Consider the following 57,671-nt stretch of genomic DNA (forward strand, 5'->3'; position numbering starts at 1 on the left):
TCTTTACTCTTTACTCTTTACTCTTTACTCTTTACTCTTTACTCTTTACTCTTTACTCTTTACTCTTTACTCTTTACTCTTTACTCTTTACTCTTGACTCTTTACTCTTGACTCTTTACTCTTTACTCTTTACTCTTGACTCTTGACTCTTGACTCTTGACTCTTGACTCTTTACTCTTTACTTTTACCCAAACCATCTACATCAATAATTGCTTGTGCAAATGCTTTTGGGTCTTCTTGTGGTACGTTGTGCCCGATACCTTTAAGAATTCTATGCTCGTATTTTCCTGTGAATTTATCTCTGTAAGCTTTTCCATCCGCGAAAGCGCCATCAAAATCACTTCCTATGGTAATTGTTGGGACTTTAATTGCAGGTCTTGCTGCCAAACGTTTTTCTAAATGATCATATTTAGATTCTCCCGCTTCAAGAGATTGTCTCCATCTGTAATTATGGATTACAATTGCTACGTGATCCGGATTATCAAAAGATTGCGCTGTTTGATCGTAAGTGGCTTTGTCGAATTTCCATAAAGGAGAAGCTATTTGCCAGATTTGTTTGTTAAACTCGTAGGTATTTTGAGCGTATCCTAATTTCCCTCTTTCTGTAGCGAAATAATATTGGTACCACCATCCTAATTCCGCTTTTGGAGGTAATGGTTTTAAATTGGCCTCTAAATTTACAACCAAATAACCACTTACTGAAACCAATCCCTGTAAACGTTCTGGCCAAAGTGCTGCCATAACTACCGCTGTTCTTGCTCCCCAGTCGAAACCGCCAATAATTGCTTTATCAATTTTTAGCGCATCCATCAAAGCGATAATATCACTTGCCAAAGCTGCTTGTTGTCCGTTTCTGAAAGTATCTTTTGAAAGAAAGGTTGTAGTTCCTGATCCTCTTAAATACGGTGTGATTACTCTGTAGCCTTTTGCAACTAAAATGGGAACCACTTCATTGTAACTGTGAATATCATAAGGCCAACCGTGCAGCAAAATTACCGGAGTTCCGGTTGAAGGACCTGCTTCTGTGTATCCTACGTTTAATAATCCTGCATTGATTTGCTTTAATGTCCCAAGAGATGGATTTACTGATTGTGCATTTACAGCTGTCATGGCAAAGAAAAGAACTGCGATTAAAAATATTTTAGAAGTTAAAGCTGCAATACTGTTTTTGATTTTTGATATTGTTTTCATAATTTCTGATGTCTTAATTATTTGATTATTAGTTAATTTCTTCGTCAAAAGTATTTCGATAACCTTCTTTATACAATCAGAAAAGAGCTCAAACGGACGAAGTAAATGGTGAAACGGACAGACTGAAAGTTAAAAATCCTACTGTCTGATGAATGTTTTACTTTTTCAAAACCAGCACGGGTTTACCTTTTTCCACGATATAAGTTGCCAATTCTGAAGCTTTTGCATTAGTATTATTTCTCGCTGAGTGAACTACGCCTGCAGGAATAAAAAGTACCTCTCCAGCTTTTAGCGTCACTGGTTTATCGTCATTAACCTGATATTCTAATGAACCTTCAAGCACATAAATAACTTCTTCACCAGGGTGAGAATGCTTTCCGAAAGCACTATGTGCATCAAAATCGATTTTTGCCTGTACGGTTTCGTATCCTGGAACGCCAAGGTCATGTTTTTGTAAATCGGTTCGTTTTATACCAGTTTGTGCGGCAATCTGATTCGGAATTAAAAAGGCAATTATTCCTAAAATGATAATAGCTACTACTACCCATGTTTTGTTTTTCTTTGGTTCCATAATTTTATTATTTAGTTGATTAGTAAATTAATTGCCTGACAGAATTTCAAACCTATCAGGCAATAGGTTTTATTATTTTCTTAATGATTTAAAAGCGGCGCGAAGTTCAATAGTGAAAAGTTGTGGTTCTTCCCAGGAAGCAAAATGTCCTCCTTTGTTTACTTCATTGAAATAAATCAGGTTTTTATAGGCTTTCTCAGTCCAGCTTTTTGGTGCCTGATAAATTTCGCCCGGAAATACGGTTACCGCAACCGGAATCTTAATCTCAGTTGTTCTTTGTTCAACAACATTAAAATTATTTGTGTTATTCTCCCAATATAAATTAGCAGATGAATTGGCTGTATTTGTTAACCAATACAATGAAATATCGTCCAGCATTTCATCTTTGGTAAGTGATTTTTCAGCATCACCTCCACTATATGTCCATTCGTTAAATTTGTCTAAGAAAAAGGAAGCCAAACCTACTGGCGAATCTGTAAGACCATATCCCAGAGTTTGAGGTCTCGTTACCATCATGCCGGCATAACCACCGCCTTTTGTGTATAATTTATTTAATGATACAAAAGCCGCTTTTTCTTTTACTGATAATCCTGCAGGTACCGGATCACCATCTTTAAGTGCTTTGGCAACATCTGCCGGAACCGTAGCAGGCATATTTACGTGAATGCCCAACAATCCTTCTGGTGCCTGACGTGCCATGGCATCTGCAATTACAGACCCCCAATCACCGCCTTGAGACACATAATGTGTATATCCTAAACGTTTCATCAGCACATCCCAGGCAGTTCCAATTTTTTCTGGTCCCCAACCTGTTCCTTTTGGTTTTTCTGAGAAGCCATAACCCGGCATTGAAGGAATAACTAAATCAAAAGCATCTTCGGCTTTTCCACCATAAGCAGTAGGATCAGTTAATGGACCAGCCACTTTTAAAAGTTCAAAAACAGAGCCTGGCCATCCGTGAGTGATGATCAAGGGCAAAGCATTTTTATGTTTTGATTTGATATGGATAAACTGAATATCCAATCCATCGATGTTAGTTACAAATTGAGGCAATGCATTTAGTTTGGCTTCGGCTTTATGCCAGTCATAATCGGTTCCCCAATATTTTACCAGTTTTTGAATTTGGGCCAATTTTACTCCCTGAGATTGATCTGTAACCGTTTCCTGTTGTGGCCATCTGGTAGCATTTACACGATTTTTAAGATCTGTAATGGCTTCCTGATTTACACTAATATGATACGGACGAATAGCTTCTGAATCTTTTGTTGTTTGAATTTGTTTTTTCTGTCCAAAGCTGGTAGCAGCTACCAATATAAAAGCTCCTGTTACCATTGCATTTAAGAAGCTGTGTTTGTTTTTTTGAATTGTTTTCATTTTTTGACTTTTAATTTATTTGATTATCAGTTAATTTCTTCGTCAAAAGTATCCCGATAACAGTTCTTATAGAATCAGAAAATAGCCGAAACGGACAAAGTGAGAAGTAAAATGGACAAGGTGAAATGTGAAATGCTTTGCTGCTTAACCGCAAGGTGCGCAAAGCTTATAGCACGATTTTATAAAAACGCAAAGATCGCAAAAGCTATGAGATGATAGCTTTGCGACCTTTGCGTAAATCTTAGCGCACTTTGCGGTAAAACGATTCCAACCTGAAACTTGAAACCTGAAACAAAATATTTAAGCCAAAACCATTCCGCCATCCATAATAAAATCGGCTCCGGTGATGAATTTTGAAGCTTCACTGCTTAAATGCGAAACCATTTTGGCAACATCTTCTGAAGTTCCCATTTGTTTTAGGGGAATTCTATCAACCACAACATCCATAATCGATTTTACAGTTGTTTCATCTAAACCGACTTTTTTCATGACTTCTGTTTCTGTTGGGCCGGGACTAACCGAATTCACTCTGATTTTTCTTGGTGCCAATTCCACAGCCGCTATTTTCATTACTGCATTAAGTGCAGTCTTACTTGAAGAATAAATAGATGATCCTGCTCCACTCATGCTTGCAGTATTAGAAGAAAGAAATACTACGGATGCGCCATCTTTCAGAATCGGAATAAAACGGCTTAAAGTAAAATACGCTCCTTTTAAATTAATGTTCATTATATCATCGTATAGCGTTTCTGTTGCCTGTTCTATTGTTCCTAAACCTGCGATACCTGCATTGATAAAAAGAATATCAACTTGTCCAAAATCTTCTTTTACTTTTGAAGTCAGATTTTCAATGTCTGAAATTCGGGATTGATCTGCAACAATAGCGTTAACTTCCAATTCTGAAGCGGCTTTTTCAATTGCTTCTTTTCTTCTTCCGGTAATGATAACCGTTGCGCCTTGTTCTTTTAATTGTTTGGCTGTTGCGTAACCAATTCCGCTATTTCCTCCGGTAATTACGGCTACTTTATTTTTTAAATTGTCCATTTTTTATGTTTTTAAATTAACGGTACAAATTTAAATTTGAATAGACATTACTTTTTCAACGGTATCATGGAGTATACTGCATATTTTTTCTTTTACCATATAAGTGATATAAGAGCATATTACAGTAACTCTTAAGCTGCTATGTATAAAAGTCGAGGTCATATAAGAAAAGCTTATGATTTTTTTCCACCATATAAGTGATATCAGTTCATATTATAGCAACTGGTTTAGCAACTTTTATAATACTGATCAAGATCATATAAGAAGACAGTAATGAATATCTTAGAACTTAAAATAAATACGATAAAAATTACTCTTCATAAGCCCAGCTTAAATGAGCTCATCCGCAAAGATTACTCAAACTAACCACAAAGTTTAAAATGAACTGATATCACTTATATGGTGAAAAAATTACGCTCCAACAAACCACAAAGTTTAAATGAACTTATATAACTTATATGGTGAAAAAATTATTTATATCTTAGTGTTAAATTAATACCAATGGCAAGAAATCAGAAAGAAGAATTTCAGGCACTTCAGGACACTTTGTATGTTTTAGGCGGTAAATGGAAATTGCCTATTATCAATTCTATTTGTAATGGAAATACAAGATTTAAGGAAATTCAGCAAAGTATACCAGGAATTACTTCACGTATGCTTTCGAAAGAATTGAAAGATATGGAACTTAATAATTTGGTTAAGAGAACCGAAAACCGCGATGCAAAAGTGCCTATACTTTATGAATCAACTGATTATTGTAAATCTTTTGGACCTATAATTACCGAAATGATCAATTGGGGAATATCACATCGGGAGCATATTCGAAATAAGCAGAGTAATTCTTTGATTCGTTAGCAAATTTTTACCATTTTCAGGTTTAAACGATATTATGAAAAACATTTTAACAACCATTAAAGTCAATAAGAATCAATTTTAAAAAAAACTATCTTTATATAAACGAAATATTTACAAATGAAGTTTTAAACTAGTGTAAGGTAAATTGCAGAATTTAGATGCAAAAAAACTTATATGTCCTCACTTAAAAATCAATATTTTTTTAGCAAGCTTTCATTTTATGACTAATAAATCACAACTTCGGAGTTCCATTTTCAGACATCTTGACGGCTTAGCTGTTGCCCCGGTTGCCATAGCCCTAAAAAATCATTCCGTTCTGGAATTTATCCTAAATAAGAAGAAAATACAATTAAGTGAGCTTGTAACTGTTTTTAAAGCTAATGAAGGTTATCTTAATGTTGGTTTGAGGATTTTGGCTTCTCAGGGTTTTTTAGATTACGAAGTTGATAACAAAACACAGGAAATAACAGTCCTGGTAAATGAAAATACAAAAATAGCCTTTTCAATGTTTCATCTTTATGAAGATGTTGTTGATTTACTTCAATTTTCTACTCAGTTTCACCCGCGACTCTTTGAAAATGAGCCCTTTGAAAAACTTAATATAATTTTTGAAAAATACACTAGAAAATATGGCATTGAACCTTCCGATGACATACGTACCAAGACAATTCACTATCAGATTTTACAACATATAGAAGGGCATTTGATTGGGCCAACCATAGTCCGTCTGGCGATGAACGGGATGTTTCATAAATATTTTATGGAAACTTCCTTCAGACCGGAAGAGTTTCATAAATCTCCTGAAAATTTTAAAAAAATATTAGACTTTTTTGTACATCTTGGATGGTTTTTAGAAAAAAATGGCAATTATCAATTTACTGAAATGGGCTTGTTTTTTGCCAAAAGAGCCAGTGCCTATGGAGTTACAGTTTCATATTTACCAACTTTTGCCAAAATTGAAGAATTAATTTTTGGTGACCCGAATGTTTTAAGAATGATAGCAGATGGTGAAAACGAAATTCATGTTGATCGCGAAATGAATGTTTGGGGAAGCGGCGGTGCGCATGATACTTATTTTAAAGTTGTAGATGAGATAATAATAAAGCTTTTTAACCGCCCAATTGAAGAACAACCTAAGGGAATACTAGACATGGGTTGTGGTAATGGTGCTTTCCTACAGCATATTTTTGAGGTAATTGACAGGCAAACATTACGAGGAAAGATGCTTGATGAGTATCCGTTGTTTCTGGTTGGGGCAGATTATAATCAAGCCGCCTTAAAAGTAACCCGGGCCAATCTTATTAAGGCAGATATTTGGGCAAAAGTAATCTGGGGCGATATTGGACGCCCAAATATACTCGCAGATGATCTGAAAGAAAATTACAATATTGATCTGAAAGATTTACTCAACGTAAGGACTTTTTTGGATCATAATCGAATTTGGAAAAATCCGAAACATATCGATGAAAACCGGGTTAGTAAATCTACTGGCGCATTTGCCCACAGAGGAAAAAGAATAAGCAATAACCACATAGAAGATAATCTCCTGGAACATTTGCAAAAATGGTCACCTTATGTTCGTAAATTTGGTTTGCTTTTAATTGAATTACATACTATAAATCCAAAACTTGCAGCCAGTAATTTAGGAAAGACTCCTGCAACAGCTTATGACGCAACTCATGGTTTTTCCGATCAATATATTGTTGAGATAGATGTCTTTAATAATGTTGCTTCAGAAGCAGGATTGTTTCCGGACAAATCAATTTTCAAGCGATTTCCAGATGCTGATATCGCCACCGTAAGTATCAATTTATTAAAAGGAAATTAAAAAGTTAGCGAAATAAAAAACCTCCGAAATCAATGACTTCGGAGGTTTTTTATTGGTCTATATTATAATATTACATTTCATTCAAGTCGTTGAATTCATGTAAAGATTTTAATGTGCTTTCGTAAAATAAAATTGCAGCGATCAGGTTTCCCTTATCAGAATAAGGCATCATTTTTCTCTGAAAATCTACTGTTGTATCTAAGAAAATTGTTGTACCAGTGGCCTGGTTATCCAATACTTTTTTATGCTCACTATCGTCTGGAATCCCTAAATCAGCCATCGTAACACCCGGTTTAGTAACCAGAGCAATGTACGGAAGCGTTTTTACTAAAACTTTAATACGTTCAATATACAATTCTAAAAGCTCACCTTTTTGCATACCACTCAATTCTTTTTGGTCATGGTATTTACGTATAAGAGCTGTTGTACTAATAATACTTCTAGGAGCATTTTTTGCCTGTGCTGAGATTGCACCAGTTGTCAAGAAAAAAAGGATACTTAGTAAAATAATGTTGCTTTTCATTTTCTTAATAGATTTGGTTGTTGGTATAGCAAAAGTATATAAATTAACTTAAATTACAACTTAATTAATTTCTTTTTTAGTTTGATAACTAGTATTATAACATTCACTCACGCTGTGTAGGTTAATTATAACAGTAGTGCGAAAAAAATAACTATCAAGTTTCTCGTTTATTTCATTCTTTCTTATGACTTAATTATTCTAAAACGCCCCGGATATTTTATCCATATACTTTTTTTATTGCCATAATAGTCCATAAATTCTTCACAAACGAAAACTGCGTGAGCGGTCGACCATGCAACAACTCCACAGTATTCACTTCCAGATTCACGTTTTAACTTTTGTATTTCTTTACCTTCTTTAAAACCTAAATACTTATAAATTGTCGGGGTATATACTTCTCCCTCTTCTAAATCTTCTAATGCTTTATCAAATGTTGACTTTTTATCAATAATTTGTTTGTATTTTGCCATGACTGCGTATGTCAGTATTGCATAGTTTTTAATTTTTTCACTATCACAATTTTCCTTAATATAGACGAAATCAGCAGATAATTTAGCTTCATTTATTTCATCACTTTTGAGATTAAATGATGCATTATTTTTTAATGTTATTTTATACAAACTGTCATTTAATTTTTCAGTTATAAAAAGATTATCTAATCCATAAACATTTAAAGAAGCTTTAATAAAAGCAATAGATGAACAATTAGTGCGTTCACCCTGCTTAAAGCTTTCGAAAATTTTATCTGAACTTAATTGTGAGTACGAATTTGAATAAACAAATATTAAAAATAAAAATATTGAAGAAACAGATTTCATTGCTTTTTTTAGATTTTATAATTAATTCCCAATTTGTTTTTGGGAATATCTAGATTTTACAAATCTATAAAAATCAAATCACAGTTATCTTTTTTTTACTTCTTAAATTTAATCAATAATTAAAGTCTCTTACGTGTTAAATATCTTTTACTGGATTTGGATAATTTTTATTTTATTAAATATTGAATTTTAGATAGCAGGGGATTTATTTGACGAAAGCATTCCTCCAAAATAAGATTCCCTCCTTCATTAGTTGCTGTGATGGTATAAATTTCGTTTTCTTTTGCTTCAAACAGTACTCCGAATATAAGCCCGGTATTTGATTACCGGTTTATAAACAAACCTATAATATTACCAAGTATTTTAACAAGAAAAAAACATATAATAAGATTAAAAAATATAGAGGCATAATTTACATAATCTATTCTAAAAGACAATAAATACTATATTTAAATGTTATTACTATATACATGTTAATACTGTTTATTTTAAATTATTATGAAAAGAATTTTGTTTTTGATTACCATAGCTAGTATTTCTTTACAGGGATTTGCGCAAGATGAACTGAATAAAAACCATCAGTCAATCCAGTCAAAAAATCCAGAAAAGAAAGAAGTTTTACCCCCAGCAGAAGCTTTGCCAAATGAAGAACCTCCAGCACTTGCAAAAGATCCGATGGTACTGAAGATCAATCCGGATGAACTTTTTAACAATAACATTTTTTATAAAAAAGAAGCCAATAAAGAGGGAATTTTTTATAGAAGAAACGAATATTTAGGGGGCTTCATAACAAAATCCTTCACTTCTACCATTCGTTACAGAGATGCTGCTTTTGTAGATGGAGATAAGATTAAAGTCTATCTGAATGATAAAGTTATTGAACCTGAAGTTCTCCTTGATGGAAGTTATAAAGGATTCAAAATAAATTTAGTAAAAGGAATCAATAAAATTGATTTTGAAGCTTTGAACGAGGGTTCCGCTTCACCTAATACCGCCGAATTTCAGGTTTATGACGACAAAGGAGCCGTTATCGAGTCTAGCCAATGGAATGTTGGAACTGGATATAAAGCTGTTATTATTTTATATAAAGAATAAAATATATAAAGAATAAAAAACGATTAAAAATTGTTTCAAATAATAGGCAAATAGTCTTAGGAGTTTTTTTATGCCTGCCTAATCCATTGGAGAGGCATTTTAAAAATTTAAAATAAAATCATCAAAAACAAAAAATCCCATTTTATAACGAAATGGGATTTTTTGAATATCATAATTATAAATAAAACTTAATCAATCGTTGGTGTTTCAGGATCAATAATTACAGGTTGAGGAGCAACATGATGATTATCATCCAACCATGCAATAAACAGCTTGTAACCAATTGAGAATATAATTGGACCAACGAACAAACCTATAAACCCAGACATTATAAATCCGCCAATTACACCTAAAAAGATAACGAGCATTGGTACCAGCGCCCCTTTTCCTAATAAAAGCGGTTTCAAAACATTATCAGAAAGTCCGCTGATTACAAAAAATATTGTCCACCCTATTGCATAACCCGAATCGCCTGTCGAAAAAAGATATACAATAACTCCAATATTAATGATAATTGGCCCGATTTGTAAAATCGAAAATATAAGACATACTAAAGTTAATAGTCCAGCGTATGGAATATCTGCTAAAAAAAATCCAAAAGCCTGAATAATAGTCTGAATAATCGCAACTCCCAAAATCCCTTTTACCACCTGAAATACAGTTGATACTGAAATTGTCATAATTTCATCTGCTTCGTTTCCGGCAACTTTTCTAAGCAATTTCATCAATAAATTTTTCCCCCCGGGCGTCACAAATAAAATTCCCGCAATAATTACAGATAAAATAAGCTGTAAATACGCCATTCCTGAAGTTACAACACTTCCCATAAGTCTTGATGTAACATCTTTTATTTGTTCCTGATATTTAATAATACCTTGTTGCATATCTGTGGACATTGCCAGCAAAAACTCATACAAAGGCTTACCAATTACGGGCCATTCTCTGATTGACGGGCCTGGTGGACTAATTTTGAGCGTGCCGGCATCAAAACTGTTTTTCAGTTCTACAAAATTTGCTGTTGCAGCATTTAAGGCGTAAATTACAGGTACCAACATGATTGCTATTATAGCAAGTGTGATGATTATGGCTGCCAAAGTTTTTCGTCCTTTTAAGATCCTTTGCAGAAAATCAAACAAGGGGAAAAATGCTACAGACAAAATTGCCGCCCAAAGAATTGGCATAAAAAAGGGCATCAGTAATTTGATACAAAACCCCACAAGCAGGAAGATAAAAAATAACTGCAAAATAGTGTCAAAGAGTTCTTTTCGTTTATTCACATTCGATTTTTCCATTTTAATTTATTTTTAGATATACAATTGATTTATATGATTAATTTACTTGTTTAAAGAAAAATTGGCATTTCCTACGAGTCTTCCAATCAGGATTACCGGGTACAAAATACCTGTTAAAACTTCTACCTGAACCAGAGAACGGGCAAAAGGGTGAATAGGTACTATTTCTCCATAACCAGTCGAAGTAATAGTAATATAACTGAAATACAAAAAATTGCTCTGCTCGCTGCTCATTGTAAATGGAGAAACCGCCATTTGAAACGAGCCTTCGATGTGCCTGAAAACAAATAAATAGACAACACACCAAAGATTAGCCAATAACATATACACGACTATCGAGCCTATAATACGGTAAATTGTGACAGGTCCGGGCTCCAGTACCTTTATTAATACTAATATGATCAGAAGCAACATGATGGCTACCGATAAAATAAGATCTGCAAATACAACAATGGGAATTATCGTAAAAAAAGCAATCCATTGTACGACTACAAACAGAATAGGTATAATGGAAAGACGAATAGTTTGCTCTTTATTTTTTGAAAGTGAAAAAATACCCGCAAAAAGAAACAGTATCCAGAAAATATTCAAAATCACCATAAACCGCGAATAACTCCCAAACAACGGAATTACTATAAAATGCATGACAAAAAGCAATACAAACATGCTGCTGAATCCACTTTCTTTAGTCCATAAATGATATAAAAAGCGATCTTTTTTTAGTTCCATAATAATTCATATTGTTGATTAAATAAGATGCTAACTTGTATTCTATTTCAATAGTTAAATTGGTATCGGCTCTACTTCTACTTTTCCAATTGGCCTGCGCCAAAGTTTAAAAAGCAGAATTATAAAAATTGGAAAAAAACAAATGGCCGACATGACAAGATAAACATCCTTATAAGCCAGTAAAATCGCTGCTTGTGAAGTTTTACTGGAAAGTCCTTTTTCTGCTTTTTTCTGTGCTTCACTATCGGATAATCCCATGAACAAAAAATTTCTTTTGTAATTGGCCAGCTCTTTTTCTGCCTGCATGTTAGTCTGTGTCAGTTGCTGACTTAAACCTGTTTTGTGCTGTATGTTCATGTTAGAAATAAAAGTTCCTAAAATGGCTCCTCCTAACAATGATGCGAAAACGGCTTGCGCTATAATCCCGCTCATCATGCGGGATGTGCTCAATTTTGGAGGAATACCTTCGGAAATATAAAGCAATGAAACGGGAAATAGAAAACCAATTCCGAGTCCTTTAAAAACTAATGGAAGCACGAAATCTGAAGAATCAATTCCGGGGTAAAACCTGAAAAAGAGAATCAAATGATAAAATCCGTAACAGGCAAAGCCGAAAATCCAAATCGTGGCGAGATAGATGCGTTTGTATAAAAGATAGGTTCCAAGCGGAATGGAAATGCACAAACCAAGTAATATTGCAAGATGTGTCTGAGCTCCTAAAACCGAATCAAATCCCAAAATATTAGTCATAAAACCTGTCACAATACTGCCGGTTCCGTTCATTACGCCGATATAAAACATTAAAAAAGCGCCGATAACCACATTTTTATATTTGTAAACATCTGGATTAATTAATGGATCTTCTGTAAATCGTGCATGAAAGAGATAAAGTCCAAAGAGTAGAAATAAAACAGCAACTGCCAGTCCAATTTTAGAATCGCTGAACCAGTTTCGTGTTTGTCCTTCGGCACATAAAAAAAGAATGATGATAAAGCACAAAATCATAATAATCCAGCCTCTCCAGTCAAACTGAAATACTGGTGCTTTCATTGGCGCAACATCAGCTTTATAAAAATACCAGGCCAAACCAATGCCAACCAAAAAATTGACATTCAGAAAATAAATTCCGAAGGTCCAATTGTGCAGACTTGTAAATTGGGCTCCAAAATATTGATACAAATGCTGACTTCCTTTCTGAATAAACTGAAGGATTCCATACAACAAAGCCATATTAAAAACCGGATTGTATTTCAATAAAATTGGAACCATCGAAGCAAATATGCCAATAACAGAAGCTATAGCCAAAAGAGAGCGACAAAAAGTAAACCACTCAATTGTAGGTGCAAATAATGAAGCAGTATTAAATAGTAAGGATAAAAAACTAATCGATAAAATCATGGTACGAACCCTGATTTGCTTGCCCAATTTTAATCCTAAAGGCATAAAGGCCAGCATAGAAAAAATAGGAATATATACTGAATAAGTAAAAGCAGTAGTCGAAGGCCCAAAATGCCCAAGAATTTGAGAATTGTCGTAGGTGGTGACATTCAATCCGTTAAAAAAGGGAATCGTAAGGATGTATAGTCCTATGAGGGTAAAAACGCTTCCTTTTTTTCCTGCGATCATCTTTTATTTTTTTACATCAACGGTTACGTTCATTCCTGGTTTTACTTCCAGTAATTCTTTGGCGGAAGCCTCAAATTCAATTTTAACTGGAATTCGCTGTGTAATTTTCACAAAGTTTCCTGTTGAATTATCGGGTTCAACCATCGAAAATTTAGCGCCTGTTGCCGGAGAAAAACCCACTACTTTTCCTTTAAATTCTTTTCCGTCAAGTGCATCAATGGTAATGGCTACCTCCTGCCCTTGTTTTATTTTTTCGATTTGTGTCTCTTTAAAATTGGCCGAAATCCATAATTTTTGATTGAGGACAATTGTCGCAATGGTCTGATTGGCATTGATTAACTCCCCGATTGAAAGGTTGCGTTCACCTACATATCCGTCAGATGGCGCAATGATGTTTGTATATGACAATTGTAGTTTTGCAGCCTCGAGATCAGCTTTTTTTCTGGCGATTGTTGCTCTTCCCGCTTCAAGGTTTATGTTACTTTGTTTGGTTACGGAACCGCTGGCTTCCAATCCTTTTCGACTGGCTTTTACATACGCTTCTTCCGATTTCAATTTTGAAATGACCTGATCATATTGATTACGTGTTACCGCCGAATCGGCATACATGTTTTTGAATCGCTGATAATCTTTTTGGGCTTTCTCCAGACTTGCTAAATCACCAGCCAGTTTTTCTTCCCCAGATGCCTGATTTGATGCTGAGGTAGTTATATTTTGTTCTGCAGAGTGCAAGTTTCCTTCGGCTATAGCCAAATCAGCTTCGGCCTGCGCAACTTTAATTTTATATTCTGAATCATCTAAAATTACCAGCGTATCGCCTTTATGAACGTACTGATTGGCTTCAAACCTAATTTCTTTAATATGTCCTGTCGCTCTTGCGGCAACGCTGTTAATATAAGCTTCGACCTGAGCATTATTAGTGGTTTCATAATTTTTGAAATCAAAAAATAAGCTTAAAATCCATAAACCGCCTGCAATCAGAAAAATAAAAGACAGTACGGTTAATACCGTATTTCTTTTTTTTTCTTTTTTCTGAACTGCTTCATCTGGTACATTTTCTTCACTCATAATATCAAAATATTAAAGTTTTCCCATTGCATATTGAAGGGAATAATATTGAATAATTAAATCTAAATTAGCGTTAACCAATGAAATTCTTGAGTTATTTAACTGAAGTTCAGCATCAACTATTTCGCTAATCAGAGCAAAATCATTGTCATACCTGCTTTTTACAATTTTATAATTACTCATAGAAAGCTCTACATCTTTTTTATAGGTTTTGATGTTTTCCTTGCTTTCAGCATATCTTACATAAGCATTTTTAACCTCTGTACTAATTTGATCTTTAGTTACTTCCAATGCGATATTGCTTTTGTCAATTTCGAGTTTATCGCCTGAAACACGGTGTTTTAAAGTATAAAAGCTCGATACATCCCAACTTAAGGAAAGTCCTGCAGCCCAATAATTTAAAATATTTACATAACTGGGCCATTGCGCAGGATATTCTGTATTTAAAATTAGGTTGGCATTAATATTTGGACGAAAACCGCTTTTTGTCAGACTTAAAGAAGATTCTGAGATTTTAATGCCTACCTCAGCGCGTTTTATTTCTTCTCTGTTCAGAAAAGCTTCCTCTAAACTTTGCTGCAGATTTATATTTTCTGTGGGCAGCATACTTTCGGCAACTTCGGGTTTCAAAATAGTATTGGTTGGAAAGCCAATTAGTATGTCGAGATAATTACTGATTAATTCTATGGTATTGGTGCTTCGAAAAACGGAGACTTTAAAATTGGATTGCTGTAATTCGGTTCTTAAAAGATCACTTTTTAAATTCTGACCGTTATTGACACGCGATTTTAACTGACTGATACGCAAATCTGTATTGATAATGTTTTGTTTGGTTACCTCTATTTGACGGTATAATTTTTCGAGGGTAAAATATTGTTCTGTGATGGCGTTTTTAACATCGGCCTCGGTCATTTTTACAGCTGATTCCTGCATTTGATTGAGTAATTTTTGTTGCTCAATTCTTTCATTAATAGCACCTCCGCTATAGATTGGCATTGCCGAAACGATGTTGGCAAAGCCTGTATGATTAAAATAATCGACGGTAATATTGCTTTCATAAAAACCTTCGTAAAGTTTAGGATCTCCAATATAAGTATAGCCTGCGTTCACCCCGACACGAGGCAATTTAGCAGTTTTAGCCTGACTGAGATTTTCATTGGCTATAGCCAAATTTGTGTTTGCTATTTTAAGTTGCTTATTGTTTTGAAGGCCTAATAGTATTGCCTCATCAAATTTTATTATTTTGGCTGATGCAAGGCTTTCCTGAGCAAAACTTAAACTGATATTACAACATATCAGGACTAAAAAGAAATATTTTGAACCTAGATCTTTTGATTGCCAATAATTCATCTGATTGAATTCGTTTAATTTTTTTTTTATATGCGACTATTAAATGCAACCAATTCATTTTAAAATACTTCAATTAGAAACTTTGGACTGGGGCAAATTGAATTATTCAATGTATTCTGACATAAAAATAAATATTTATTTCGAGACCTTTGTTTAAAATGTTAAAATGTTTTAAAATAATTTAACAAATTCTTGTTTTTTTTTAAGACCTTAATAATAGCAATATCATCACATTTTTTACCTCAACTGTTAATAGCCTCTTTTAACATACAAATACCCTGAACGTTTCTTATAGGATTCACTTTCGCTTTTTCTGTACATAATGGTATAGAAATACGTATCCTGCCCCACTTTGATTCCGTCTTTATATCGTGTATTGTCTGAAGCTTTTCCTTCAAAAACATTTCCGTTTTGATTGTAGCCGTGCGTTTCATACACTTTATTTCCCCAACGGTCATAAATTGCCACTATATTGTCAGGATATTTTTCAATATTTTTGATGGTGAAAACATCGTTTACAGCATTGGCATCATCGGGAGACAAGGCGTTATAAACTACTAAATCATCGTTTGCACTTGAAATATTGGGCTGCAGATAATCCGGAACTCCATTTCCATCACTGTCTTTGGCATCATCAGGAAGTCCGTTACCATTTGGGTCAGCATTTTCATCTTTGGTTAGTATGCCGTCACCGTCATCATCATCATCTAAATAATCAGGAATACCATCTTTATCTGTATCGTTTGTTAAACCTTCGGCACTATCAAGTAAGCCGTCTTTATCACTATCTATAATTGTTGAAACATTTTTGATAACTCCAACACCAATTGCCTGTATTCCGACCTTCATGATTCCACTGAGTGTACTGTTTTCTGTGAGTCCGGATGCTCCTGCTGTTCCTAGGTTTTCCCAAGCTTTTCCGTTCCATCCCACAAGCCGTAATAGCGAAGCATCGGTAAATTCTACTCCGAAAAGTTGCGGTATAGAAACAGTTATGATTAATCCTTCACCAGTTCCGCGGATAGTCTGCCAGTCCCATTGTCCTGCGGTACTTACTGAAGATATTGGCGAAGCAACGGCAGTTATCGGATGAAATGAATTAGCATTTGTAGGATCTGCTGTTGTATTTGGATTACCAGCAATCCAGGCAACAGCATAAACATCTGAAGGATCTGAAGGCGCTGAAATTGAAAGACTTCTCAAATCAGTTCCGGAACCTACTGGAAACACAAAAGCCTCCGATCCGTATTTTTTGACGTAACCATTAACATGATGCGTATCATCAGCACCTATATAATTGCCACTCCCTATTGTCCATGAGTAATAGCCTGGTGCTGCAGTTCTCGCCGTGCCCCAGAAAGTACTGGTTTCAAAAGAAAATGGTCCAAAAATCCCCATTTCAACATGAGTGTCCAGATAATTCTGTGCCTGCAGCAAGGATGATGAGAACAGCAAAACGCAGATGATTATAGGGGAGAAATATATTTTTTTCATCATTTATTTATTTGTTTAATCGGTTAATTGTTAATTCGTTTAATCGGTAATTTGTTTAATCGCTGATTCGTTAATTCGGTTAATCACTTTAGAATCTAAAAAAACTCATAACTCATAACTCACAATTCATAACTCATAACTCACAATTCACAATTCACAATTCATAATTAAAAAAATCATTTTTTCTCCATCAACTGTTTCACCATTGTCTTCAACTCATCAATTTCTTTTTGCTGGGTGTCATTTTTACTTTTTTCTTCTTCAATTATTTTTTGCTGTTCCTGAATAGCTTTGGTCAAAACCGGAATAATCGCGTCATAATTCACCGCAAGTAATTTGTCTTTGTCCGTACCTTCAAATACCACTCCTTTTGGAAATATTTTTTGCAAATCCTGAGCAATAAAGCCTATTTCGTGCAAATCATAGTTATTGCTTTCCAATGTTCTTTTTTTGTCATAAGTCACAGGGTTCAATTGCATTACATCAGCAAGACCATTTTCTACTTTTGTTACATTCGTTTTAAGTCGTTCGTCTGATGTATTGGCAAAAGCACCATTTGAAGAAACCGTTCCTCTTAAATAGGTCATAATTGTGTTTGAATCGCCAATAGTAGTTGTATTAGATCCGTTTCCTGCAATTCCGGCGCCAATAACAATTTCATTTGATGCTGTAGAAGTACTTGCTACCGTATTTGCGCCTACATAAACAGAATTTGAACCATTATTACTGCCTGATCCTGCCCCAAAACCAAGTGCCGTATTGTTTTCACCGCTTGTAATATTATAAAGTGCATTAAACCCAAAAGCAGTATTGAACCTGCCTATTCCAGCCTGTGCTAATGCATTCATCCCAAAAGCGGTATTGTTGGCATTTGCGCTTCCATAAGCAGTAATAGATTTTGAACTGACATATACACCTGTATTGGTATTGTTGGAAGCGTCTTTTATTGGTTTTAAGGTATTATCAACTCCCCCATCAACAAAAAGACCGGTACTGCTACCAGTAGATACACTTCCATCAGCCATAAGGAATTGATCTCCGGTTCCGTTTGGAATTTTAAAACCTGCTGCCCTAACATTTCCGTTTACTTCTAATTTCTCTGTTAAACCTTCATAATCATTAAAACCAATGCTAAATAATCCTCCACCGGCGAGATATGATAAATTCGCAGGGGTATTTGGACTTCCAACATGAAAAGCATCTACAGCGAACATGTTATTTGGAGCAAAACCAATATCCTGAAAAGTCATCACAAGCGGATTAGCATCAGATGTTACTAAAGACAAAGGTGCTGTAGTTGAGGTACTACTTGTAACTATTGTTAATGAACCCGGAGCTACAGTGTTTCCTACAGTCAATTTTCCAGTAGTATTGCTCACCCGCATTCGTTCAATATTGTTCGCCTTAAAAACAAGGTCTTTATTATCGGTGGTTCCTATAAAATGGGTTCCGGGTGTTGTTCCTGCATTTCCATTAAGTGCCCATCCACTCGCAGATAAAGAACTTACACTACCGTCTGCCATCAAATATTGACTGTTAGTCCCATTTGGGACTTTAAAACCAGATGCCCTTACGTTTCCGTTTACTTCCAGCTTTTCAGTTAAATCAGTAAAATCAGCATATCCGAGATTAAGTATGCCTCCCTCAGACATCAGGGAAAGATTTGTTGGTGTGAAAGTAGTATTATCTCCTACGAAAGTTCTGATATTAAAATATTTGGAACTTCCAGATAATTTAGTTTGAAATTCCATAGTAAGAGGATTCTCCAGATCAGCGGTTTTTATCGTTATTGGAGTGCTATCGGTAGTACCACCTTCAGGCACTATATACAATGATCCGCCACTATTAGGATCAGCAATGTCACCTATATAAAATCGGCCAGAATTAGACCCCATACGCCAGCGCTCCCTATTATTCGTTTTAAAAATGATATCAAAATTGTTTGTAGATCCAATAAAATTTGCGGCTGTTATTTCATTTCCATTAAGGGACCATTCACTTGAAAATGAACCTGTAGAGGTACTGCCATCAGCCATAAGAAATTGGCTCGAAGTCCCGTTTGGTATTTTAAATCCTGTTGCTCTTACATTTCCATTTACTTCCAGTTTTTCGCTTAAACCCGTAAAATCTTTTTTTCCAATACTAATTATTCCGCCATCAGGCTGCATGGATATATTTCCTGGAATATTTAAGAAATTAGTGCTGTCATAAACATAAGAATTTATATCCAGATAATGAGTTTCTGTTCCTGATCCAAAAACACCAAATGTTGTAATAAAAGGATTAGCCTCACTTGTTGTTATCTTTACAGGAATATTTTTAGATAACTCCGTGGTTGTATTTATTCGCAATGAAGTTGGGCTTGCAGAAGTTCCTATTTCCACTTGTGGAAGTGATTGATTTATGCGCATTCGCTCAGTATTATAAGCTTTAAATACTAAGTCCTTATTATTAATAGTCCCAATAAAATCGGTATCATTTATATCATTTCCCAATTTTGACCAACCACCAGATGCTGTTTTATGTACAAAAGATGTAGTAGCGATTGAGTTATCATTATCATTTATTGCTGCTTCGACAGCCTGAGCATCACCCGTAAATACCGGCGAATTTAAAGGAGCATAAACAATATTATCATAACTCACTGTGGTGCCGGCCATTCTTACCAAACCTGTACCGTTTAATTGAGTCTGACTGCTTAATTTAGCATTTATACCCGCATTTATACTTGCCTGGGCTGCACCCGCTAATGTTCCAATGTTTCCATAAGCATTATTATCAGTTATTTGCGAAGCTCCGTTTAATTTGTCCGCTTTTAAGTTCAAAGCGGTTTGTTGAAGTGTAGAAACTGGTTTATTAACATCGCTTGTATCATCTGCATTTCCTAATCCTACCTGAGCTTTGGTTACACCATGCGGATTACTTTTATTATTGATATGGGCAATATTGGCATCTGATACTGATTTCAATAAATTGGAAGTTGGTACTAAAGTCGTAGATGACGAAATAACGCCATCGAGTTTTACCATTCCTTCCTGAATAGTCGTTGCAGACGGATATTGTTTTTCTATTACTACCCAACACGTTCCGTCAAATTTGATTATATCTCCTTTAAGAATATTGGTTGAAGTACACATATTGGTATATTTTACTGGACTTCCGCTTGCAACTGTAACATCGTAAGTCCAACCTTTTTTAGCTGTTGCTGCACCTACAAGTGTGGGTGTATTTGTTGCAGCATTCCAAACCCCTTGATATTGCTGTAAACTGGCAACGGTTTCATCTACATATTTTTTATTGGTTAAATAATTGTCCGCTATGGGTGCTGAGCCAGAAGCTACGGGACCTGTAAATATGGTTTCGTCAATACCGCCATTAATTTGTTCATACTGATTTCTTAAAACATCGGCTACGAGATAAGCCGTAAACAAAATAGCAGGATTTGCAGGATCTACACTAAAAGCTTTACCAATCCTGACACCAAAAGGCAAACTAGAAGGATCAGCAGTAAAACTTCCGCCGGTACCTAAAAAAACTGATCCGTTTTGAGCATAGGACGAAGTATCGACATTGTACGAAATATAGCGTAAGTAAACCTTACATGGCGCTCCTGCCGGAACATTATCTACTATTACTCCCTCAAATCGTGCTGTAGCAGCATTGCCAGCATCTGCGATAGCTATAGTAGTATTATTAGAACCATCAACACCTTTTATATAAACTGCGACTGGTGTGCTTGCACCAGAAATTGCTGCACCCGAATCATTTATAGCATCATAATAATCTAACTTAACATCTCCCTCAAGTAACATTCTATTCCATCCTGTACTTGTTTTCAAATATTGTCCTTCGCGGGAACTTCCTGACACATCCGTTTGATAAACCTGCAATCCTGTTGGTGGCGTAGTAATTAAATCGCGTTGCTCTTTTGTTTGCCTCGGCATTAAAACTCCCTTAGTTGTACTTTGCACGTTTAATACTGCCGAATTATTATCTATAGCATCACCAGCTAAAACATTTCCTTTGTCGGTAATACGAACGGCTTCGGTATCGACACCTGTAGCTGTTTTTACTTTGAATGAAAGCTGCCCTTTTCCTTTATCATCACCGGTTTGAGCCGTAATACTAGCAGCAGCATAACCTGCTCCATTTTCATCGTTTGTAAATTGAAGCGCATTTACCGGAGCGTTCGTTCCGGTTACTTTATTATTCAAATTGATGTTGCCACCAATAATTACGCTCCCGTCAGGATTCAAACGTGTAGGATTCGTTGCTGTAGTACCAATAAAATCTAGACTTTTACCATCTAATGTGACTTTTCTATTATCCGTTAGCGTACCATCTTTGTTATAAATATTTCCTGCCGAAGTAATCTGGTCATCAACATAACCTTTATTGGCAATTGCCAACGGGTCAGTGATTGTGTTCCCCTTAATATCCGGAACTTTTGCAACTCCTGTAAAAACAGGTGAATTTACAGGTGCTTTCAAATCCAGTTCTTTTCGTACCGCATCTTCTGATGGTGCCGTAGTGGTATTGTTCAGTAAAATTGATTGTGAAATCAAACCCGTTTTAGCTTCAGTAACGATGACATCTACATATTCTTTTGTCGCTATTGTTTTGCCGTCACTTGTTGTTGTTGGCGTTACTGCACGGGCAATACCTGTAAACGTTGGCGAATCTTTTGGGGCTTTCAAAGCCAAAGCATCGTAAACTGCATTTTCAGAAGGTGCTGTAATAGTCTTACCATCTATTATGGTTTGAGAAACTAATGCTATTTTGGCTTGTCGTATTTCATCGTCAACGTAGCTTTTATTGACAATGGAATTATCTGAAGAGGTTATATTGATTGGAATAGTTTTTGGAGTCCCGGTAAATAAAGGTGATACAAGAGGTGCCTTTTTGTCTAATTCAGCTTGCAGTCCTTTTATGTCAGCTAGTGAAACATCCTCTCCCTTAACAACCAAACCCTTTTCATCATAAGTAATTTTAGTTTTTATTCCCGGAATTATTTTAGGATTACTATCTACTTTCTTGTCAATTATATTTTCAATAACTGAATATGGAATTGTTTTTAACACACCGGTTATCTTGTCAATAACCACAAAATCACCCTGAACAGTATCTCCAGCACCGAGTCCTTTAATAGCAAAAGTATTGATAGCTGTTGTTGTTAAAACCGTAGGCTGATTTAAAACACCGCCCAGCTTAACTATGCCGTTTAAATTGGTCAAACCGTTTTCTGCAGAAAGTAATCCTGTAACGGTGGATGAGCTAACGCCAATCCATTTTGTGCCGTCATTATAATAAAATCCGGGGCTTAATCCTTTTGCTGTTGCAGTATTGTAAACAATCATACCTGCAACATGCTGTGCAAGTGGCGCTGAAAGTGAAACATTAGTCAATGGCAGGCGGGGCAAAAGAAATCCTGTATTTGTCGATTCTATTTCTAAAATCGCCGATGCGTTAATTATTGTAGGATTATTTCCAATCTTTATTTGGGCAGATACTGTTTGAAAAATTAGAAGTATAAATACACTCCACTTTACCGTTTTTGTAGTGATTTTCATTTATTCAGCTTTATTATAATTAATACCTTTTTTAATAAAATCCGTTGAAATTCTAGCTTAAAATTACTTATTTTTTTAACACAAAATAGAATTATATCTCTATTTATTAAAGCTTTATACTATAAAAATTTATTATTTTTGGAACTCTTTAACACTTTCAATTACATCAAAATTCCATTCTGGGCAACTATAGGTTTCGGAATTTCTTCGTCTCTTATCATTTGCTTCAAATCAATTTCGATAGTCCGGCAAAGAGAAAGCATCGGAATATCATTTCCTAAACCTCCAAATGGGTTTTCAGAATAGTCTCCCACCATTTCCATCAGTGAAAAAATCCAGGAAATAATAGTAACTACAGGAATAAACAACCAAACATTATAAGGTCCCATTTTGTCAAATTCTGCAATCAGGCCAAAAGGAAGTAAAATGATAAAAATCCAAACAAAAACATTACTCGCATAGGCATACAAACGAGGCAAAGGAAAATTTTTGATTCTCTCTGCCTTACCCTGCTCCTCGTAAAAATTATTGAGAAGGTTCTGTAATTGAGCATGATAAAAATCATTAATAACATTCATTTTTCTGAGCTCCAGTAAATGTTGCGACTGCAGATCTATAATATGTGTGGCCTTATTGGTAAATTGTTTCAACTCTTCATGCTCATCATAATCGAGATGTTTTTCTACTATTTCCCTGGTAAAATTATCTTCAAGCATACTAATGCCAAATTTTTCCAATATTTTCCGGCTTCTTTTCGCAATGCGGGTTCCCAGACTAATATGCTCCCATGTAGTTGGTATTAAAAGTTGTGCCCGAAAAGCATAGGCGTAAGCAATATTTCTATAAACTAATTTCTTAAGGATAGCGTTTATTTCTTCCTCCGATAGTTTATTCACCGAAATTTGATTGTTGATATAGCTTTTTGTGGTAATGCCCCACATACGGCTAATATTTAATAAGGTTCCCCAAATTTTTCGCGCTTCCCAAATTCTATCATATGACTGATTGTTTTTAAAACCTATATAAAAAGACACTGCTGTACCAATAATTCCAACGCTGACCCACGGAATTGAAATCCATCTTATATTGAGGTATTCATAAGAAAAGAAAATCATAAATGCCCAGCTTACAATCAGTGCTAAACTGCCGCCGCTGAATTTTATTAATGATTTTATATGGAAACGATTATTTACAAACATAAGCTCCTGATTCTCTAGTTTCTAAAAATAAAAATCTTACATCTTATAAAGATAAAAATATGCAGAATAGAATGATGCAGTTTTTTAATGTTTCTATAAATTTAATTGCAACCTATTTAAAATTAGACTTTTACAGAAACATACTTAGAAATAGATGTTACCAATCTTCTATAATTCCATTTAAATAGTATTTTATTAATAATATTCTTAAATATATTAGTTTATTTCTATATTTGATTGATCATAAATCACACAATTACAAATACTTAGAAAAACATGAAGCAATTATACTGTTTTTTACTTCTGCTGTTTATTTCTTTTCCCTCATTTTCTCAGGCACCATCCTCAACTGCCAATTATAATCTGGCGAAAAAACGATTGTTAATTCAGTTATGCAGCTCCTTTCTTTACGCAACATATCAAGGGAAAATTGATGAGGACAGCGCAACCGTTTTGGCTGTAAAAATTTATAAATTACCACTTTTGCTAAGTTATGATGAAGGTTTTTATGATGCTTCAGATAAAACTTTTTTAAGTGGAAGTGCATTATTAGAAAAAGGAAATGTAACGCCGTTCAATAAAATTTTAGCCAAAACAAAAGAAACAACCAAAATAAAATTACTGCTTTTACTTGGCAATTTTTATCTTTTTAAACCAGGAGCAAAACCACAAAATCTTCAGAATGCATTATACAATATAAATGAAGCGCTCAAAATCAGTAATGAGCTTAAAATACAAAAATGGCAGCATCAAAGTGTAATGCTGCTCGGAAAATATTATGCCAAAGCACATAATTTAGATGAAAGTAAAAATTGCTTTACCAAAGTTGTAAACGAATGCCGAAAAAACAATGATCAAAAAGCCCTCGCGGACGCATTAGCCAATCAGGCACAGTTTCTTCCTGTTTTTGATCCTCAAAAAGAAATAATTCTAAATGAAGTTATAAAGCTTTACAGTACGTTAGGATTAGAAGAAAAAATGATAGTAAATTATCTAAAGATCGTTGTCATTCATTATTATTCGGGAAATTTAAAGTTAGCGCTTAAAGGATTTTATCAAAGTTTGTATTATCAGCGAAAAGCCGGTTTTAAGCACGTTCATTTTACCGAAGCCACGATCTCTTACATTGAACTTTTACAAAACAATACAAAAAGCGCCTTGTATTATGCTTTAAAGAGTATAAAAACAATGGAAGCAATTAATGACTATAATTTTGCAGACGATTTTTACCTTCGTCTTGGCAATGTTTATCTAACGCTTGGTCATTTTGAAGAAGCCAAAGTAACTTATGAAAAAAGTATTCAAGCAGGGCAAAAAGGCAGTAATACCGGTGGTTGGTATAAAAGTTTTGCGAGTCTCGTGTCTGCTTTATCTTTAAAAGGAAAAGATCAGGAAGCTATAGATTATATTAACTCGATTACAGCAAAATATCCCCCACCAAATCTTTTTGATAAAATGGTTTTGGCTAATACCAAAGCACTATGTTACGACAAACTGAATAATTTTGTCCTGGCAGAAAAGAATTTTAAAGAAATGGATAACTGCGCACAGCAGATTTTAGCACCCGAAACTGTAATTGATATTTTAAACCTGTATTCTAACATGACTGCTTTTTATGCATCTAGATACAAATTAAAAGAAGCTAAGTTCTACGCCGATAAAGTTTCAGCTATAGCAAAATTGTACAAACACAATTATAGTTCTGAGAAACTTGAAATTTCATTATCCAAAATTGATTCTTTGGAAGGTAATTATTCTTCGGCCTTAAAACACTATCAGATTTATAAAAAGATAAATGATAATTTGGTTAATTTTTCTAAAAACAAAGAAATTGAAGAACTTAAAATTCAATACGAAACGCAAAATAAAGAAAAGGAAATTAAGCTCTTAAACAATCAATCAGAATTACAAAAAAGCGAACTGCATAAATCACAACTTTTAAATTATTTAGCAATTGGAAGCTCTGCTTTATTTTTAATTACTATCGCATTGTTATTTAACCGATACCGTTTAAAACAGCGAAATCACCATAAACTTGAACTCAAAGAGAAAGAAATCCATAAAAAAAACATCAATTTAAGGCATTTACTCGATGAAAAAGAATGGCTTTTGAAAGAGATTCATCATCGGGTAAAAAACAATCTTCAAACGGTTATCAGTCTTCTAAATTCACAATCCGCCTATTTGGAGAATGATATGGCTTTATCAGCAATTAAAAATAGTCAGCACAGGATTCATTCAATGTCCCTGATTCATCAAAAACTATATAATTCTGAGAATATTTCGACGATTAATATGCCCAATTATATCAGGGAATTGGTCGAATATTTAAAAGAATCTTTTAGTACCGGACAGAGAATTCGATTCGAAATTAATGTCGCACCTTTAGAGCTAGATGTTGCGCAAGCCGTTCCGTTGGCACTTATTTTAAATGAAAGCATTACGAATTCAATCAAATATGCTTTTCCGGATGATCGTACGGGAATGATTAATGTGACATTAGAAAAAGTAAAAGACAGTTATTATATACTCACTATTTCAGATAATGGAATTGGCTATAATACTAATGTTAGCCCTGAAAGAAAAAATTCTTTTGGAATGAGTCTGATAAAAGGTTTAAGTGATGATTTGGAAGGAAAACTTTCAATAGAAAATCAAAACGGAACGGTTATAAAAATTGAATTTTTGGCTGAATTTCTAATGGATAAAAATAAATAAATTCCAAATTTTAAAAATTCCAAATTCCAATTTAATAACAAACCTGATAATTCTTAAAACCGATCGGGCTTGGTAAACTCAAAAATTGGAATTTGGAATTTCTTTTTTGGAATTTTTTAATAATTATTTTGTTTCAAGGAAGAAATCCAATAAGCCTTTTTGAACTGCTTCGGTATTTTCCTGTACAATCCAGTGTCCTGAATTTGGAATATTAGCTTCATGAACATCGTTGGCTACAAGCTTGGTATGGTCTTTTAAAAATGCTGCCGCAAAATACTGGCCGCCCATTGTAAGAACCGGCATTTTTAATTTTGTTTTCATGAATTCAACATTATCTTTCCCATCTTGTGCAAAAGCACCGAACCAATGAAAACTTCCGGTTGTTGCGCCCTTAACAGCATATGCACGAATAAATTCAGCTGTTTCTTCTTTTGTAAATGCGTCTTTTTTATTGGCAACTACAGGCCAGAATCCGGTTAAGAATTCTTTTTCTTTTCCTGCCACAATGCTTCCGGAAGGCGCCCAGCTAAAAAATCCAAACCACCATGCTGACGCAGAAACCTGAGACCAAACGGGTTCAATTCCAGGTAGCAAAGCATCCATTAAGGCTAATTTTTTAACTTCGTCAGGATATTGCGCAGCATAAGCGTAAGCTACCATCAACCCTATATCGTGTCCTGCCAAATTGATGTTTTTATATCCTAGTTTTTTTACCAATTCATGAATATCGGTTGCCATCGTTTTTTTGTCGTAACCGCTTTCTGGTTTACCTGACTCTCCAACTCCTCTTAAATCCGGTGCAATCACTGTAAAATGTTTTGAAAGTTCTGGTAAAAGTCTGTTCCACATATACCAGTTTTGACCAAAGCCGTGTATTAAAACTAATGGCTCTCCTTTTCCTCCAATTACATAGTGAATATCAACATTGTTCACGTTTATTGTTGCGTGTTTAAAGTTTGCAGGAGGATTTGCTGCTTTAACTGTTTTATTTTGTGCTGGTGCCGTAGTACCAACTAAAAGTGCTGCTGTAATCATTGCTAAATTTTTAATTATTGTTTTCATTTTTATGTTGTTGTTAAATATTTATCGGACAAATTTACAATAACGGAACGATCGTTCCGTTATTATTTTTGTTAATATTCAGTTAAAAGCAAAATGTTGAAAAAATAAAAAAGCAAAAAGTGAGTGATGACAGGGTTTTTTGGGCATTTTTTCTATTTGAAAATTTCCGCGCTTATATAAATAACACAGTAAAAAGCTACAATTTATTTCAATTAAGAGGGCACTTCAATAAAAAAATAAACCCAAACTTCATAAATTATATGAAATTCGGGTCTTCAGTTTTAACCTAAACAATTAAAGTCCAATAAAATATGTTGATTAATTTTGAAAATCTGTCGAGAAAGTAAGCTCTTTAGTGGCTTCAATTTCATTTTTAAGAGAGTCAATTTTATAATTCGCAAATTGGTATGCATCAGATCCTGTCAACAAATGAAGCGGCGGTTCTGCCAATTTACTTACGTCAATAATTAATGCTGCAACTTTTTCAGGATCACCCGGTTGTTTTCCCGGCAAATCTTCCTGATGTGAGCGTACTGACTCACGTATTCCTGTATAAGCGTCGATTGGTGCAGCTGATGAAATTAATGAAGTGCTGTTTAAAAAATTTGTTCGCACATAGCCGGGCTCAATAAGCGTAACTTTTATCCCGAAAGGTTTTACTTCCTGGACAAGGGCTTCAGAAATGGCTTCAACCGCAAACTTGGTACTGCAATAAATTCCCCAACCTGCTCCGGCAAGCAATCCAAATACTGACGAAATATTAATTACATGTCCAAATTGAGCCGCTCGCATATGCGGTAAAATAGCTCTGGTAACATTCAGCAAACCAAACACATTAACATCAAAATTGGCTCTAACTTCGGCATCAGAGCTTTCTTCAATTCCGCCAATTAAACCATATCCTGCGTTATTGACCAAATAATCAATAGTTCCAAATTGTGCCAAAGTTTTCTTTACAGCTTCTTTTACACTTGACTCATCCACTAAATCAACCTGCAATGGAAGGAATTGTGCTGATGAAACACCAACAACTTTTTTAAGTGCTTCGGTATTTCTGGCTGTTGCAGCCACATTATAACCTTGTTCTAATAATTGTTTTACTAAAATAAGTCCGATTCCCTGAGAAGTTCCGGTAATAAACCATGTTTTTTCTTGATTTTTCATAATCTTTTAATTTATGTTGTTTGAATAAAAGGGTAATCTGTATAACCTCTTGCTGTACCTCCTCCAAATAAAGTATGATTGTCTGAAATCTCATTTAAGCGCAGATTCTGTTTCACTTTGGCAGGATAATCAGGATTGGTTAAAAATTTTCTGCCAAAACCAATTAAATCAGCTAAATCTTCCTGAAGTAATTGCTCTGCTTCTTCCGGCGTTTTATTTCCTGTAGCAATAATTGTATTCTTAAATGTCTTCCTCAGCTGAATTCTAAAATCAATTGGAATGGAAGGTGCGTCATCCCAATCAGCCTCACAAAGATGAATGTAAGCCAGATCGAGTTTATTTACTTCTGCGGCTGCAAGCATTATAGTCTGCAAAATTTCCGGATCACTCATATCCTTAAAACTGATGAAAGGCGAAAGTCTTATTCCTGTTTTTTCTTTTCCGATTGCCTGCGCTACTTTTTTTGCAATTTCAATCAGAAAACGAATTCTGTTTTTTGGTGTTCCGCCGTATTCATCAGATCTTTTATTACTATTGCTTCGCAAAAACTGATCAATTAAATAACCGTTTGCGCCATGAATTTCAATACCATCAAAACCTGCTGTAATGGCATTTTTAGCCCCCTGTACAAATTCTTTAATGACGTTTTCAATATCGGTTTTGCTCATTTCTCTGGGTTCATCAACCGGAACAAAAGTTGCATCTCCGTTTGGAGCTCCATCAAATACATAAACACTAGTGTCCTTTGCCATTAAAGCAGAAGGGGCTATAGGCTGTAATCCGTTCACTTTAAAACTGCTTACTCTCCCCACATGCCATAACTGCAAAATTATTTTACTGCCCTTTTTATGGACGGCATCTGTTATTAATTTCCAGCCTTCTATCTGTTGCGGACTATAAATCCCGGGAGTATTGGCATATCCTTTTCCCTGTAAAGAAACCTGTGTCGCTTCTGTAATGATTATGCCAGCGGTGCTGCGCTGCCCATAATACTCGGCCATCAGCGTATTTGGAATATCGCCTGGTTGTGAAGCTCTTGAACGAGTCATTGGAGCCATTAAAAATCGATTTTTTAATATCTGTCCGCTTAAATTGTACTCCTCAAATAATTTTTGATACTTCATTTTGATGGTTATTTTAAAAAATTAAATAATCAATTTTTGAGGAAATCATTATTCCCGAATGATGTTCTTATCTGCATAAGCCATTTGGGCAATTTCATCTTTTCTTTTAAAACTAACTCCCTTATGTTTTTGAATGTAGGAGAGGATTTCTGTAGTTGCAGCAACCATTTGAGGCGTTCCTCCAATACGATCATGAAAACTTATTGACATTTGCCGGCGCTTTTTTTCTGATTCTTTGTAGAGCTGATCAAATTCTAAAATAACCTGGCGTGCAAACTGATCTGCACTGAAATTTTTTCCTTCTATCAATACAATATCGTTGCAGCGAATAGTGTATGGAACCACTGCAAAATCATTTCCTTTTACTTTTAATAAAAACGGCTCATCGCGACTTAAATCATCGATATGATATTTAAATCCAAGTTCCTGCAAAATTTCAAGTGTGTTTGTTCCGCGTCTTAACCAATTTGCATTATATCCGACGGGTTGAAAACCGGTTACTTTTTTAATAGCATCAGCACCATCTTTGATGAATTGTTTTTCAGTTTCATACGGCATTGAATATTGAGTTGTCCAATCCATACCATGGGCGGCGGCTTCATGACCTCTTTCTACAATTTCTTTGGCGAGATCCGGATTTTTTAATACCGCTGATCCTACCATATGCGAGGTAATTTTGACACCAAACTTATCCCAATTGTCCAGCATTCTCGGAATTCCTTCTTTGTACCCATACTGATACCAGGTTTCGCCTGGAAGATCCGTAAATCCTTTTTGCATATTCTGCGGAAACGGACTCTCGGCATTTACAGGCTGGCCTCCCGCTTCAAACTGCATCGATAGCGATACAACCAAACGTGATCCGTCAGCCCATTTGGTATTAGAATCTTCTGGATTAGCTAGTGTATTTGTTTTTAAATCACTTGCCAGCAGTGTACTCGTTGGCAGTAATCCGGCAAGCCCTACAAGACTTGCCTGTTTAAGAAATGTTCTTCTGTCCTTCATGTTAATATTTTTAGGTTTTTAGCCTTCATTATTATTTCATTTCAGTACTTTTTCAATAATTAGAGTCTCTTCATAAAGTGAAAATTTGCTTATCAGATTATTTTCAACTGTTATATGTATAGCAAGAGGCATTCTAAAATGTTTGCCATTTTTTTTCACCGTTCTTTCGACAAAACCAAAAACGGCTACTTCATTTCCTCTCAACAAAAAAGATTGTGCTTCGAGTTTTTCACTTCCATCAACAAAATAACTAAAGAGGGTTGTAAACAATTCTGCAATTTCTGCTCTCTTAGAACGATGTCCTGTCCATGGCATGTATTTCGATTCAAATATGTACCAATCGACCTTTTCTGAAACCATAGAGGAAATTTTTTCAGGATCTTTCGCACCAATATAGCCAAAGAACTTCTCTACGGTTTCTTTTGTTTTTATTTCTTCATCTGTAAATTGTTGTCCATATACTGAAAAATTCAGCAATAGAATTACTAGCATTATATATATCTTTTTCATTTTTTACCACCATTTTCTTTAATGTCTTTGTATGCATTTGGAACGTTAAAATTAAAATGAAGCCAATTGAATAGTTCATAGCCTTTATCATACTCTTTCATGGTTACAGCGGCTTTGGTTTCCTCTAAAGTCAGTCCTTTTTTAACCGCATTTTCAACATTTGTTTTTAAGGCTTCAACATAATCAATCGTATATTTAATTCCGGCTTTATTGGTAACTCGGCCATGACCCGGAACAACGATGTCATTGTCTCCTATCATATTATAAATTTTGTTGAGGTTGTTTACAGGTTCCAGAAAATAACCATCAAACAGCCACGGAATCGTCGGACTTTCCCCAATAAACGGATTTCCGGCCCATAAAACATTTCCCTTTGGAGATTTCAAATACACAAAAAGATCTGCCGGAGATTGCGCCGTTCCTACATTTATTACTTCGATAATATTTCCTTTCCCCATATCAATTTTCATGGATTGATTAATAGCAATCGTAATATCCGCCGGGCGATAAACACTTTCTTCTATTCCTCTTCCTTTGCCGAAAAGCATGATCATAAACTGTTTGATGTTGTCGTAATTTTTAGAAAGGTTTTCCTTTGCAAATTCATTCTGAATTACAATGGTTTCTTTTGGAAGCAAATAATTTCCAAAACAATGATCGCCATGATCGCTGGTGTTTATAGCATAAATTATCGGCTTGTCTGTTACACTTCTGATCAATTTATAAAGCTGATCGTAAAGTCTTTTACACAACATGGTTTCGATAAGCAAAACACCTTTGTCGCCCACAATAAACCCTGCTGAAGTTGCTTGTGCAATTCCTTTTGATGTTTCAGCTTCTACTGTTTCCGGTGCAACAGAGTACACATTTTCTGAAATTTTATGCAGTTTTAAAGTGACTTTATTGGCATCCCAAATTGGGACATGATCCGGCATTGGAAACTGCGCATGTGCATTGATGCTGATAAGAAGCAACAGCGTAACAGCAAATGCTGAAATTATTTTTTGAGTTTTCATAATTTATCTTTTATGTTTTTATTGTTTTACTTGATATCCTCCGAAATATTTAATAGGCGACCATTCCGGAATTACCGGAGCAATCCCAGGATCGAGAGTTTTAAAATCTCCTTTTCCGTACACTACTTTTCCGTTTACAATGGTCAAATCAGATTCGATATTTCGAACTTTATCTGCCGAAATCGTGAAATAATCATCAGATAAAATGCTCATATCCGCATACATTCCTTTTACCAGTTTTCCTTTTTCTTTTTCTTCACCAGAAAACCACGCACTTCCTGAAGTATATAATTGAAGTGCGGTAAATTTGTCTAAAATCTGATCTTTTGGCCAGAATTGCATGCCTCCTAAAGTTTTTCCCGTAAGGAGCCAGTGCATCGCCATCCAGGGATTGTAAGTTGATATACGTGTAGCATCTGTTCCCATCCCTACTGGGATTCCCATTTCTAACATTTTTTTAATGGGCGGCAATTGCGTTTTCGGAATTCCATACATTTTCTCGTATAATTCGCCCTGAAAATACATTCTGAATTGAACCGCGATTCCACCATTAAGTGCCTTTACCCGCTCTAACTCCTGAGGTGTAATCGTTTCTGCATGATCAAAAAACCAGCGCAATCCGTTAAACGGAATTTCTTTATTTACCTTCTCAAAAACATTCAGCATTCTGTCAATCGATTCTCCGTAGGTGGCATGCAGGCGAAACGGCCATTTATTTTTAACAAGCAGGCGAATAATCGGTTCCAAATCTTTTTCCATATCGTCTGAAAGCACAATTCTTGGTTCAAGAAAATTCTCAAAATCTGCTGCGGAAGCCACGATATTTTCTCCGGCACCTTCTTCGGTATAACCATTGGCTACTAAAAGGTTATCATTTTTATTGATTAAAGTGGTCGCAACCCATTTTTCATAATCCTGTAACTCCTTACCTTTTTGCTGAGCAAACAGATAATAGGAAATTCTAAGATTTAATTTTCCTGTTTTCGCCAATTCCATTGAGGTTCCATAATCTGTTGGAAAGTTCTGAGATCCCCCAGCGGCATCAATTACAGACGTTAATCCAAAACGGTTCAATTCTCTGTTAAACTGAAGCGAACTATTGATTCTTTCTTCGGCAGTTAACTTTGTGGTTAATCCCAACGTCATATAAATTGCTTTTGGAGTTTCTTTGGCAAACATTAATCCGGTTAGGTTTCCGTTTTTATCCTGTTCAAGAACACTGCCTTCATAATGTGTATCTTTGGTATAACCTAAAACTTCGATTCCTTTTTTATTCAAAAATGCCTTCCCATATAAATAGGTAATAAAAACAGGTTTATCAGGAACAGCCGCATTTATCTCTTCGATGGTTGGCTGTCTTTTCTCTCCAAATCCGTATTCATTCCAGCCACCAATTACTTTAATCCAAACACCGGGCGGAGTTCTTGCCGCTTGTTCTTTCAGCATTTCCATGGCTCTTTTTAAGGTTTTTACGCCATCCCAACGTAATTCGGAATTGTAATTAAGCCCTTCACGGATTACGTGCATATGGCTGTCGTTCAACCCCGGAACGACTGTTTTACCTTTAGCATCAATGACTTTAGTTGCGGTGGTTTTATAAGTGTCCAAAATACTTTTCGAAGTTCCGGTAGCCAGAATAATTCCGTCTTTCGTAGCGATGGCCTGAACAAATTCACCGGACTTTTGCATGGTTGCAATTTTGCCGTTATAAACAATCAGGTCGGCCTTTTCCTGAGCCTGCGCAAACAGACTTAGGAATATTAGTAGTGAAAATAATCGTTTCATTTCTTTAGATTTAGCAGGTTGCATATTTATGCCAATGTTTTATTTTGCAAGGAAAAAAGCCAATAAGTCTTTCTGAACCTGTGCTGTATTTTCCTGAACCAGCCAATGTCCTGAACCAGCAATTTTAGATTCGCTTACATTCTCTGCTACTAATTTAGAATGCTCTTTTAAGAATGCTGCTGCAAAATATTCTCCCCCCATTGCTAACAGAGGCATTTTAAGTTTTGTCTTTGCAAAAACTAAATTATCTTTTCCGTCCTGAGGGAAAGCTCCAAACCATTTAAAAGTAGATTTAGCTCCGTCTTTAACAGCATAAGCTCTTACAAATTCAGCCGTTTCTTCAGCCGTAAAAGGATCTTTAACGTGACCCACCATTGGCCAGAAATTAACTAAAAACTCTTTTTCTTTTCCTTTTACAATATCTCCGGAAGCTGGCCATGCAAAAAATCCAAACCACCATGCAGAAGCCGAAACCTGCGACCAAACTGGTTCAATTCCCGGAAGTAATGCATCCATTAGAGCCAATTTTTTAACTTCGCTGCCGTACTGCGCCGCGTAAGCATAAGCTACCATAAGTCCGATGTCATGACCGGCAAGATTGATGTTAGTATAACCCAGTTTTTTAACCAATTCATGAATGTCGGTCGCCATTGTTTTTTTATCATAACCTGACTCTGGTTTGTCTGATTCGCCAACCCCTCTTAAATCGGGCGCAATAACAGTGAAATGTTTTGATAATTCCGGAAGCAAACGATTCCACATGTACCAGTTTTGACCAAAACCATGTACTAAAACAAGTGGGTCTCCTTTACCACCAATGACATAGTGGATATTTACACCGTTTACAAAAGCAGTTGCATGTTTAAAATTAGCCGGAGGATCAGCAGGCTTTACAGTTGCCGAATCAGTGGTAACTTTTGCATCGTCTACTGCTATCGGTTCTGTTTTTTTATTACAGGAAGCAAGCATAAAAAAACTGATTATTAAAAGACCTAAAAAAGCTCTCGTTTTTTTCGATCCTGCATTTTGGTTGGAAATTGATTTCATAATTTTAGATTTAAAGTGGTTAATTAATTAGAAGAAAAAAGAATATAGAATATAGAATATAGATTTTAACGCAAATTCTTGACTATTGACTCTTTACTCTTTACTCTTGGCTCTTTACTCTTGACTCTTTACTCTTTACTCTTTACTCTTTACTCTTTACTCTTTACTCTTTACTCTTTACTCTTTACTCTTTACTCTTTACTCTTGACTCTTGACTCTTTACTCTTGACTCTTGACTCTTTACTCTTGACTCTTGACTCTTGACTCTTGACTCTTGACTCTTTACTCTTTACTCTTGACTCTTGACTCTTTACTCTTTACTCTTTACTCTTTACTCTTTACTCTTTACTCTTTACTCTTTACTCTTTACTCTTTACTCTTTACTCTTTACTCTTTACTCTTCTCAAGCCATTCCAGAATATAAATTGCGATTTCCTGCCAGCCGGGTTGTCCTAAAACGAAATGATTTCGGCCAGAAAAAAGCTTATAATCCGTAACAGAGCTTTTATTCTTGTATTTTTTAAAATTATCGTGGTTTAATTGATATGGAATCGTATGATCATTATCTCCCGCAATCAATAATAGCGGATTGTGGGACTTAGAAAAATCAACTTTGGCGACGGAAGTAATCGTATCACGAACTACCAGTTTTGATTCGGGAATTGCCAGATCTTCATATCCTTTTTTCTGTAATTCAAAAGACAGACCATTGGTAAAAGCATATTGCCATTGCGGAAAATTCATTAAAAAAGTCTTTTTTGTGGAAGTGAAAAAACCTAATGGCCCCCAGCCTGCTTTCAGAAATGAAAACTTAAAAGACATAATACCCTGCGGAGGTACAGAATGGATGGCTACGGCTGCTGCTGCCAATCCTCTCTGGTTTAAAATCTGCGCAATTAAGCCGCCTAGCGAATGGCCGATAATAATTGGTTTCTGTGAAAATGACGCCGCTATTTCTGCATAATAATCAATAAGATGTTGTAATCTGATCGATGCTACTTTAGGATCAGGATGCCTTTGACGAAGTGCTTCCGCGGTTCCATTTTTATGAGGCCAGGGCGGTGCCACGGTTTTAAATCCTTTACTTTCGTAAAAATCCCGCCAATCATTCCATGATTCATTACTTACAAAAGCTCCCGTTATAAAAAGAATTGATTTTGGATTTTCGCTTTGCATAATATCTGTATTAGATTGTTATGCAGACGGATAGGCTAAAACAATGCCTTTAATATAACATACTGAAAATCAATAACTTACATTTTAAATAACTAAAAACAAAAGTTAAATATCGTTATCCAAAGTATCGTAATCTCGATATTACACTAAAAAGAATCTCCTTATAAATTAAACCTTTTCTATATTTCGAAATCTTAAGAGTATATAAGATTGATTTTTCTTCTCCAAATAAGTTGTCTTACTAATATTTATTTTTACATTTGCGTTATTTTTATTTATTCTAAATAATTGTTTTTTGCAGCTGTTTTGGAGTAAATAATTACTTAACCAAACTATTTTAAAAATTGTAAATTTCTAAATATGAAAAATAAACTTTTCATTTCGATTGCGTTAGTTGCTGCTTTTTTGGCGAATGCACAGCAAAAAAATACTTTATTAGAAGCAGCTTTCTGGAAAACTTCTCCAGACGTAGCAACTGTAAAAGCTGAAATAGAAAAAGGAAATAGTCCGTCACAAGCGAATCAAAATGCATTTGACGTTACTGTTCTGGCCATCAATAACGATGCGCCAAATGCAACGATAAAATTTTTATTAGATCAACCAGGAAATCCAATAAATAAAACTACTCACGACAATCGTATTTATTTGCACTGGGCTGCCAATAGAGGAAATGTAGAAATGGTACAATATCTTATAGCAAAAGGTTCAGATATTAATAACGAAGACAGTCATGGCACAACTCCTGCCGATTTTGCTGCTGCTAACGGACAAATTGATCCGGCATTGTATGAAGCATTTTTTAAGGGAGGACTAAATCCGAAGAAAAAGTACAGCAATGGTGCAAACTTATTATTGCTTACCATTCCGTTTGACAAAAACCTGACTGCTGCAGAATATTTCAGCACTAAAGGATTATCTCTTAAAGATGTGGATAACGATGGAAATACAGCTTTTAATTATGCTGCAAAAGTTGGAAATATTGACTTATTGAAAAAGCTAGCCTCAAAAGGAATTAAATATAATGACAATGCACTTTTCTTCGCTGCACAAGGAAACCGTAGAGAAACTACTTCATTAGAAGCGTATAAATATTTAGTAGAAGAATTAAAACTAAACCCTTTAGCCGTAAACAAATCAGGAGAAACTATTTTTCATTTATTAGCAAATAAACCAAACCAGACTGAAATCATTAAATATTTCTTAGGGAAAGGTATTGATGCCAACAAAGCTGATAAAGAAGGAAATACGGTTTTAATAAAAGCTGCTGCTACAAAAGAAACTGCCGTTTTAGAACAATTATTAGCGGTGACAAAAAATGTTAATGCTCAAAACTCAAAAGGAGAATCGGCATTGACAGTTGCAGTAAAATCCGGAACTGCTGAAAATGTTGCACTTCTTTTAAATAAAGGTGCCGATGTAAATGTTACGGATAAAGATGGAAATAACTTAGGTGTTTACCTGATTCAATCGTACCGCCCGGAAGCATCTAAAGGTCAGGATCCTTTTGAAGCAAAAATAAAATTATTGCAGGACAAAGGTTTAAATCTTGCTGCTGCTCAAAAAGATGGCAGTACTTTGTATCATTTAGCCACCGCTAAAAATGATCTGACATTGGTTCAAAAACTAGCTTCCTTAAATATCGATGTAAATGCCAAGAACAAGGATGGTTTTACCGCTTTACACAAAGCTGCGATGATTTCTAAAGATGATTCAATTCTAAAATATTTATTATCAATCGGTGCTAAAAAAGATATCAAAACAGAATTTGATGAAAGCGTATACGCATTAGCAAAAGAAAATGAATCTTTAACGAAAAATAATGTTTCGGTTGAATTTTTAAAATAGGTTTTTGAGTTATAAATTATGAGTTATAAGTTGCAATAGCAGACAAATAATATACAACTCAAAACTTATAATTCATAACTCATAATTCATAACTCATAACTAATAATTTATAACTCATAATTAATTTAAATGAAATCAATATTTAAGGTTGCCCTTACAGTTTTATTAATCACCTTAGTTTCTTACCCGTCTCAAGCTCAGGCGAGCAAATACAAATGCATGCTTCAAATGTCTAATTATATGGGAGAAGGTGCTTACATTGTAGTTTCTCTTATTAATTCAAAAGGAGAATATGAAAAAACACTTTATGTAATGGGTGACGATAAAAAATGGTATAAATCATTGAAAGAATGGAACAAATTTCAGGCGAAAAAACATGAGGATGTAAGTGCTATAAGCGGTGCATCTGTTACTGGCGGAGATCGCAGTGTTACTACTTTTGAAATTGAAGATTCTAAAATTAATAAAGGATATAAATTAAGATTTGAATCAGCTGTTGAAGATCAAAAATATCACGTAAATGATGTCGAAATTCCGCTTACAACTGCTGGTCTTGCTGATAAAACAGATGGTAAAGGTTATATCAGGTACGTAAAATTAATCAAAATTTAATACCTTACCTGCTCAATTGCATTTGATTACCTTTTAGCATATACTCCATGACTCTTTCTTTTTGGCGTTCCTCACACCTGGCCCTGGCTTTGGTTTCTTCTTTATTTTTGATATTAGCATCGGTAACGGGCATTATTCTGGCTGTTGATGCTGTACAGGAAAAAACGCTTCCGTACAAAATTGAAAATTTTGATAAAATTACCTTAGGTCAGACGCTTCCTGTATTAAAAAAGAATTACCCTGAAATAACCGAATTATCAGTCGATTACAATCAGTTCGTAACCTTGCAGGCAATCGATGAAGATGGCAATGATATCAATGCATATATTGATGCTAAAACCGGGAAAAAATTAGGAACTCCAGTAAAAAAAAGTGAGTTTATTCAGTGGATCACCGGCTTTCATCGTTCATTATTTTTGCATGATACAGGACGCCTTTTTGTTGGTGCAATTTCGTTTTTATTGGTGTTGATTGCGGCTTCGGGATTTGTTCTTGTTTTGAAAAGGCAAAAGGGAATCCGTAATTTCTTTTCGAAAGTCATCAAAGAATATTTTGTCCAGTATTACCATGTTGTTTTAGGGCGTTTGGCTTTAATTCCGATTTTGATTATTGCAATTACCGGAACCTATTTAACACTGGAAAAGTTTAACTTTTTTATGGATAAAGAAAAGGAAAAAGAAAAAACCGCGATTACAGCAACTCCCAAAAAAGCTTCTTCAGAAAATATACTTACGACTACCCTTTTGTCTGATGTAAAAAAAATCGAATTTCCTTTTACAGACGATCCGGAAGAATATTATATCATCGAATTGAAAGACAGGGAAATTGAAGTAAATCAGGTGACTGGTGCTGTAATTAGCGAAAAACGTTCTCCAATGACGGCTCAATTTGCAGATTTGAGTCTTGATCTTCACACCGGAAGAATAAATGTTATTTGGGCCGTGATTTTGGCCATTGCTTCGGCAAATATTCTCTTTTTTATCTATTCTGGTTTTGCAATGACTTTACAAAGAAGGGCAAGCCGAATTAAAAATAAATTTAAAGCAGATGAAAGCAAATTCATTTTGCTGGCTGGTTCTGAAAACGGAAGTTCGCTCCGATTTGCAAATGCGATTCAAAAACAACTAAATGCCGCCGGCGAAAAAGTTTTTCTGACCGAATTGAATAATTTTTCGGTTTACCCGAAAGCAGAACATATTATAATTTTTTCTTCCACGCATGGATTGGGCGACGCACCATCGAACGGAAAAAAATTTATTTCACTTTTGCAGCAATACAATCAACAACAAAAAATTAATTTTTCTGTGGTTGGGTTTGGTTCGAAAGCTTATCCGAATTTTTGTGGATTTGCCTACGAAATTGATGAACTTTTGGAAGAGCAAAACTGGGCGGAACGCTTTGTAGAACTGCAAACTGTAAACGATAAATCGGCTGCCGAATTTGTAGACTGGGTTAAATTATGGAGTGCTAAAAGCGGAATTGCATTAGCGACAACGCCATCATTATACAATCATGCGCCAAAAGGTCTGCAAAAAATGATGGTTTTAGATAAAACGGCAATTTCTGAAACTGAGCATACTTTTATCATTACGCTTCGTGCCAATATGAGAGCCAAATTTCAATCGGGTGATTTATTAGCTATTTATCCGGCTAATGATACACGAGAACGCCTCTATTCTATTGGGAATCATTCCGGTAATATTCAACTGGTTGTAAAACTGCATCCGAATGGTTTGGGTTCTGAATTTTTAAATGAATTGAAACCCGGCAATGTTATCAAAGCGAGAATCATTAAGAATCATGCTTTTCATTTTCCTAAAAAAGCATCCAAAGTGGCGTTTATTTCTAACGGAACCGGAATTGCACCGTTTCTCGGAATGATCGAACAAAACAAGAAAAAGTCCGAAACACATTTGTACGCAGGTTTTAGAATGGAAACTGAAACCGTTACAGGATATAAAAAATTCGCCTCTGAAATGATGAAAAAACAGCAATTGCAGAATTTTCATTTGGCTTTATCACGTGAAGAAAATCATTATTATGTCATGGATTTAATCAAACGTGATGCTAATTTTTTCTTGGATTTGCTGGTAAACAAAGGTGTTATCATGATTTGCGGTTCGCTTGAAATGCAAAAAGATGTTGAATCGACGCTTGATACATTATTGGCAGAAAAAAAATTAAGTCTTGCAGTTTATAAAAACAATGGTCAGATTTTAAGCGATTGTTATTAAATTTAAACACCTAGAAACATAGCTTTTACACCGCTTAAAAAAAGGCAATTCATTAATCTAAAGATACATAGCTGCCAGAAAGAAGTATATAAAAAAATAATTATTTAGTCACACATCGCTATGTGTGAGAAACTAGTTTCTTTTTATTTTCTTTTTCTGCATAAAATCTATGTTTCTATGTGTTTAATTATACTTCTTCAAAACAATTATCATGTCAAATAAAAAAACCTTTTCCCGTAAGTTTCTCTTAATTTTATTTGCTATCTCTTGCTTTTTGGGCAATGCGCAAGTTTTACGAAAAAGAACAACCCTGCTTATGGGAGGGCGATTTGACATTACAATTGTTGCCCAAGATTCTCTTACTGCCGAAAATTCGATTGATGAAATTATTGCAGAAATTACAAGAATCGAAAATTTGATTTCAGACTGGAAACCAACTTCGCAGGTTTCAGAAGTCAATCAAAATGCGGGAATTCGTCCTGTAAAAGTCGATAAGGAAGTTTTTGAATTGGCACAAAGAGCCTTACATTTTTCTGAAATTACAAACGGTGCTTTTGATATCAGTTTTGCGGCTATGGACAGAATCTGGAAATTTGATGGTTCCATGACCGAAATGCCTTCGGCGGAAGCCATAAAGAAATCGGTAGAGAAAGTCGGTTATAAAAACATCATTTTGGATAGCACACAATCGACTATTTTTCTAAAATTAAAAGGAATGAAAATTGGTTTTGGCGCCTTAGGCGAAGGTTACGCAACCAACAAATGCCGTGACTTAATGCTGGCAAAAGGCATTACCTCCGGAATTGTAAACGCCTCCGGCGATATGACCGTATGGGGAAGACAACCCAATGGCAAAGAATGGAAAATCGGAATGACAAATCCTTTTCATACTGATGAGGTTTTTGCCGTAGTTCCGTTGAAGGAAGGTGCAGTTACAACATCAGGAAGTTATGAAAAATTTGTAGTCTTGAATGGCAAAAGATATTCTCATATTATAAATCCATCGACCGGCTATCCATCGACCGGACTTTGCAGTGTTTCTGTTTTTGGTCCAAATGCTGAAACGGCAAACGGTTTCAGTACTTCAATAATGGTTTTAGGAAAAGAAGCGGGATTAAACCTAATCAAAAAATATCCTGATTACAGCTGTATTATGATTACGGATAATGGGAAAATCCTGAAATCAAAAAACTTTAAGAAGACTAAGCTTCATCTTAAAAATTAAATAAACATCCCTTCATATAATCCAGTAAAACACTGCTTTAAAATATTTTATAAAAATAAATCATATAAAATTTGTTTTTTATGACCAATCGGTCATATATTTGCACTGTAATTACAATTCGTAATATAAACGATCATGGCAAAGGGAGAAGAAACCAGACAATTTATTATAGACAAAGCAGCACCTATTTTTAACACAAAAGGGATTGCAGCAACTTCTATGAGCGATATTATGGAAGCGACTAAACTGTCTAAAGGAAGTATGTACGTTCATTTTGAAAACAAAGAAGTACTGGCTTGTGCTGCTGTAGATCATAATATGAAAGTACTGGGCGTTAAACTTCAGGCCGAAATGAGCAAAAGCAAAACAGCAAAAGGCGAATTGTTTGCTTACATCGATTTTTTCAGTAATCCTGTAACCCCTCCTATTATTGGCGGTTGTCCGTTGTTGAATTTCGGTACAGAAGCCGATGATACTAATCCAATTGTAAAAGAGAAAATAAACGGCGGGATAAAGTATAATCAGCAGCTATTGGGAAGTATTATCGCAAAAGGAATTGCCAACGGCGAATTCAACCCAAACTGGAATGCAAGCGACTTTGCCACAGTAATGTTCGCGATGATGGAAGGCGGTCACTTAATTTCGAGAATGTCAGGTAATAATGATAAAATGCAAATCATAGTTAAAACCCTAAAAAAAATTATAGAGGAAAACACCCTTTAATTTTTTTTATCAAAAATATGACCGATTGGTCATTTATAAATTAATAATTAACAATTAAAAAATCATGTCAAAAACAATTTTAATTTCAGGAGCATCAAAAGGATTCGGAAGAGCCTGGACAGAAGCATTATTAGCAAAAGGATACAAGGTAGCTGCAACAGCCAGAAATATCGATACCCTAGCCGACTTAAAAGCACAATATGGAGAAGCCATTTTACCGCTACAATTAGACGTAAACAAACGCGAAGATTCGTTCGCAGTCGTAGAAAAAGTTAAACAACATTTCGGTACAATTGATATTCTGATCAACAATGCCGGTTACGCTTTAAACGGTGCCGTTGAAGAAGCCAGTGAAAGCGAGGCCAGAGCACAATTTGAAACGAATTTCTTTGGTACTTTATGGTTAACACAAGCCGTATTACCGATTATGAGAAATCAAAAAAGCGGTCATATCATTCAGGTATCTTCTATTTTAGGAATTGCAACTTTACCGGTTATCGGACTTTATAATGCCTCGAAATTTGCCGTTGAAGGTCTTTCTGAAACTTTGGCTTCAGAGGTAAAACAATTCGGAATCAATGTTACTTTGGTAGAACCAAATGGTTATTTTACAGATATTTGGGGTAACGGATTCAATAGCGAACGCATTGACGCCTATGACGGAATCAAAAAAGCCCTTGCAGAAGGACATGATCCTGATACTTTCGGAAAAACAAGTGCAACTGTACCTGCAATCATAAAGCTGATCGAAGCCGAAAATCCTCCTCTACGTTTATTCTTGGGAAAAGTTGCGTTGGCTTTTGCTAAACAAGCCTACGAACAAAAACTAACTACCTGGGAAGAATGGAATGACGTTTCTGTAGCCGCACACGGATAATTTATTTCTCTTTTCTTTAATTTGACTAAACGAGATTGTTTCATTTAGAAATAATCTCGTTTTTTTGTATGAGCTGTTGACTGTAAAATTTCACAAATCTCTTTAAACATGGAAATTCTATAACTTTTTTAAAAAATATTATAAATCATTTACAAAACCAAATGCTCAAATTGCTCGTATATAATTAAATAAAATATTCTGGAAAGAACACAAAATCAAATGAGTTAAGTTTTTGGAACATATTGATTTTTAACACTTTTCAGAATATTATTTTTTTTAATAAATTTTAAAAAGACTATAAAGATTGGAAAAATTACAAGTTCAGCGATTAAAAAAGAGTTTACAGTATTTAGAAAGCAAACAACGGGAATTAAAAAGACAAGAAGGAGCTGATACCCGAACTATAGAATCTATTATAAAATATCTGAAAAAAGATATGATTCAGCAGTTTCAGCTACTGGATTACAATGAATTCATTAGACAAGAAATTAAGAATACTGACGCTTTTATTAGTGAGGTCAAAGAAATTATAGAAAGTAATTTTTCACCTTCTTTTTAAGAATTGCTTACTCCTTCAAAGCATTTTTTTAAGAAGAATAATAACAAACACCTACACGGGCAATTGGTTGCTCATAAAAAAAACTCCTTTCAAACTAAGTTTAAAAGGAGTTTTTTTTTAGGTACTAATAAGTGTTGATTTCTTTTTTTTCTTGTTATAAAAAAAGTATTAATTATCTCATTTAAAATGAATTACAATTTAATTTAATTATTTTTATTAGGATGGTTTTCTACTAGAAGATTCGCGAACCAGTACTTCAGTATTTAGGAACGCTATTTCCTGAACATCTTCATTTTTCAGTGATTTCAGGTTTTTTATAATAATATCAGCGGCAGCTTTTCCCATTTTTTCGGCTGGATGTGTAATGGTAGATAGATTTGGATCTATAATTTGTGAAATCGGGTCATTATTAAAACCAATAATAGCAATATCTTCCGGTACTTTTATTCCTCTTCTTTTAGCAGTTTGAACCGCGGCGACTGCAATAATATCTCCAGAGGCGAAAACGCCATCCGGAATGGGATTCAAATCAAATAATTTATTACTTGCCTTCACTCCTTCTTCATATGTAACTCCTTTCAAATCAATAATCAAATCTTCATCTACAGGCAAATTATGATCTCTTAGCGCTTCAACATAACCTCTTTTTCTTTCGTTATATAGATTCCCAAATTCTGAACCCGCCGTTAAATGTGCAATGCGGATGCAGCCTTGTTCTATAAGATGTTTAGTTGCCTTATAACCAGCCGAATAATTATCGATAACAACCCTAAAAGTATTGTAATCTTTAGGAACCCTGTCAACAAAAACAAGCGGAATATTATTGTTTGAAAACTGCTGAAAATGCGAAGTATCTCTGGTTTCCATCGCCAATGAACAAATAACACCGCTTACACGGTTGCTGTATAATGACTTAGCCATATTAACCTCCTCATGATACGAGTCATGCGACTGCATAATGATAACAGAATAGTCTGATTTTTGCGCCGTAATTTCGATACCGCTAATTAGGGAGGACAAAAAGGGCTGTGTAACTGTTGGTATCAGTACACCAATTGTTTTTGTTTTATTTCCACGTAAGCCTGCCGCTAAAGTATTAGGTACAAATCCCATTTCTTTAGCAGTCTTTTTAACCTTCTTTATCGTTTTATCACTTATAGAATGATGATCCTTTAAAGCTCTTGAAATTGTTGAGGTTGCAAGATTTAACTTCTCCGCAATATCATAGATCGTTACGTGTTTATTTTCTTCCATGAAATAAAAATATGAAATGTAAATATAAGTTTTTTTATCATAATATAATTAAAAATCAATAATGCTGCCGTATTTCAACATTATTGAGCCCTCATTTCAGGAAAAGTTCTTCAGCTACATTTTTATAGATTTTTTCTTCATTATCAGCGAGAAATGCCTTAAAAAAAATTAAATTTGAAAACCCAATTCATTATTTAAACTATGTCGCAAAAAAGAAATTTCGTCTATTTATTCGTTTTACTGCTCGCACTATCTTTTGGATCAAAAAGCTATTCGCAGACAGCGGCGCCTAAAAAAGAAAGCCGTTCAAAATTATTTGAAGAAGCAACCACTGACAGCGACTATCTTATGGCAATTGAAAAAGCCGGCGAAGTTATGGAAACTGCCTATAATGATGCCGATTTTGATAGTGCTTCGCATCATTTATTTGGTGAAATCAAAAGAACGCAAAGTAAACTTGACCTAATACTGGCCAGTTTAAAAGGGGCCAACCCCAATGTACGTAATCAGCAAATGTATCATACTGTTCTGGAAGAAATTCAGCAGCAACTGAACGAACAAAATACGGCCATCAATTTACGCAATGAAAAGCTGGAGAAAATCAAAGGACGATTTATTGAATTGCGTAAAGACAAGAATTTGATGGCACTTTTAAAAGATACCATACGTCGTAAGCAATTCAAAAAAGAATTCTTAAACCTCAGAAAAAAATACCGCAGTACAGATAGCCTGATGACCAAAAATCAGGGAATTTTAAACACAAAAAAAAGAATTACTGTACAAAGAAAAATTGCTGTTTCAAATGCATTAATTACGGTTGAAAACAACCTTGAAAAGTCAGGAATCAGCATGCTTCATAAAGAATATCCTTTTTTATGGAGTATTACAGACTCTATTCCTAAAAAAACTGTAGCACAAAATATTGGTACTAAAATAGTTATCGAAGAAAAAGTTGCTGCTTATTATCTCAGTTATCGTACAGGCGGGCTTATTACCCTACTCTTCTTTATGGGACTTTTAGCGTGGTACGTTTCCCGAAATCTAAAATATCTCAAAGAAAATGGGTATGCAGAAAACCTGACTCATTTCAACTTCAAGTATTTAAACAGAGGTGTAATACTCCCGGTCGCAGTGATTGCTCTTAATATTGCCGTTATAAGCAATTTGTTCGCTCCGGCACTGTTTTTAGAGCTGCTTTATTTAATTTTACTAGGAACGCTTACTTTACTTTTTAAAAATAAATGGCCCTCTAAAGCAATGAAAAACTGGATATTCCTACTGGGATTATTCTTCACACTTTGTTTTCTGGATCTGTTTATCGAAGTTGGTTTTTTACAGCGTTGTGCTTTTATTGCGATCAATATCATAGGAATACGTTACGGTTTGGTCCAAATAAAAAGCCTAAAAGAGCAATTGTATATCAAAGGATTTTTTAAATGGGCCAGTATTATTTTTATTGCTTTTAATGCTTTATCCATTCTTGACAATCTTTTCGGTAGGGTATCACTTTCTAACATGTTAAGCCTTACCGCTTTTATTTCGCTTACGCAGATAGTAGCCCTGAGCGTACTTCTAAAAATAATCTTAGAAATTATCATTTTACAAATTTATACCACTCGTGTAAAACGCGATATACAAAAGCTTTTTGATCACGAAAGTTTATCTGAAACACTCAAAAAACCTTTCATTTTAGCACTCGGTTATATGTGGTTTGTGGTAATTGCCTCAAACTTAAATATTTGGGAATCACTTCGTAATTCTTTAGGATCTTTATTAAGTCATCCTAATACCATTGGTAGCATTACGTTCACCTTAGGCAATATTGTACTGTTTTTTATAATTGTTTGGATAGCGCACCTTCTGCAAAAATATGTTGCCTACTTTTTTGGTGAAATCGATGATGAAAATGAAGAAAATGTCAACAAAAGGCAGCATTCTAAGTTACTTATCACCAGACTTATTGTATTAATTGGAGGTTATCTTTTAGCAATATCCGCATCTGGAATGCCGCTGGATAAATTGAGTATTCTTTTAGGAGCGTTGGGAGTTGGTGTCGGACTTGGACTTCAGAATGTCGTAAATAACTTTGTTTCCGGAATTATATTAATCTTTGATAAACCAATTCAGATTGGAGATGTTATTGAAATTAGTTCCGAATCCGGCCGCGTAAAAGCAATGGGATTGCGAACCACTAAAATCAATGCGCCAAACGGTGCTGAAATAATTATTCCAAATGGAAATCTCTTGTCCCAAAACATTACGAACTGGACATATACCGACAACTTTAAACTTGTCGAAGTTTCGATCGAAATTAGCGGAGATACCACTCCAGACGATATTAATGCCATAATCATGCAGGCTCTTGAAAGTTTGTCGTTGGTAAACACAACCAAAACACCACAGATTTTCTACAATGCAATTTCTGATGGTAAATACAAAGTATTAGTAAAATTCTGGTGCAGCATTTACCGCACTGAAGAAACAATCAGTTCAGCGCGTCAGGTCTTGTTTAGTCATTTTAAAGCGAAAGGCTTAACTTTTTCATCTTAATAATTCTAATTATTGATTGACAATAACGCATAAAAAAACACCTCAATTGGAGGTGTTTTTTTATGTTTATTTCTAAAAAAGCTAAATTATGCTTTTGCTTTTCTTTTTACCGTACAGCCAATTTCTTTTGTCTGAGTAATGGTTGGTTTTTGATTACTTTTTAATGATGCAATCACATCTTCAGCATATTTCGTTTTTTGTCCATTATTCCCTTCCGGATCATTATCAATGGCACCTACATATTCTACTACATTTCCTTTATCCGTTTTTGATACAATAAAAAGATGCGGTGTTCGCTTCGCACCATATTGATCCGTTACTTTTTGTCCCGCATCGAATAAATAAGGGAAAGGATATTTTTTGTCTTTTGCCAATTCCTGCATTTTCTCAAAAGTATCTGCTTTAGAAGCTTCGGGATCATTCGGATTGATAGCAATTACAGGGTATCCCTGTGGTCTGAATTTATTATCAAGGTCAATTATTCTTTGCTCATAACCAACAGCGTATGGACAAGTATTGCAGGTAAAAACTACAATATAACCTTTCGCCTTTGGAAAGCTGTTAAAAGAAACTTCTTTGCCATCAACATTTTTCAATTTAAAATCTGGTGCAGTATCACCAGCTTTAAGGGTTGCATTTTGTGCTTGAGAAAGAAAGGCAGAAAATGCCAGCATAACTAAAAGGATTATTTTTTTCATGGTTAAATAGTTTACAGTTTTTTATATTCAGTTAATAATTGTTCATAGGTAAATTCGCTTTCGACAAATTTTCGTTTATCACCTTTGATAAATAATGTTGCCGGAATACTGCCGGACCAGGCTGGATCTATACGATCGATATATTCCTGCGGACTGCTTTCATTCAGTAAAAAAACCTCATTTTTAAGATTTTTTCTCTTCACAAAAGGCACAACAGCTGAAGTTAATTTTGATTTAAAATCGACGCTCACCAGCAATACTTTCACTTTCTCCGATTTATAATCAGCCTGAAGTTTTTCAAAATGTGGCAATTCTTTAATACAGGGCGCACACCACGTTGCCCAAAAGTTAACCACGTACGTACTGTCTTTTCCTTTTTTCACTCTTTCGTTGAGCTGGTCAATACTAAGAAGCTTCACGTTTTGGCTAAACGCCGACATCGAAAATACCAGAAAAAGAAAAGAAAAAATTTTATAGGCTTTTATTTTCGTCATGAAATCAATGATTTAGTAATTTAATCATTACAAATATAAACGATTAGTGATTTTGTATTTGTTAATAAAAGTTTAATGCTTTAATTAATTCTCACCTACTATCGATTTCGCTTTTTTAAGGACTTTTTAAGCACTTAAACTTTTCCTTACCGAATTACTATTCGTAAATTAGCAAAACAAAATTTATCTGAATGACAGTCCTTACGTTTACCCTGATTATGCTTTTTGGTGCTTTTTTAGCAGGTTTTATTGGTTCATTATCAGGATTAGGCGGTGGTATCATTATTATTCCGCTACTCACAGTCATTTTAGGAGTTGATATTCATTACGCCATTGGTGCGGCTTTGGTTTCGGTAATTGCAACTTCTTCTGGTTCTGCGGCGGCTTATGTACGGGAAGGAATTACCAATATGCGACTGGGGATCTTTCTTGAAATTGCCACCACAATTGGTGCCGTGTGCGGAGCTTTACTCTCCACAATTGCACCTACTTCTTTCATTGCCGTCTTATTTGGTTTGACTTTAATTTTTTCAGCTATAAATTCCCTCCGAAAAAAAGAAGAACATATTGTTTTAGAATCTAGTTCGTTAGCTAACAAATTAAAACTAAACGGAACGTATCCTTCACATAACGGCGAAATGATCAGCTACGGAACCAAAAATGTAGTTGGTGGATTTAGTATGATGGGAATTGCCGGAATGATGTCGGGCTTGCTCGGAATTGGTTCAGGAGCTTTTAAGGTGATTGCGATGGATAATATTATGAAAATTCCGTTTAAAGTTTCCACTACAACCAGTAATTTTATGATGGGCGTTACTGCAATGGCGAGTTCCGTAATTTATATTCAGAAAGGCTATATCGAACCCGGAATTTGTATGCCGGTGGTCATTGGCGTTTTGTTTGGAGCTATGGCGGGAGCCAAAATATTAGTACGAACAAACCCGAAAAAACTACGAATCTTTTTTGCCTGTTTGATTTTTGTATTGGCACTCAACATGATTTATAATGGAATTAATGGAAAAATCTAAACCTATGCAGAAAGAAAAATTTGGAGAAAAAGATTTTCAACTGATTATTGGGAATTTATTACGTTACGGCGTTTGGACTTCATTAGCCGTAGCATTTATTGGAGGAATTGTTTATTTGATGGGGCACAGCACAGATATTGAAAATTATTCTGTATTTCATGAAAATGACCGAAACATATTTAAAGTAATTTCAGATGTTTATCATGGCGTAATTCAGGGCGAAGGAGAATCTTTGATCTTTTTTGGAATCATATTATTGTTTCTGACGCCTGTATTTCGTGTATTACTTTCCTTATTTTCTTTCCTTCTGGAGAAAGATTATCTTTATGTGGTTATTACAACAATTGTGATTCTGATTATTTTAATCAGTGTTTCGTTTGGGTTCTCCCATTGATCTTTTGCTGTAGGCTTTTTTTCAGCATTAAGCTATAAGCTGTAGGCTTTAGGCTTTCCAAAAAAGCTTAATAAATAAAATTAATACTAAAAATGCTTAAAGCATATTGCCTAAAGCATAAAACAAAAAATAATAAATGCTATAAGCATTAAGCTCTAAGCCTTCTAAGAAAAGCTTAAAGCCTATAGCTTACAGCTTAAAGCTCGAAAATATGGAAATAGGAATAGACAGTTTTGCTTCGGCAATGTACGGCAGCAACAATTTGAGTAGTGTTGATGCAATGGAACAATTAATTCAAAGAATAGAACTCGCAGATCAGGTTGGTCTGGATGTGTTTGGAATTGGGGAACACCATAAAAAAGAGTTTTTAGATTCGGCTACTGTGGTGATCTTAAGTGCTGCTGCCGCGAGAACTAAAAACATTCGATTAGCAAGTGCTGTTTCGGTTCTAAGCGCTGCCGATCCAGTGAGAGTGTATCAGAGTTTTGCTACTTTGGATTTGATTTCAAAAGGTCGTGCCGAAATTGTAGTGGGCCGTGGTTCTTCTATTGAAGCTTATCCCCTTTTTGGATTCAATCTTAATGACTACGATGCGCTTTTTAAAGAAAAATTAGAATTATTTCTACAAATTCGCGACAACGAATTTGTAACCTGGTCAGGGAAATTCCGTCCTGACATCAATAATCTTCCGGTTTATCCGAGAGCATTGCAGGAGAAATTCCCTGTATGGCTTGGTGTTGGAGGAACACCGGAATCTTTTGTGAGAGCCGGATCGTTGGGGCTGCCGCTGATGGTTGCCATAATTGGAGGACAAACACACCGTTTTCGTCCGTTGATTGATTTATATCGTGAGGCAGGAAAAGCAGCAGGATATAAACCCGAAGAACTGAAAGTTGGTGTGCATTCACCCGGTTTTGTTGGAACTACAACTGAAAAAGCGATCGAAGAATATTATCCCGGATATGCTGAACTTTGGACAAAATTAGGCCTCGAGCGCGGTTGGCCCCCTGTTACAAAAGCTAAATTTGATGGACTAATTGACGATCTTGGCGTTTTAATTGTTGGAGGTCCTGAACGTGCCGCTGAGAAAATTTTGCGACACAGTGAAGCACTTGGCGGAATTTCAAGATTTACTTTTCAAATGGATAACGCCGGACTTACCCACAAGCAATTAATGAATTCCATAGAAATTATCGGAACAAAGCTTATTCCATTAATTAAAAAAGGCTAGATATTTTTGCCACAGATTGCACAGATTAAGGCGATTTTTAATTAAAAATTGAGAATTAAAAATTAAAAATCTTGCGGAAAACCTTTGAACCTTTGTCACTCTGTCCCTCTGAACCTATTAAATACAAAAACATCCGCAAATAGCGGATGTTTTTGTATTTAATTCTTCTAAAAATTAGAATTTATAAGTTACCCCAACTCTAAAGTTTCTGGGTGCTTCAGTTTGCCAGTAATAAGCAGAAAGCCACTCGTAGTAGGAACCACTGTAAAGGTATTTATCCAAGATATTGAAAACATTCGCAGTAACTTTTACTTTTCCTGTTTCATAAGATAAACCTCCATCTAATTTAAAATAAGAAGGTAATTTTTGAAGTCCTGCACTCCATGTATCAGTTTGGCGTCCGTCTTGGAAAGTTCCTCCAAGTGAAACCCCAAATCCCTTAATTTTACCACTTTGAACAGTATAATTTAACCATGCATTTGCAACATGCTTAGCATAACCTGGTACAATAGAACCTTCTTTAATAGTGCTAACATTAGATTCTAATACAATAGACTCGGTAAAAGCGTAATTGGCAATTAAATTAAGTCCATCCAATAATTTTCCTCTAACGTCAAATTCAATACCCTGAGCTCTTTTTTCACCAAGAACAACGCTATAGGCTTGACCAGGAGGGCTTGTTGGATCAGAAGTTAACTCGTTTTTCTTTAAGATATTATACGCTGACAAACTAGTGTTCCAAGATCCATCAAACCAGTCTTTTTTGATACCTAATTCAAAGTTATTACCCGTAAGTGGTTTTACTGTACCCTCTCTCACAACACCAGATTGTGGTGTAAAAGCCTGATCGTATAATCCGTAAACAGCTAAACTTTCGTTTATTGAATAACTAACTCCAACGCGAGGCGTAATATGACTATCTTCCAGTACTTCACTATAGCTACTAGCCTGGCTAATCCATGTATATCTTGCAGCAAGTGTTAATCTTAATTTATTTTGAAAAAAACCAAGTTCATCCTGAACATATCCAGCTGCATATTCTGAACTATAAAGTCCACCAGCTCTTTGGCTTAAAGGTGTATCATGGTCAAAAGCAGGTAAACCGTTAGATGGTGGACCATAATTTGGACTATTAACATTGAACGGATTATCAACAGTATCAAGATCGTGCGATTGTCCCCAATCTGCTTCATAATCTTTGCTACCTAAATCTACACCACCTAATATTTTGTGGCTAACAGCACCTGTATTGAATTTTCCGTTTACGAAAATCTGTCCTAAATACATATTACTTTCTGCATCCCAAATACCTACATTACGAATAATTTCGCCAGCTTCCAGCGTTCCTTCTGGTACGCCGTCATAATCTCTGTCTACAGGTCCGGGACCTACAACACTCGGCCAAGAACTATATCCTTGTTGAAGGTATTTAAAATATGAAGTTTGAGCAGTCAATTTCCAGTTATCATCAAACTTGTGTTCGAACATCAAATATCCACTGTGATCCTGAATATTAGTATCAGGTATTCCTGGCTGCGTCATTGTAAATCCTACCGGCAAAGTTGCATATCCGCCTGATGCTGGTCCAAATACGTAGTAAGAACCTACTTCTGTCATATTAGCATACTGAAAATTATATTCAGCAGTTAATTTTGTTTTATCATTCACCTGGTATGAAATTACAGGAGCAAGAACATAACGGTCATTGTGTTCAAAAGGTCTGTGAGATCCTTTCTTTTGAGCAGCTCCATTAAATCTGTACAATAATTTTCCTTTTTTATCTAATTTTCCGTCAAGATCAAGACTAACTCTGTAAAAATCATAGCTTCCACCAAGTATAGAAACTTCACCTTTTGTAATTCCGGTTGGTTTTTTAGTCACCACATTATAAAGTCCGCTTGGATCCCCGCTTGAAAGCATGAATCCTGCTGGTCCTTTAACGAACTCGATATGATCTACAAAACTCATATCTTCTGTAAGTGGTCCCCAGAAAGAAGAAACTACGTTAAATCCGTTACGGAAAGCCTGAATTTGCGAACCGCGCATTGTAATATTAGTATACAAATCTCCCCAGTGCTCTAAACGTACAGCACCACTCACGTTACGTATCACACCATCACTCATACTCGTAATTTGCTGATCTTTTAAAGTCTGACCGCTCACGATTTGTATGTTTTGCGGAATTTCTAAAACCGGCGTTTGAAGACGTAATGACAAAGAAGGTTTATCTTGTTTGTATTTGTTTTTTGTAATAACTACTTCATCAAGATCCTCCTGACTTTCAGAAAGTGAGAAGTTTCTTGTTGTAGTTTGATTCGCTTTTACAACAATATTATCTTCAATCGTATGAATTCCGACAGCACGAATATGAATAACATAACTACCCGGTTTTACGCTTTTGATTTCGTATTGTCCGTTTGAATTCGTAACAGCACTATATTTTGTTCCTGTAAGCGTAACAGAAATATTTTCTGCAGGGATATTTCCACTTAGAGAAATTTTTCCCGCTACTTTCCCTAGATCCTGACTCATCATGTTTAGTGATGTTAAAAGCAGTGTAAAAAAGAAAACTTTCTTGGTAATATTTATGTTCATTTTAGTAAGGTGTTAAATTTCGTTGGCAAAAGTAATTCCTAATATCTTGTTTTCCAAATTATTTTTAATCATTCTAAATAAAAATAGTTATATTTCTCAAACTATATTTATAAGCAACTGAACATCAATAAAAAAACCTGTGTCAATTGATACAGGTTTTTTAAGCATTTTCACTTCTGAATAACGATATACTTATTTGACTAATAAAGGATAAATAGTTTCTTTTATTATTTGAAGAAGGTAAACTATCGGGATTTTTCTCTAATACTTTTTTATGTCACCTTCAGATTATATTGCGATGAATAAGTAAATGTGTCAATGTGCCAATGTGCCAATTAGATAATGAGATAATTATTAGCACCAATATCATTATCTAATTGCCACATTTTCTCATTATCTAATTATCTAATTGCCACATTTTCTAATTATCTTTAGGCTGGAAAATTAAATCTCTTTTAAAACTAAAATCTAAAGATGAATAACAGCCATACAATTAGAAAAGTAGCCATTGTGGGTTATAATAGAATTCCGTTTGCGAGAGCAAATACAGCTTACGCCGAAGTTGGAAATCAGGAAATGATGACTGCGGCCTTAAACGGGCTTATTGACAAATACAATTTAAACGGACAATTGCTGGGTGAAGTTGTGGGTGGTGCCGTAATCAAACATACTTCTGATAGTAATTTAATACGTGAATGTGTCATGAAAACAAGTCTTGATCCGGCAACTCCTGCCTGTGATTTACAACAGGCTTGCGACACCGGGATAGAAAGTGCTATTTACATCGCTAATAAAATTGCTTTGGGCCAAATGGAATCCGGAATTGCCGGTGGAGTCGATTCCATCAGCGATATGCCCATTGCAGTAAGTGAAAAACTTCGAAAAATATTATTGAACGCCCGACAAGCTAAATCATTGGGCGAAAAAATCAAAACGTTTTTAAAACTTCGTCCAGCCGATTTAACGCCTCTGGTTCCCAGAAATGAAGAATCACAAACCGGGCTTTCGATGGGTGGACACACTGAAATTACTGCAAAGCATTATAAAATTTCAAGAGAAGATCAGGATAATTTGGCGCTTAAAAGTCATTTGAATCTGGCTAAAGCTTATGACGAAGGTTTTTTTGATGATATGATTACGCCTTTCAACGGATTGGACAAAGACAATAATCTGAGAAAAGACAGCTCGATTGAAAAATTAGCCAAATTAAAACCTGCCTTTGATAAAGTAAACGGAACTTTAACTGCCGGAAATTCAACACCTCTTACAGATGGAGCTTCGTGCATACTTTTAGCCAGCGAAGAATGGGCAAAAGAACGAGGGCTTCCAATTTTGGCTTACATCACTTTTGCCGAAGTTGCTGCAATTGAATATGTCAAAAATCAGCAAAATCTTTTATTAGCACCTTTATTCGCTGCAAGCAGAATGTTGGAAAAAGCGGGATTAAATCTACAGGATTTCGATTATTATGAAATCCACGAAGCTTTTGCGGCTCAGGTTTTAGCCACTTTAAAAATTTGGGAAAGCCCTGAATTGAGCGCCCAAATAGGTTTAAAAAAACCTCTTGGAGCTATTGACAGAGAAAAATTGAATGTAAAAGGAAGCAGTTTGGCTGCCGCACATCCTTTTGCTGCAACTGGCGGAAGAATTATTGGCGTTATGGCTAAATTATTAAATGAAAAAGGTTCCGGAAGAGGGTTTATTTCAATTTGTGCTGCGGGCGGACAAGGAATTACCATGATTATTGAGAAATAAATTCGAAATAAATCCCATAAAGCTCTGATAATCTTTATCTAATTTATTTTAGAATGAAATAATTACACATAAAAACATTAAATTTGAGTACCCAAGTTTTCAATTTATTCTGAATAGTGTTGTGAATGAATTCCATTTTAAAATAAATAAAAATGATAGATTCGAAAATACCAGAAGGCCCTCTTGCAGATAAATGGAGTAATTATAAAGCAAAAGCCAAGCTCGTCAATCCAGCCAATAGAAAAAAACTAACTATTATTGTTGTAGGAACCGGACTTGCCGGCGCATCCTGCGCAGCTTCTTTGGCGGAACAAGGTTATAATATCAAATCATTTTGCTTTCAGGATTCAGCAAGAAGAGCGCATTCTGTAGCGGCTCAGGGAGGCGTTAATGCCGCCAAAAATTACAAAAATGATGGCGATAGCACATTCCGGATGTTTTATGATACTATAAAAGGCGGTGATTTCAGATCTCGTGAGGCCAATGTTTATCGCCTCGCCGAATGTTCTGCAAATCTTATCGACCACGCGGTTGCGCAAGGTGTGCCTTTTGCCCGAGAATATGCCGGATATCTTAATAACAGATCTTTTGGCGGCGTTCAGGTTTCCAGAACATTTTACGCCCGCGGTCAAACCGGACAACAGCTTTTATTAGGAGCTTATCAAGGTTTGTTACGACAAGTTTCATTAGGAAAAGTAGATTTAAATACGCGTCATGAAATGCTTGAATTGGTCGTTATTGATGGAAAAGCAAAAGGAATTATCGCCCGCAATCTCGAAACCGGAGCATTGGAACGCCACATCGCCGACGCCGTAGTATTGGCTTCAGGAGGTTACGGCAAAGTATATTATCTTTCTACATTAGCAATGGGCTGTAACAGTTCTGCGATTTGGAGAGCTCACAAGAAAGGTGCTTTTATGGCCGGCGTGAGTTGGATTCAGTTCCATCCTACTTCATTGCCACAGCATGGTGAAAATCAATCGAAACTCACTTTAATGTCGGAATCACTTCGAAATGATGGCCGAATCTGGGTTCCCAAAACAGCTGCTGACGAACGAAATCCCAATACAATTCCGGAAGAAGAGCGCGATTACTATCTGGAGCGTAAATATCCATCCTTCGGAAATCTGGCTCCAAGAGATATTTCGTCAAGAGCCGCAAAAGAACAAATCGACGCCGGACATGGTGTCGGCCCAATGAAAAACGCCATTTATCTGGATTTTTCAGATGCTATTAAAACACAGGGTAAAGATAAAATCGAAGCCAAATACAGTAATCTTTTTGAAATGTACGAGAAGATTACCGGAATCAATGCGTACAAAGAGCCCATGCTGATTTCACCATCAGCGCATTTTACGATGGG

At 35.2% G+C, this 57,671-nt stretch carries 44 protein-coding genes (1 of these 44 running past the window's edge); 17 read left to right on the plus strand and 27 right to left on the minus strand.

Features of this window, described 5'->3' with window-relative positions; genetic code table 11:
- Positions 1-171: 171 nt before the first annotated feature.
- From J2X17_RS05475 to J2X17_RS05490, 4 genes are all read right to left on the minus strand, one after another.
- Positions 172-1,191, minus strand: a complete 1,020-nt coding sequence (locus J2X17_RS05475; RefSeq protein WP_310295432.1) for an alpha/beta fold hydrolase — start codon at positions 1,189-1,191, stop codon at positions 172-174.
- A gap of 157 nt (positions 1,192-1,348) precedes the next feature.
- Positions 1,349-1,762 (minus strand): cupin domain-containing protein, encoded by a 414-nt coding sequence (locus tag J2X17_RS05480; protein ID WP_310295435.1) that lies wholly within the window; start codon positions 1,760-1,762, stop codon positions 1,349-1,351.
- Positions 1,763-1,834: 72 nt separating this feature from the next.
- On the minus strand, positions 1,835-3,136 hold the full coding sequence (locus J2X17_RS05485) for an epoxide hydrolase family protein (RefSeq protein WP_310295437.1): 1,302 nt from the start codon (positions 3,134-3,136) through the stop codon (positions 1,835-1,837).
- Positions 3,137-3,436: 300 nt separating this feature from the next.
- Entirely contained in the window at positions 3,437-4,180 is a 744-nt protein-coding gene (locus J2X17_RS05490) for an SDR family oxidoreductase (RefSeq protein WP_310295439.1), read from the minus strand.
- Between the two features lie 501 nt (positions 4,181-4,681).
- Between J2X17_RS05490 and J2X17_RS05495 the strand changes: the two genes are divergently transcribed.
- The gene (locus J2X17_RS05495; RefSeq protein WP_310295441.1) at positions 4,682-5,035 is read left to right on the plus strand and encodes a winged helix-turn-helix transcriptional regulator; all 354 of its coding nucleotides are present in this window, start codon (positions 4,682-4,684) and stop codon (positions 5,033-5,035) included.
- A gap of 220 nt (positions 5,036-5,255) precedes the next feature.
- Complete coding sequence (locus J2X17_RS05500) at positions 5,256-6,863, plus strand: class I SAM-dependent methyltransferase (protein WP_310295443.1); 1,608 nt, start codon at positions 5,256-5,258, stop codon at positions 6,861-6,863.
- Between the two features lie 70 nt (positions 6,864-6,933).
- On the opposite strand, the gene J2X17_RS05505 is transcribed toward J2X17_RS05500, so the two are convergent.
- On the minus strand, positions 6,934-7,386 hold the full coding sequence (locus J2X17_RS05505) for a hypothetical protein (protein ID WP_310295445.1): 453 nt from the start codon (positions 7,384-7,386) through the stop codon (positions 6,934-6,936).
- Between the two features lie 182 nt (positions 7,387-7,568).
- Positions 7,569-8,204: a hypothetical protein gene (locus J2X17_RS05510; protein WP_310295447.1), complete on the minus strand. Its 636-nt coding sequence runs from the start codon at positions 8,202-8,204 to the stop codon at positions 7,569-7,571.
- A 498-nt stretch (positions 8,205-8,702) separates the two neighbouring features.
- Between J2X17_RS05510 and J2X17_RS05515 the strand changes: the two genes are divergently transcribed.
- Complete coding sequence (locus J2X17_RS05515; RefSeq protein ID WP_310295449.1) at positions 8,703-9,299, plus strand: hypothetical protein; 597 nt, start codon at positions 8,703-8,705, stop codon at positions 9,297-9,299.
- Positions 9,300-9,487: 188 nt separating this feature from the next.
- Here the strand turns inward: J2X17_RS05515 and J2X17_RS05520 are convergent, their stop codons facing one another.
- The 8 genes from J2X17_RS05520 to J2X17_RS05555 all read right to left on the minus strand — a co-directional run bounded on the left by J2X17_RS05520 (position 9,488) and on the right by J2X17_RS05555 (position 23,627).
- The gene (locus J2X17_RS05520) at positions 9,488-10,591 is read right to left on the minus strand and encodes an AI-2E family transporter (protein WP_310295452.1); all 1,104 of its coding nucleotides are present in this window, start codon (positions 10,589-10,591) and stop codon (positions 9,488-9,490) included.
- Positions 10,592-10,633: 42 nt separating this feature from the next.
- On the minus strand, positions 10,634-11,320 hold the full coding sequence (locus tag J2X17_RS05525) for an ion channel (protein ID WP_310295454.1): 687 nt from the start codon (positions 11,318-11,320) through the stop codon (positions 10,634-10,636).
- A 54-nt stretch (positions 11,321-11,374) separates the two neighbouring features.
- A complete protein-coding gene (locus J2X17_RS05530) occupies positions 11,375-12,946 on the minus strand; it encodes an MFS transporter (RefSeq protein WP_310295456.1) in 1,572 nt (523 codons plus the stop codon).
- A gap of 3 nt (positions 12,947-12,949) precedes the next feature.
- A complete protein-coding gene (locus J2X17_RS05535) occupies positions 12,950-14,014 on the minus strand; it encodes an HlyD family secretion protein (protein ID WP_310295458.1) in 1,065 nt (354 codons plus the stop codon).
- 12 nt (positions 14,015-14,026) lie between these two features.
- Positions 14,027-15,364 (minus strand): TolC family protein, encoded by a 1,338-nt coding sequence (locus tag J2X17_RS05540; protein WP_310295460.1) that lies wholly within the window; start codon positions 15,362-15,364, stop codon positions 14,027-14,029.
- Between the two features lie 249 nt (positions 15,365-15,613).
- On the minus strand, positions 15,614-16,861 hold the full coding sequence (locus J2X17_RS05545) for a T9SS type B sorting domain-containing protein (protein ID WP_310295462.1): 1,248 nt from the start codon (positions 16,859-16,861) through the stop codon (positions 15,614-15,616).
- Positions 16,862-17,034: 173 nt separating this feature from the next.
- Positions 17,035-22,428: a tail fiber domain-containing protein gene (locus J2X17_RS05550; protein WP_310295464.1), complete on the minus strand. Its 5,394-nt coding sequence runs from the start codon at positions 22,426-22,428 to the stop codon at positions 17,035-17,037.
- Between the two features lie 161 nt (positions 22,429-22,589).
- Positions 22,590-23,627, minus strand: a complete 1,038-nt coding sequence (locus J2X17_RS05555; RefSeq protein ID WP_310295466.1) for a bestrophin family protein — start codon at positions 23,625-23,627, stop codon at positions 22,590-22,592.
- 276 nt (positions 23,628-23,903) lie between these two features.
- Here J2X17_RS05555 and J2X17_RS05560 point away from each other — a divergent pair, with 276 nt between their 5' ends.
- Positions 23,904-26,345, plus strand: a complete 2,442-nt coding sequence (locus J2X17_RS05560) for a histidine kinase dimerization/phosphoacceptor domain -containing protein (protein ID WP_310295468.1) — start codon at positions 23,904-23,906, stop codon at positions 26,343-26,345.
- A gap of 123 nt (positions 26,346-26,468) precedes the next feature.
- Here the strand turns inward: J2X17_RS05560 and J2X17_RS05565 are convergent, their stop codons facing one another.
- The 9 genes from J2X17_RS05565 to J2X17_RS05605 all read right to left on the minus strand — a co-directional run bounded on the left by J2X17_RS05565 (position 26,469) and on the right by J2X17_RS05605 (position 36,234).
- A complete protein-coding gene (locus tag J2X17_RS05565; RefSeq protein WP_310295470.1) occupies positions 26,469-27,407 on the minus strand; it encodes an alpha/beta fold hydrolase in 939 nt (312 codons plus the stop codon).
- Between the two features lie 318 nt (positions 27,408-27,725).
- Positions 27,726-28,571: an oxidoreductase gene (locus J2X17_RS05570; RefSeq protein WP_310295472.1), complete on the minus strand. Its 846-nt coding sequence runs from the start codon at positions 28,569-28,571 to the stop codon at positions 27,726-27,728.
- 11 nt (positions 28,572-28,582) lie between these two features.
- Positions 28,583-29,695 carry an alkene reductase gene (locus tag J2X17_RS05575; RefSeq protein WP_310295474.1) on the minus strand — a complete coding sequence of 371 codons (1,113 nt, stop codon included), beginning with the start codon at positions 29,693-29,695 and terminating at the stop codon, positions 28,583-28,585.
- Between the two features lie 48 nt (positions 29,696-29,743).
- Positions 29,744-30,700, minus strand: a complete 957-nt coding sequence (locus tag J2X17_RS05580) for a polysaccharide deacetylase family protein (protein ID WP_310295476.1) — start codon at positions 30,698-30,700, stop codon at positions 29,744-29,746.
- A gap of 36 nt (positions 30,701-30,736) precedes the next feature.
- Entirely contained in the window at positions 30,737-31,210 is a 474-nt protein-coding gene (locus J2X17_RS05585) for a nuclear transport factor 2 family protein (RefSeq protein ID WP_310295478.1), read from the minus strand.
- Positions 31,207-32,226 carry an MBL fold metallo-hydrolase gene (locus J2X17_RS05590; protein ID WP_310295480.1) on the minus strand — a complete coding sequence of 340 codons (1,020 nt, stop codon included), beginning with the start codon at positions 32,224-32,226 and terminating at the stop codon, positions 31,207-31,209. Before J2X17_RS05590 ends, J2X17_RS05585 begins: the two co-directional genes overlap by 4 nt.
- A gap of 18 nt (positions 32,227-32,244) precedes the next feature.
- Positions 32,245-34,011, minus strand: a complete 1,767-nt coding sequence (locus J2X17_RS05595; RefSeq protein ID WP_310295481.1) for an amidohydrolase — start codon at positions 34,009-34,011, stop codon at positions 32,245-32,247.
- A gap of 39 nt (positions 34,012-34,050) precedes the next feature.
- The gene (locus J2X17_RS05600; RefSeq protein WP_310295483.1) at positions 34,051-35,058 is read right to left on the minus strand and encodes an alpha/beta fold hydrolase; all 1,008 of its coding nucleotides are present in this window, start codon (positions 35,056-35,058) and stop codon (positions 34,051-34,053) included.
- Positions 35,059-35,445: 387 nt separating this feature from the next.
- Positions 35,446-36,234 carry an alpha/beta hydrolase gene (locus J2X17_RS05605; protein ID WP_310295485.1) on the minus strand — a complete coding sequence of 263 codons (789 nt, stop codon included), beginning with the start codon at positions 36,232-36,234 and terminating at the stop codon, positions 35,446-35,448.
- Between the two features lie 360 nt (positions 36,235-36,594).
- Here J2X17_RS05605 and J2X17_RS05610 point away from each other — a divergent pair, with 360 nt between their 5' ends.
- From J2X17_RS05610 to J2X17_RS05640, 7 genes are all read left to right on the plus strand, one after another.
- Positions 36,595-38,079: an ankyrin repeat domain-containing protein gene (locus J2X17_RS05610; protein WP_310295487.1), complete on the plus strand. Its 1,485-nt coding sequence runs from the start codon at positions 36,595-36,597 to the stop codon at positions 38,077-38,079.
- Positions 38,080-38,208: 129 nt separating this feature from the next.
- Positions 38,209-38,691: a DUF2271 domain-containing protein gene (locus tag J2X17_RS05615; RefSeq protein WP_310295489.1), complete on the plus strand. Its 483-nt coding sequence runs from the start codon at positions 38,209-38,211 to the stop codon at positions 38,689-38,691.
- Between the two features lie 47 nt (positions 38,692-38,738).
- Positions 38,739-40,925 (plus strand): PepSY domain-containing protein, encoded by a 2,187-nt coding sequence (locus tag J2X17_RS05620; RefSeq protein ID WP_310295490.1) that lies wholly within the window; start codon positions 38,739-38,741, stop codon positions 40,923-40,925.
- Positions 40,926-41,136: 211 nt separating this feature from the next.
- Entirely contained in the window at positions 41,137-42,150 is a 1,014-nt protein-coding gene (locus J2X17_RS05625) for an FAD:protein FMN transferase (protein ID WP_310295492.1), read from the plus strand.
- A 135-nt stretch (positions 42,151-42,285) separates the two neighbouring features.
- Positions 42,286-42,873: a TetR/AcrR family transcriptional regulator gene (locus J2X17_RS05630; RefSeq protein ID WP_310295494.1), complete on the plus strand. Its 588-nt coding sequence runs from the start codon at positions 42,286-42,288 to the stop codon at positions 42,871-42,873.
- A 64-nt stretch (positions 42,874-42,937) separates the two neighbouring features.
- The gene (locus J2X17_RS05635; RefSeq protein ID WP_310295496.1) at positions 42,938-43,750 is read left to right on the plus strand and encodes an SDR family NAD(P)-dependent oxidoreductase; all 813 of its coding nucleotides are present in this window, start codon (positions 42,938-42,940) and stop codon (positions 43,748-43,750) included.
- 304 nt (positions 43,751-44,054) lie between these two features.
- Positions 44,055-44,309 (plus strand): hypothetical protein, encoded by a 255-nt coding sequence (locus tag J2X17_RS05640; protein ID WP_310295498.1) that lies wholly within the window; start codon positions 44,055-44,057, stop codon positions 44,307-44,309.
- A 216-nt stretch (positions 44,310-44,525) separates the two neighbouring features.
- On the opposite strand, the gene J2X17_RS05645 is transcribed toward J2X17_RS05640, so the two are convergent.
- The gene (locus J2X17_RS05645) at positions 44,526-45,563 is read right to left on the minus strand and encodes a LacI family DNA-binding transcriptional regulator (protein WP_310295500.1); all 1,038 of its coding nucleotides are present in this window, start codon (positions 45,561-45,563) and stop codon (positions 44,526-44,528) included.
- A gap of 201 nt (positions 45,564-45,764) precedes the next feature.
- On the opposite strand from J2X17_RS05645, the gene J2X17_RS05650 reads away from it, so the two are divergent.
- The gene (locus J2X17_RS05650; protein ID WP_310295502.1) at positions 45,765-48,113 is read left to right on the plus strand and encodes a mechanosensitive ion channel family protein; all 2,349 of its coding nucleotides are present in this window, start codon (positions 45,765-45,767) and stop codon (positions 48,111-48,113) included.
- An 86-nt stretch (positions 48,114-48,199) separates the two neighbouring features.
- Here the strand turns inward: J2X17_RS05650 and J2X17_RS05655 are convergent, their stop codons facing one another.
- Both J2X17_RS05655 and J2X17_RS05660 read right to left on the minus strand, forming a co-directional pair.
- Entirely contained in the window at positions 48,200-48,811 is a 612-nt protein-coding gene (locus tag J2X17_RS05655; protein ID WP_310295504.1) for a thioredoxin family protein, read from the minus strand.
- Positions 48,812-48,822: 11 nt separating this feature from the next.
- Entirely contained in the window at positions 48,823-49,305 is a 483-nt protein-coding gene (locus J2X17_RS05660) for a TlpA disulfide reductase family protein (RefSeq protein WP_310295506.1), read from the minus strand.
- Between the two features lie 191 nt (positions 49,306-49,496).
- Here J2X17_RS05660 and J2X17_RS05665 point away from each other — a divergent pair, with 191 nt between their 5' ends.
- From J2X17_RS05665 to J2X17_RS05675, 3 genes are all read left to right on the plus strand, one after another.
- A complete protein-coding gene (locus tag J2X17_RS05665; protein ID WP_310295508.1) occupies positions 49,497-50,333 on the plus strand; it encodes a sulfite exporter TauE/SafE family protein in 837 nt (278 codons plus the stop codon).
- A 4-nt stretch (positions 50,334-50,337) separates the two neighbouring features.
- Positions 50,338-50,727 (plus strand): DUF1634 domain-containing protein, encoded by a 390-nt coding sequence (locus tag J2X17_RS05670; RefSeq protein ID WP_310295510.1) that lies wholly within the window; start codon positions 50,338-50,340, stop codon positions 50,725-50,727.
- 211 nt (positions 50,728-50,938) lie between these two features.
- Positions 50,939-51,958: an LLM class flavin-dependent oxidoreductase gene (locus J2X17_RS05675; RefSeq protein ID WP_310295512.1), complete on the plus strand. Its 1,020-nt coding sequence runs from the start codon at positions 50,939-50,941 to the stop codon at positions 51,956-51,958.
- Between the two features lie 174 nt (positions 51,959-52,132).
- Here J2X17_RS05675 and J2X17_RS05680 read toward each other — a convergent pair whose 3' ends face one another.
- On the minus strand, positions 52,133-54,553 hold the full coding sequence (locus tag J2X17_RS05680) for a TonB-dependent siderophore receptor (RefSeq protein ID WP_310295514.1): 2,421 nt from the start codon (positions 54,551-54,553) through the stop codon (positions 52,133-52,135).
- Positions 54,554-55,027: 474 nt separating this feature from the next.
- Between J2X17_RS05680 and J2X17_RS05685 the strand changes: the two genes are divergently transcribed.
- Both J2X17_RS05685 and J2X17_RS05690 read left to right on the plus strand, forming a co-directional pair.
- Complete coding sequence (locus J2X17_RS05685) at positions 55,028-56,308, plus strand: acetyl-CoA C-acetyltransferase (RefSeq protein ID WP_310295516.1); 1,281 nt, start codon at positions 55,028-55,030, stop codon at positions 56,306-56,308.
- Positions 56,309-56,460: 152 nt separating this feature from the next.
- Positions 56,461-57,671 carry the 5' portion of a fumarate reductase/succinate dehydrogenase flavoprotein subunit gene (locus tag J2X17_RS05690; RefSeq protein ID WP_310295518.1) on the plus strand. The gene runs 700 nt beyond the window's last position, so the window shows 1,211 of its 1,911 coding nt (coding positions 1-1,211); it begins with the start codon at positions 56,461-56,463; its stop codon lies off the right edge, out of view.

This window comes from Flavobacterium aquidurense, from assembly GCF_031458035.1.
Classification (GTDB): Bacteria; Bacteroidota; Bacteroidia; order Flavobacteriales; family Flavobacteriaceae; genus Flavobacterium; species Flavobacterium aquidurense_C.

Coding starts and splice junctions, on each gene's coding strand:
- J2X17_RS05475 (WP_310295432.1), bottom strand. CDS start 1,191: ATGAAAACAATATCAAAAATCAAAAACAGTATTGCAGCTTTAACTTCT.
- J2X17_RS05480 (WP_310295435.1), bottom strand. CDS start 1,762: ATGGAACCAAAGAAAAACAAAACATGGGTAGTAGTAGCTATTATCATT.
- J2X17_RS05485 (WP_310295437.1), bottom strand. CDS start 3,136: ATGAAAACAATTCAAAAAAACAAACACAGCTTCTTAAATGCAATGGTA.
- J2X17_RS05490 (WP_310295439.1), bottom strand. CDS start 4,180: ATGGACAATTTAAAAAATAAAGTAGCCGTAATTACCGGAGGAAATAGC.
- J2X17_RS05495 (WP_310295441.1), top strand. CDS start 4,682: ATGGCAAGAAATCAGAAAGAAGAATTTCAGGCACTTCAGGACACTTTG.
- J2X17_RS05500 (WP_310295443.1), top strand. CDS start 5,256: ATGACTAATAAATCACAACTTCGGAGTTCCATTTTCAGACATCTTGAC.
- J2X17_RS05505 (WP_310295445.1), bottom strand. CDS start 7,386: ATGAAAAGCAACATTATTTTACTAAGTATCCTTTTTTTCTTGACAACT.
- J2X17_RS05510 (WP_310295447.1), bottom strand. CDS start 8,204: ATGAAATCTGTTTCTTCAATATTTTTATTTTTAATATTTGTTTATTCA.
- J2X17_RS05515 (WP_310295449.1), top strand. CDS start 8,703: ATGAAAAGAATTTTGTTTTTGATTACCATAGCTAGTATTTCTTTACAG.
- J2X17_RS05520 (WP_310295452.1), bottom strand. CDS start 10,591: ATGGAAAAATCGAATGTGAATAAACGAAAAGAACTCTTTGACACTATT.
- J2X17_RS05525 (WP_310295454.1), bottom strand. CDS start 11,320: ATGGAACTAAAAAAAGATCGCTTTTTATATCATTTATGGACTAAAGAA.
- J2X17_RS05530 (WP_310295456.1), bottom strand. CDS start 12,946: ATGATCGCAGGAAAAAAAGGAAGCGTTTTTACCCTCATAGGACTATAC.
- J2X17_RS05535 (WP_310295458.1), bottom strand. CDS start 14,014: ATGAGTGAAGAAAATGTACCAGATGAAGCAGTTCAGAAAAAAGAAAAA.
- J2X17_RS05540 (WP_310295460.1), bottom strand. CDS start 15,364: ATGAATTATTGGCAATCAAAAGATCTAGGTTCAAAATATTTCTTTTTA.
- J2X17_RS05545 (WP_310295462.1), bottom strand. CDS start 16,861: ATGATGAAAAAAATATATTTCTCCCCTATAATCATCTGCGTTTTGCTG.
- J2X17_RS05550 (WP_310295464.1), bottom strand. CDS start 22,428: ATGAAAATCACTACAAAAACGGTAAAGTGGAGTGTATTTATACTTCTA.
- J2X17_RS05555 (WP_310295466.1), bottom strand. CDS start 23,627: ATGTTTGTAAATAATCGTTTCCATATAAAATCATTAATAAAATTCAGC.
- J2X17_RS05560 (WP_310295468.1), top strand. CDS start 23,904: ATGAAGCAATTATACTGTTTTTTACTTCTGCTGTTTATTTCTTTTCCC.
- J2X17_RS05565 (WP_310295470.1), bottom strand. CDS start 27,407: ATGAAAACAATAATTAAAAATTTAGCAATGATTACAGCAGCACTTTTA.
- J2X17_RS05570 (WP_310295472.1), bottom strand. CDS start 28,571: ATGAAAAATCAAGAAAAAACATGGTTTATTACCGGAACTTCTCAGGGA.
- J2X17_RS05575 (WP_310295474.1), bottom strand. CDS start 29,695: ATGAAGTATCAAAAATTATTTGAGGAGTACAATTTAAGCGGACAGATA.
- J2X17_RS05580 (WP_310295476.1), bottom strand. CDS start 30,700: ATGAAGGACAGAAGAACATTTCTTAAACAGGCAAGTCTTGTAGGGCTT.
- J2X17_RS05585 (WP_310295478.1), bottom strand. CDS start 31,210: ATGAAAAAGATATATATAATGCTAGTAATTCTATTGCTGAATTTTTCA.
- J2X17_RS05590 (WP_310295480.1), bottom strand. CDS start 32,226: ATGAAAACTCAAAAAATAATTTCAGCATTTGCTGTTACGCTGTTGCTT.
- J2X17_RS05595 (WP_310295481.1), bottom strand. CDS start 34,011: ATGAAACGATTATTTTCACTACTAATATTCCTAAGTCTGTTTGCGCAG.
- J2X17_RS05600 (WP_310295483.1), bottom strand. CDS start 35,058: ATGAAATCAATTTCCAACCAAAATGCAGGATCGAAAAAAACGAGAGCT.
- J2X17_RS05605 (WP_310295485.1), bottom strand. CDS start 36,234: ATGCAAAGCGAAAATCCAAAATCAATTCTTTTTATAACGGGAGCTTTT.
- J2X17_RS05610 (WP_310295487.1), top strand. CDS start 36,595: ATGAAAAATAAACTTTTCATTTCGATTGCGTTAGTTGCTGCTTTTTTG.
- J2X17_RS05615 (WP_310295489.1), top strand. CDS start 38,209: ATGAAATCAATATTTAAGGTTGCCCTTACAGTTTTATTAATCACCTTA.
- J2X17_RS05620 (WP_310295490.1), top strand. CDS start 38,739: ATGACTCTTTCTTTTTGGCGTTCCTCACACCTGGCCCTGGCTTTGGTT.
- J2X17_RS05625 (WP_310295492.1), top strand. CDS start 41,137: ATGTCAAATAAAAAAACCTTTTCCCGTAAGTTTCTCTTAATTTTATTT.
- J2X17_RS05630 (WP_310295494.1), top strand. CDS start 42,286: ATGGCAAAGGGAGAAGAAACCAGACAATTTATTATAGACAAAGCAGCA.
- J2X17_RS05635 (WP_310295496.1), top strand. CDS start 42,938: ATGTCAAAAACAATTTTAATTTCAGGAGCATCAAAAGGATTCGGAAGA.
- J2X17_RS05645 (WP_310295500.1), bottom strand. CDS start 45,563: ATGGAAGAAAATAAACACGTAACGATCTATGATATTGCGGAGAAGTTA.
- J2X17_RS05650 (WP_310295502.1), top strand. CDS start 45,765: ATGTCGCAAAAAAGAAATTTCGTCTATTTATTCGTTTTACTGCTCGCA.
- J2X17_RS05655 (WP_310295504.1), bottom strand. CDS start 48,811: ATGAAAAAAATAATCCTTTTAGTTATGCTGGCATTTTCTGCCTTTCTT.
- J2X17_RS05660 (WP_310295506.1), bottom strand. CDS start 49,305: ATGACGAAAATAAAAGCCTATAAAATTTTTTCTTTTCTTTTTCTGGTA.
- J2X17_RS05665 (WP_310295508.1), top strand. CDS start 49,497: ATGACAGTCCTTACGTTTACCCTGATTATGCTTTTTGGTGCTTTTTTA.
- J2X17_RS05670 (WP_310295510.1), top strand. CDS start 50,338: ATGCAGAAAGAAAAATTTGGAGAAAAAGATTTTCAACTGATTATTGGG.
- J2X17_RS05675 (WP_310295512.1), top strand. CDS start 50,939: ATGGAAATAGGAATAGACAGTTTTGCTTCGGCAATGTACGGCAGCAAC.
- J2X17_RS05680 (WP_310295514.1), bottom strand. CDS start 54,553: ATGAACATAAATATTACCAAGAAAGTTTTCTTTTTTACACTGCTTTTA.
- J2X17_RS05685 (WP_310295516.1), top strand. CDS start 55,028: ATGAATAACAGCCATACAATTAGAAAAGTAGCCATTGTGGGTTATAAT.